This window comes from Desulfarculaceae bacterium (assembly GCA_020444545.1).
Classification (GTDB): Bacteria; Desulfobacterota; Desulfarculia; order Desulfarculales; family Desulfarculaceae; genus Desulfoferula.
Window position 1 is genome coordinate 1 of the sequence record JAHLKT010000009.1, and the last position, 56,455, is coordinate 56,455.

The window sequence follows — 56,455 nt, forward strand, 5'->3', positions numbered from 1 at the left end:
GAACCGAGGCCCTCAACAAAAAAGCCCTCGCCGCCGGCGTGAAGCTGGCCAAGGACTGGCAGGGCGCGGGACGGCAAGAGGCCCACGAGGTCAGCGCGGCCGACCTGTAGCGCAAGCCTCCAGGCTCTGATAAGACCACAGGGCATGACGCCCTCTAAACCAAACATAGAACCGCCCCTGGTGGAGCTGGAGCGGGTAAGCTGCGCCCTGGGCGGCACCACCCTGCTCCATGATCTCACCTGGCGGCTGCCCCAGGGCCAGCACTGGGCCGTGTTGGGCGGCAACGGCGCGGGCAAGAGCACCTTTCTGCGCCTGGTGCGCGGCGAGCTGTGGCCCTTGCCCGAGAGCCGCCAGCGCCGCCGCTTTCTGGTGGACGGCCGCCTCACCACAAGCCCCCTCTCCTTTCGCGAGCACACCAGCCTGGTCTCCAGCGAGCTGCTGGCCCAGTACCAGCACAAGAACTGGAGCCTCACCGGCCTGGAGGTGGTGGTCAGCGGGCTCACCGGCAGCCACCTGCTCTACTCCGACCCGGCCCCGGTGCAGTGGGAGCGGGCCCAGGAGGTGCTGGCCCGTTTGGAGCTCACCCACCTGGCCGAGCGCGACATCCTCACCATGTCCCAGGGCCAGGCCAAGCAGGTGCTCATCGCCCGCGCCCTGGTCAGCCGGCCCCGCCTGCTTATTTTGGACGAGCCCTGCGAGGGCCTGGACGCGCCCTCCCGCGCCCGATTGCTGGCCATGCTGGGCAAGGTGGCCGACAGCGGCACCCAGCTGCTCTACGCCACCCACCGGGGCAGCGAACTGGCCCCGGGCACCAGCCACGCCCTGATCCTGGAGCAAGGCCGCATCGCGGCCCAGGGGCCCTTGGACCAGGTGTTGGCCTCGGGCGGCGTGGATCTGGTGCCGGCCGCCGCAAACCAGAGCGCGACCCCTGCCCCGCCCGTGGACAACGGCGAGCCCTTCCTGGTGCGGGTGGAGGCTCCCGAGGTATACGTGGAGCACCAGCTCATCCTGCGCGGCCTGGACTGGGAGATAGCGCCCGGCTCCAACTGGCTGGTGCTGGGGCCCAACGGCGCGGGCAAGACCACGCTCTTGCGCCTTTTGGCCGGAGAGCTGCGCCCGGCCCTGGGTGGATCGGTGGCCTGGTTCGGCCGGGGGGTACGGCGCAATCTGCAAAGCCTGCGCACCCGGGTCAGCCTGGTCTCCGCCGCCTGGCAAAGCCGCCACATGCACTCCCAGAGCGGGGCGGAAACCGTGGCCTCGGGCCTCAGCGGCAGCGTGGGCGCGGTGCGCCTGCCCGACCCGGCCCATTTGCAAGCCGCACGTGAGTGGCTGGAGCGCTGGGGCCTGAGCGAGCTGGCCGAGCGCGACATCACCACCTTGTCCTACGGTCAGCTCAGGAAAATCCTCATCGCGCGGGCCATGATCAACCAGCCGCGCCTGTTGCTTTTGGACGAGCCCTTGGCCGGGCTGGACGCGCCCGCCCGGGCCGAGGTCGGCGCCTTGCTGGCCCGCCTGGCCGGCGAGGGCGTCACCCTGGTGGGCGTTACCCACTACCCCGGCGAGATGCTGCCCTACATGAGCCACGTGGCGCTGATCGAGAACGGGCGCATGGTCTTCCAGGGCAGCGCGCTGGAGTATCTGGAGGCCCACGGCCCCTTGGCTTGACAAGCCGCCGCGAGGCCCACAACATGGAGCCAAGGACAGCACTGGCCCATCAGGCGGCAAGGAGAAACGACATGAGCCTACCCAAGCCTTACACCGACTTTATCGAGAACTTCCCCCAGGTGGCCGAGACCTTCGAAAAACTGGGCGTGCAATGCAAGGAGGCCGGCCCCTTGGACGCGCGCTCCATGCATTTGGTCAAGCTGGGCCTGGCCGTGGCCACGGTCTCGCGCGGCGCGGTGAAGAGCCAGGCCCGCCAGGCCCTGGAGGACGGCTTCAGCGTGGAGGAGGTGCGCCACGCCGCTCTCTTGGCCCTGCCCACCATCGGCTTCCCCTCCATGATCGCGGCCCTGGGCTGGATCAACGAGGTGGCCGGCGAGCTGGCCTAGGGCGACCACACCGCCAAAGCTCCCTTCAAACCTTGCCTCCGTGGCTGAGGCTGGTACAATCGATAGTCCTTAATGGCCCGTCGTCTAACGGCAGGACGTCAGCCTTTGGAGCTGATTATCTAGGTTCGAATCCTGGCGGGCCAGCCAAACAACACCAGGGGTCGGCCTTGTGGCCGGCCCCTTTTTGCCGCCTGTCAGCGCCCTGCCCATCGAGTACACCTGGAAAGACGCCGCCCTCCAGGCCCCGGCCGGCAAAAGCAGCCCCCCCAAAAGGGAGGACCGGGAGCCCCTGTGGCTCCCGGTCCATTTTTACCGGCCAACGCGGAGGAGCTTCCCCATTCCCCCTCGTGCCCGGGCTCTCGCTTATTACTTGCGGCGGGCCATCGCCTGGGAGGGCAGCAACCGGGCGAAGGCCCGGGCGCGTTCCCGCTGGGCGGCCTGGGCCGCGGCCCGCTGCTCGGCGCGCTCGGCGGCCGCCTCGGGCTTCTCCACCACCATGGTCATGCCCGCGCAGAACACCAGCAGGATGCCGGCGGCCAGGTAGGCGGTGCTGAAGGAGCCGGTGCTGGCCACGATCATCTGGGACACCCGGGGCAGGATGAAGCCGCCCACGCCCCAGGCCGAGAAGAGGATGCCGTAGTTCACCCCGAAATTTTTAAGGCCGAAGTAGTCCTTGCAGGCAGAGGGGAACAGGCTGAGGTTGGTGCCGTAGTTGAAGCCGATGAGCGCGGCCGCCAGGACCAGCACCACGATCTGCTGCTTGCCCATCATGAACAGGCTGAACATGATCAGGGCCTGGAAGGTGAGCATGATGCACAGGGTCTGGGTGCGCCCGATCTTGTCCGACAGGGTTCCGGCCACGATGCGGCCTCCCGCGTTACCCACCGCCATCAGGGCCACCACCACCCAGGCATACTCGCCCATGGAGGCCTTGGCCATGCCGGCCACGTTGCCGATGATCATCAGGCCCGCGCCGGAAGCCACCGCGAAGATGAACCACATCACCTGAAAATTGCGGTTGCGGATCATCTCCATGGGCAAAAAGTCCAGACCCGAGCTTTTGGCCTTGTTCGCCTTGGCCGTGGGCGCGGCCTCCACGGGCTTGAAGCCCTTCGGCGGGTTGACCAGGAACTGGGCCAGGAGGCAGACCGCCACCATGAAGCCGCCGCCAAAGACCAGCATGGCGCTGGACAGGCCGTAGTTGCCGATGAGGTAATTGGCTAGGGGCGCGATGTACACCGAGGCCAGGCCGAAGCCCGATACCACCAGCCCGGCGATGAGGCCGGTCTTGCTGGCCGGGAACCACTTCAGGGCCGGCGGGGTGGCCGAGGCGTAGCCGAAGCCCAGGCCCGCGCCGGTCATCACCCCGAAGCCCAACACCCAGGAGGCCAGGGAGGTGCTCTGGCTGATCCACAGGAGGCCCAGGCCGGTGAGGATGCCGCCGATCATGGCCGTGAGCTTGGGGCCCACCTTGTCCTGCACCCGGCCCGCGATGACCATGGTGAAGGCGAAGACCAGGCAGCAGACCGCGTAAGGGTCGTTGAGCGAGGCCAAGCTCCAGTCGAAGCGTCCGTCGCCGGCCTGGATCGACTCCTTGATGGCCAGCTTGAAGATGCTCCAAGTGTAGAGAATGCCCAGTGCCAGGTTGATGCCCAACCCGGCCATGGTGACGCTCCAGCCCCGGTTCTTGTTCTGTGCCATGCCCGCCCCTCCTTGCCTGGTTCCTGACTAATAGCCCTTGCGGCCTCTTTACAAAGCAAGCCGTGTGCCAGGAGGGAGCAAAATGGCTTTTACATTTAATTACGCAATGTTATGGCTTTGGACGTAAAGGGGAAATGTCCGCGACGGGCCTGATTCTAGAGAAATCCTCACCTCAAAATAGAAAATTTTCTACTTTTAGCGGGAAGCGATTGGCGGCAGCTCAGTCGCCCAGGAGCTTTTTCTTGCGGTAGCGGAAGGTGTGATAGTTCATGCCCAACAGCTCGGCGGCCTTGCTTTCGTTGCCCTGGCTCATGGCCAGGGCGCGCTCGAAATAGGCCCGCTCCGTATCGCGCAGGACCTCCTCCAGTGCCAAGCCGCCCGGTTCCAGGGCGGGCAGCCCCTGCCCCGCCGCCACGCTGGGCGCGGCCTCGCCCCCGGGGTCCAAGGCAGCCAAGGTGAGCAGGGGCTCGCGGCCCATGAGCACCCCGCGCTCCAATACGCCTTTTAGCTCGCGCACGTTGCCCGGCCAGGCGCGGCCTTGCAGCCAGGCCTCGGCCTCGGGCTCCAGGCCGGTGAAGGCGCGCTCGTACTTCTGGTTGAACTCGTGCAAGAAGTGGCGGGCAATGGGCAGGATGTCCTCGGGCCGCCGCTCCAGGGAGGGCAATTCCACCTTGACCATGGCCAAACGGAAGTAGAGGTCGCGCCGGAAGCGGCCCTGGTCCATCATGGCGCCCAGGTCGCGGTTGGTGGCCGAGACCACCCTGGCCTTGGCCTTGCGGGGCTCACTGCCGCCCACCCGGTAATACTCGCCCGAGTCCAGAAAGCGGAGCAGCTTGGCCTGGGCCTCTAGGCTAAGCTCGCCCACCTCGTCCAGGAACAAGGTGCCGCCCGCTGCCTTTTCGAGCAGGCCCGCCTTGCCGCCGGGCTTGGCCCCGGAGAAAGCACCGGGCTCGTAGCCGAACAGCTCGGACTCGATCAACTCGGCCGGGATGGCCGCGCAGTTCAGGGTGACCATGGGGCCCTGGAAGTTGGGGCTCTGGTAGTGGATGGCCCCGGCGATCAGCTCCTTGCCCGTGCCGGTCTGGCCCAGGATGAGCACCGGCATGTCCGGGCTGGCCGCCACCCGAGTCACGAACTCCATCACGCTCTGGATGCTGTTGCTCTCGCCGATGAACAGAGGCAGGTTCTCTTCCAGATAGCGCTTCTGGATGGCCCGCACCTCCTTGCGCAGGCGGATCGTCTCCAGGGCGTTGTCTATCTTGCTCTTGAGCGTCTCCAAATGCAGCGGTTTGACCACGTAGTCGTGGGCCCCGGAGCGCATGGCCCGCACCACGGTGTCCACGTCCTCGTAGGCGGTGATCATGATGAACAGCACCTCGGGCGCAATGGCCTTGATGCGGCGCAGGCACTCCACCCCGTCCATGCCCGGCAGGCCGATGTCTTGCAGGATCAGGTCCGGGGCCTGGCGCTCCGCCGCGGCCACCGCCTCCTCGCCGGTGGCGAAGGTTTGCACCTCGTAATCAGTGAGGCCCAGCTCGGCCGCGTCCCGGATGGACTCCTCGTCGTCCACCACGAATATGCTGTAGGTGATCATGCGCGCCCCTTAGCCGTGACTGTCGTACCCGTAGTATACGTCCACCGGGATGACGATGGTGAACAAGGCCCCGCCCCAGGCCCCCCGGCGCACGCTGAGGCTGCCGCCGTGGTCGCTGATGATGCGGTGGCACAAGCTCAGCCCGATGCCCAGGCCGTCCTTGCGCTCGGTGAAGAAGGGGTCGAAGATGCGCTCGGCCACCTCCTCGGGCACGCCGGGGCCCGAGTCCTCCACCATGATGATGATGCGCTCCTTGTCCAGGGCCGAGCTAAGGCGGATGCGCTTGTCCTTGGGCCAGTCCTTGAGCGCCTGCACCGCGTTGGTCACCAAATTGAGCAGCACCTGCTCCAAAAGCTGGGCGTCCACAAAGCACAAAGGCAGGTTCTTCTCCAGCCGGGTGTCCAGGCTGACGCCCGCCTTGCGCAGGGTCACGCTGGAAAGCTCCACCACCTCCATGATCACCCGGTTCACCTGGCCCCAGGCCAGGCGGGGCGCACCGGGCCGGGCAAAGTCCAACACCTGCTTGATCACTGTCTCGATCTTGGACGAGGCGGCCTTGAGCTTGCCCAGGATCTCTCCCCGCCTCGGGTCGCCGGGCTCCAGGCCCTCCAGGGCGCTCAAGTACATGTTGAAGCCCGAGAGCGGGTTGCGGATCTCGTGGGCCATGCCCGCGGCGATGCGCCCCAGGGAGGCCATCTTGTCCTGGAGGCGCATCAGGTGCTCCATCTCCTTGCGCTGGGTGATGTCCTCCTGGGTGCACAGGATGCCCCGCACCTCGCCGCCAGGCTCGCGCAGGGGGATGCGGCTGACGTCCATCCAGCGCGAACCGCCCTGGGCCTGGCCGTGGCGCTCCTCGCCGTGCAGCTCGGCCGCGCCGCTGGCCATGACTTCCCGTTCCCGCTGCCGCTGCTCTGCCGCGTGCTCTTGGTCCCAGGGCACCTGGCGGTCGCTGAGCCCCACGATCTCGGCCGGGTCGTCCAGGCCCGCCTCGGCCGCGAAGCCCCGGTTGCAGCCCAAATACACCCCGTCCTTGTCCTTCCAAAAGATGAGCTGGGGGATGTTGTCCATGACCAGTTCCAGCATGCCCTGGGAGTGGCGCAGGCCGTACTCCGCCTGGCGGCGGCGGCGCTCGGAGCGCAGGCCCTCCTGCACCATGAAGAACACCAACAGGGCCACCACCCCCAGGATGATCAGGGCGATGGTGGTCAGGCGGCTGGTCATACCCTGGATCTCGGCCCGGGCATCCTCCAGATAGATGCCGGTACCCACCACCCAGCCCCAGGGCTTGAACAGCTTCACGTAGCTCACCTTGGGCACGATGTGGCTGGGGTCGTCCTGCCACTGCCAAAGGTAGTCCACGTATCCGGCCCCGTTTTTCTTCACCGTTGCCACCACGTCCTGGAACACCCGCTTGCCAGAGGGATCGCTGAAGCCGGACACGTCCGCGCCCTCCAGATCCTGGCGATAGGGGTGCATGACCATGCGCGGGGCGAGGTCGTTGATCCAGAAGTAGTCCTTGCCGCCTGGGCCGAAACGCTGGGCGCGTAGCTGGGCCTTGGCCAGCTCCTGAGCCTGGGACCGGCTCACCACCCCCTGCTCCTCCAGGGTGTGGTAGTGCTCCAGGGTGTTCCAGGCCATCTGGGTGAGGCCCTGGGAGGTCTCGCGCTTGCGCTCCAGAACCTGGTCCTCGAAGCCGGGCAGGATGATGAAGAAGATGGCGATGGTGAAGAGAATGATGGTGAGCACCGCCGGAATGACCAGGCGCAGGGAGATGGAGAACCAGGCGGAGCCGGTCTTGTCCCCCGGCAGGGGGGTGGGAGGCGATGCGCTCATGCTCGGAACCTCGGGTGCCGCTGTTCATTCAGAGTAGCGGGGAAGCCCTTTCTTTGTATCACAGATCGGGTTGGTGGGGGACGTGGGGTGTTTGTAGATGGGGCGAGAAGAGTTAAGAAGTTGGGAATAAGGGAAGAGAGAATTTAGTCTGCTGGCCCCGACAGCTTGCCTGTCGAGGTCGCGGCGCGTAGCGGCGCGACAAGAAATCTTTGCCGCAGCGTGACGCGGTTAACGCCGGATTTCTTGTGGCTGCGCCACCCCGATAGCACAGCTATCGGGGGCAACAGGGAACGTTAGGTTTTTTACTTTCCCAACCACTTCCTAGCGGACAGAGATTGCTTCGCTTCGCTCGCCATGACAAGCCTTGTCATTGCGAGGAGCGGCCTTGCCGCGACGCGGCAATCTCTGTAGGCACCAGGCGCTGGTGTCCCACCCCCGCCACCCGGCAACCAAAATCAAAGGGCGGGGACCAACCCCGCCCTCGCCTGATCTACTTTTGCAGCGCCGCCCTAGTGCCGCACCATCAAGGCCTTCACCGCCTCTTCCAGACCGTCCAGGGTCAGCGGGAACATGGGGAACACCTTGCGCACCGTGGCGATGGTGGGGTGCTGCCAGGCCCGCTCGGGCATGGGGTTTAGCCAGACGCAGTAGCGGAAGTGGTCGGCGATGCGCTCCAGCCACTCCAGGCCTGGGAGGTCGTTGTGGTAGTAGAAGTCAATAGCCCCGCCCACGCTCACCAGCTCCGAGGGCGACATGAAGGCATCGCCCACGATGATCACCTTGTAGTCGCCCGAGAGGTTTTTCAGCAGGCTGCCGGTGGGCACGTCCTCGGAGGTGTAGATGTCCTTGAAGACGTCCTGGTAAACGCAGTTGTGGAAGTAGTAGGCCTTGAAGTCGCGGAAGTGGCTCATCTGGTGCGCCGCGCTGAACAGGCGGTCCACCAGCCGGGCGTAGGGGTTCATGGACCCGCCCGAGTCCATGAGGAGCAGCACCTTGACCGTGTTCTTGCGCTCGCGGGTGAAGACCAGCTCGATTTCGCCGCCTTCCTTGCAGGTCTTGTCGATGGTGGCGTCCAGGTCCAGGAAGTCCTCGGGCCCTTCCTTGGCAAAGCGCCTGAGCTTCTTCAGGGCGATCTTCATCTGCCGCACGTCCAGGGTCACGTCGGTGCGGTAGTTCTTGAAGCGCCGCGCCGCCGCGATCTGCACCGCGCGGCCCCCGCCGCCGGGCCCGCCGATGCGGATGCCCGCCGGGTTGGCCCCGGAGTGGCCAAAGGGGCTGGTGCCTCCCGTGCCGATCCAGCGCCCTCCCCCGTCGTGTCGCTCGTCCTGCTCTTGCAGGCGCTTCTCCAGCTCCTCCAGCAACTCCTGCAAATCCATCTGCTTGATCTTGGCCATCTCCTCCTCGTCCAGCTCCAGCCGGTTAAGGGGGTCGGCCAGCCAGTCCATGATCTCCTGGCGAATGTCCGGGGGCAGCTCCGCGTCCTTGAAAACGTGGGCAAAGGCCTGGTCGTACTGGTCGTAGAACGCCTCGGACTTGATGAGGATGGCCCGGGCCAGGTGGTAGAAGTCGTTCAGGCTGCCCTGGGCATAGCCCTGGTCCATGGCCTGCATCAGGGTCATCCACTCGGTGATGGACACCGGCACCTTGAGAGTGCGGAGGGTATAGAAGAGATTCAGAAACATCGGGCTAAACCTGGGCTCCGGTTGCTTGCAGCTCGCCGTGGCGCGGGCAGCTCACCAGATGATCGTTGACCATGCCGATGGCCTGCATGTGAGCGTAGATGATGGTGGGCCCCACGAAGTTCATGCCCCGCCTTTTCAGGTCCTTGGATATCGCCTTGGAGGTCTCGTCCGAGGCCGGTACGTCGCTGAGCTTTTTATAAGCATGCTGCACCGGCTTGTGCTCCACAAAGGACCAGATGTAATGGTCGAAAGAGTCGAACTCCTTCTGGATGGCCAGGAAAACCTTGGCATTGGCCTTCGCCGCCTCGATCTTTTTGCGGTTGCGCACGATGCCCGCGTCCTGCATCAGGGCCTCGATCTTCTCCGGGCCGTAGGCCGCCACCTTGTTGGGGTCGAAGCCGTCAAAGGCGGCCCGAAAGTTCTCGCGCTTCTTCAGGATGGTCAGCCAGCTCAGCCCGGCCTGAAAGCCCTCTAGGATCAGCATTTCGAAGTGGCGTTGCTCGTGGTGCAGGGGCACGCCCCACTCATGGTCGTGGTAGTCCTGGTAGAGCGGGTCGTCCCCGGCCCAGGGGCAGCGCGGCACCGGGCCCTCTCCTAGTAGCGCGAGCGCAGGCCCATGCGGGCGGCCGGTCCGCCGGCCCGGCTAAGGGCGGCCTCCAGCACCTCCAGGTCCTGCTCCTTCTTGATCAGCGCCCCGGCGAAGGGCAGTTCCTTGGCCACCTTGTCCGGGCTCATGCCCCCGGCCAACAGGGCCTGGATCCAGTCCAGCAGCTCACTGGTGGATGGCTTCTTGCGGAAGCCTTCGATTTGCCTGAGCCAATAGAAGCGCTTGAGCACCTCTTTGAGCAGCTTCTTCTCCAGGTCCGGGTAGTGCACCCCCACGATGTCGGTCATGAGCTGTTCTTCCGGGAACTCGATATAGTGGAACACGCAACGTCTGAGGAAGGCGTCGGGCAGCTCTTTTTCCGAGTTGGAGGTGATGACCACGATGGGGCGGTTCTTGGCGCTGATCCGCTCGTCGGTCTCCGGGATATGGAAGCTCATCTCGTCCAGCTCGTTGAGCAGGTCGTTGGGGAACTCCAGGTCCGCCTTGTCCACCTCGTCAATAAGAAGCACCAGGCGCTCGTCCGCGTCAAAGGCGCGGCCCAGCGGGCCCAGGTGGATGTAGTTGCTGATGTCGCTCACGTCGCCGGTGCCGAAGCGCGAGTCGTTGAGCCGCTGCACCGTGTCGTAGACGTAGAGGCCCTCATGGGCCTTGGTGGTGGACTTGATGTTCCATACCAGCAGCTTCATGCCCAGGCCCCGGGCGATGTTGTGGGCCAACAGGGTCTTGCCGGTGCCCGGCTCGCCCTTGACCAGAAGGGGCCGGCCCAGGGCTATGGACACGTTGACCACGTCCCTAAGCTCCGGGGAAACGATGTACTTGTCAGTGCCTGTGAAACGGTCGAACTCGGCTGACATCTGGATGGCTCCTTCAAAAAATCTGGCTGGGGCGTGAGCGCCTAGGCAACGTAAGTAGCTACAATGTAGCACGTATGAGCTTTTAATCAAGGCCCGGACGCATGGCCCTCTCCTCTTGACTTGACGCCGGGCTCCCACTTATGATGTAACTACTTTATAGCTACCCAATGGGTGGGCCAACCCCGCAACATGAAATAACAAACCCGTCCGCCCCTGGGCCGCCCTCTCGGGGCTCTCCCTATCCCGCCATGCAGGAGGTTGCCCGTGCTCGGCATCGCAAGCCCGGAACTGGCCCTGGCCTATATCCTTTGCATCGCCGCCTCGGTTCTTTGCGTGATCTACGGAATTGTAAAGTGGAACGATTCCGGTCCGCTGACCGAGGAGCTTCGGGACCTTGATCAATGGGCCCCGGAGAACAAGGGCGAGTAGTCCCAGCCCCCGCCGTCCGGCCCCCGCGCCCCGGTAACATGCTTTAGGAGGCACGATGACCGTCAAGATCATTTTGGCCCTGGTCTATCTGGTGGTGGTCTTTTACCTGGGATACAAGGGTTGGCGAGAGACCCGCCAGGCCAGCGACTACATGCTGGCCGGACGCCAGATGAACCCCTTTGTCATGGCCATGAGCTATGGGGCCACCTTCATCTCCACCTCGGCCATCATCGGCTTCGGCGGCGCGGCGGCCCTGTTCGGCTTCCCCCTGTTGTGGCTCACCTTCCTCAACATCTTCGTGGGCATCTTCATCGCCATGGTGTTTTTCGGCAAACGCACCCGGCGCATGGGGGTGGCCCTGGATGCCCACACCTTCCCCGAGCTCCTGGGGCGGCGCTTCCAGTCGCGCTTCGTGCAGGGCTTTGCGGGCCTGGTTATCTTTTTGTTCATCCCCATCTACGCGGCGGCGGTATTGATCGGCATCAGCCGCATGATCGAGGTGGGCCTGGGGGTCAACTACTACGTGGCCCTCTTGGTCTTCGTGGCCATCCTGGCCTTCTATGTGATCACCGGCGGGCTTAAGGCGGTGATGTACACCGACGCCTTCCAGGGCAGCCTCATGTTCATCATGATGCTCATCCTGATCATCGCCACCTACTACATCCTGGGCGGGGTGACCGACGCTCACCAGGCGCTCACCGACCTGGCCCCCCAGATGCCGGCCAAGCTCAAGGCCGGGGGCATGTTGGGCTGGACCCAGGGCGCGGTGCCCTTCTCGCCCCTGTGGCTGGTCATTTACACCACCATCATCTATGGCGTGGGCATCGGCGTGCTGGCCCAGCCCCAGCTGGCGGTGCGCTACATGACCGTGGCCAGCGACCGCCAACTGAACCGGGCGGTGCTCTTCGGCGGCATCTTTATCATCATCATGACCGGGGTGGCCTTCGTGGTGGGCGCCCTGTCAAACGTGGTGTTCTTCAAGCAGCTGGGCAAGATCGCGGTGGCCGTGGCCGGGGGCAACATCGACAAGATCATCCCCCTGTACATCACCCGGGTAATGCCCGACTGGTACGAGATTCTCTTCTTGCTGGGCATGTTCGCGGCGGCCATGTCCACCCTGTCCAGCCAGTTCCACGTGGGCGGCACCAGCCTGGGCCGCGACTTCTACGAGAAGGGCTTCGGCAGCCGGGGCCGCACCGGCCTGGGGGTCACCCGCGCCGGGGTGGGCATCACCATCCTGATCACCGTGATCTGGGGCCTGTTCCTGCCGCCCTCGATCATCGCCCTGGCCACCGCCTTCTTCTTCGGCCTGTGCGCCGCCTCTTTCCTGCCGGCCTACTTCCTGGGCCTGTACTGGAAGGGCATGACCCGGGCCGGAGCCATCGTGTCCATGGTGGGCGGCTTTGCCACCAGCTTCTTCTTCCTCTTGTTCGTGCACACCAAGGAGTCGGCGGCCATCGGGCTGTGCCAGGCCGTTTTCAACACCCCCAGCCTGGCGGCCGGAGCGGCCAAGGGTTCGGGATGGTGGTTGTTGCAGTTCACCGACCCCAACATCATCGCCCTGCCGGTGTCCTTCGTGTTGGCCGTGGCGGTCAGTTGGTTCACCGCCAAGTCCGATCAAGACCACTTGCGGCTATGCTGGCGAAACCTTTAGAATAGCCTGAGTCTTATCGCCGGGCGCCGGCCTAGGCTGGCGCCCGGCAAACTATTCAAAGGGGCATGCACCATGACCGAACCCGAAAACGGCCACAAGCCAAACCAGGACCTCGGCGCTCCCAGCAAACCGCCCCAAGCCAAGGGCTCTTCCGCCCTTCCCTGGCTTTTGGCCATCCTGGCGATTTTCATCGCCGGAGGCGCCCTGTACTACTTCTGGGGCGACCTGAACCCCTCTGCCCCACCTCCCGCGCCGCCTGCTGACAAGACCGCGTCGTCCCCGGCAGCTGGCCAGAAGACGCCTCCGCCCAGCCAACACGGCTCGGTGGTGAAGATGGACGGCACCCAGGGCGCGGAGCAGGACGCCCGCAAAAAGCCCTACGGCCTGGACAAGTCGGTGGACGCCGTGGCCCGCAGCGACGAGAGCATCCAGGTGGGCGCTAAGAAGGTGCCCGTGGAGGAGCTCGAAAAGAAGCTGGTGGTGGAGCAGCGCGGCGAGGTGCGCGAGAAGTCCCTGCAAGACAAGAAGGTCAGCGCCTGGGGCGTTTACATGGTGCGGCCCGGCGACAGCCTGTGGCGCATCCACTACCGCCTGCTGCGCGAGTACTTGGGCTCGCGGGGGGTGAAGCTGCCGCCCTTCTCGGACCAGCCCAACCAGAAGGGCTACTCCTCGGGCGTGGGCAAGGTGCTCAAGTTCGCCGAGCACATGGTGGGGGTCTACAACGTCCGCACCGGCCACATGAGCAAGAACCTGAACCTGCTGGAGCCTGGCCAGAAGGTGGTGGTTTTCAACTTGAGCGAGATCTTCGGGCAACTGGACAAGGTCAATCCCAACGAGATAAGCGGTATCAGCTACGACGGCCGGGTGCTGTTCTTCCCCAAGCCCGAAAAGGTGGAAGTGACCACCAAGGAGCTGGCCCCCCCGGGCCAGACCCCGCCCGCCGCCGCCAAGCTGCCCAAGGAGTAAGGCAAATGCGCCTGGGGGTGGTGCGCGACCCGGTCTTTCGTGAACATGACACCGGCCCTTACCACTGCGAGGTGGGCGGCCGCCTGGCGGCCATAGATCAGGCCATCGACCAGTGGGAGGGTTGGGTGGACCTGGATGACGTGCCCCTGCGCTCCGCCTCCGAGGAGGAGCTAAAGCGGGTGCACCACCCCAGCCATTTGGCGCGCATCGCCTCCACGGCGGGCAAGACCATGGACCTGGACCCGGACACCATCTGTTCGCCCCGCTCCCACGAGGTGGCCTTGTTGGCCGCCGGCAGCCTCATCGACCTGTGCGACGCGGTGTTGGCCCGCGAGCTGGAGTACGGCTTCGCCCTGGTGCGCCCGCCGGGCCACCACGCCACCACCACCCGGGCCATGGGCTTTTGCCTGTACAACAACATCGCCGCCGCAGCGGCCCATCTCATCACCAAGCGGGCCTTGAGCCGGGTGCTGGTGGTGGACTGGGACGTGCACCACGGCAACGGCACCGAGGACATCTTCTACGACGAGCCCCGCGTTACCTATTTCTCCACCCACCAATCGCCCCTGTACCCCGGCACCGGCACGGTGGGCGCGGTGGGCCACGGCAGGGGCATCGGGCACAACCTCAACGTGCCCATCTCGCCCGGCCGGGGCGACCTGGAGCATTTGCAGGCCTTCCAGCGCCTCCTGCTGCCCGTGGCCCAAAGCCTAAGGCCCGAGTTCATCCTGGTCTCGGCCGGCTTCGACGGCCACAGGGACGACCCCCTGGCCTCCATGAACCTCACCTCCCAGGGCTTCGCGGCCATGGCCCAGCTGGTTACGGAGTTGAGCCGGGAGTTCTGCCCCGGCAGGGTGGTGATGACCCTGGAGGGCGGCTACGACCAGGCCTCCCTGGGCCGCTCGGTGGTGGCGGTGCTCAAGGCCCTCCGGGGCCACCGCGAGGATGAGCTCATCGACCGGGCCGCCGGGGCCAACCTGGCCGCCGAGGTGGAGCGGGCCATGCTCACCGTGGGCCAGCACTGGGAGCTTGCCTGAGCCCTCCGGCCGCCTTGCCGGTTATGCCGCCGCGTGATAAAACCAAATTCTCTTAAAACGCCCTGGAGGCAGGCATGAAGATTACCGCCGAGGAGGTGGCCCACGTGGCCGCCCTGGCCCGGCTCAGGCTCAGTGACGAGATGAGCGCCAAGCTCACCGAGCAGCTCAACGACATCCTCACGGCCATGGACAAGCTGGCCGAGCTGGACACCAGCGGGGTGCCCTCCACCAACCACGCATTGGAGTTGACCGGCGCCATGCGCCCGGACCAGGCCCGCCCCGGCCTGGACCACGCCCGCGCCCTGGCCAACGCGCCCGACAGCGACGGCCAGAGCTTCATCGTGCCCAAGGTGATATAGGCCATGGAACTGCATGAGCTGACCCTGCTGGGGGCCCTGGAGCTCTTGGAAAACAAAGAGGTCTCCTCGGTGGAGCTGACCCAGGCGCTTCTGGCCCGCATGGAGGCCGTGGAGCCCAAGGTAAACGCCTACCTAACCACCACCCCCGAGATGGCCCTGGAGCAGGCCCAGGCGGCGGACCAGGCCCGGGCCAAGGGGGAGGCCGGGCCCCTGTGCGGAGTGCCCGCCGGGCTAAAGGACGTGCTCTGCACTCAGGGAGTGCGCACCACCTGCGCCTCCAAGATCCTCGATAACTTCGTGCCGCCCTTTGACGCCTATTTGGTGGCCCGGCTCAAAGAAGCGGGCATGGTGCTCCTGGGCAAGCACAACATGGACGAGTTCGCCATGGGCTCGTCCACCGAGAACTCGGGCTTCGGCCCCAGCAAGAACCCTTGGGACCTGAACACCATCCCCGGCGGCTCCTCGGGCGGCACCGCGGCCAGCGTGGCCGCCGGGACCAGCCTGTTCTCCGTGGGCACCGACACCGGCGGCTCCATCCGCCAGCCCGCCTCCCACTGCGGGGTGGTGGGCATGAAGCCCACCTACGGCCGGGTGAGCCGCTTCGGGCTGGTGGCCTTTGCCTCGTCCCTGGACCAGGCCGGGCCCATCACCCGCACCGTGGCCGACGCTGCCGCCGTGTTGCAAATTATCGCGGGCCACGACCCGGCCGATTCCACCAGCGCGCCCCGGCCGGTGCCCGACTACGCCGCCGCCCTGGGGCGCGGGGTCAAGGGCCTCAAGCTGGGGGTGCCCGCCGAGTTTTTCGTGGAGGGCCTGGACCCCGAGGTGGAACAAACCGTCAAGGCGGCCATGGCCGTTTTGGAAGGCCTGGGCGCCGAGCTGGTGGAGGTGAACCTGCCTCACACCGACTACGCCCTGCCGGTGTACTACATCATCGCCCCGGCCGAGGCCTCCTCCAACCTGGCCCGCTACGACGGGGTGAAGTACGGCATGAGCCAGCGCCGCGAAGGGGCCGGGCTCATGGACATGTATCTGGACACGCGCAGCGAGGGCTTTGGCGATGAGGTGATCCGGCGCATCATGCTGGGCACCTATGCCCTGAGCGCGGGCTATTACGACGCCTACTACGGCAAGGCCGGCCAGGTGCGCACCCTGATCCGCCGCGACTTTGACCAGGCCTTTGAGAAAGTGGACGCCATCGTGGGGCCGGTTACCCCCTCCCCGGCCTTCGGCATCGGGCAAAAGACCGGCGACCCGCTCCAGATGTATCTGAGCGACGTGTTCACCCTGAGCACCAACCTGGCCGGGCTGCCCGGCATGAGCGTGCCCTGCGGCTTCTCCGCCGCGGGCCTGCCCATCGGCCTGCAAGTCATCGCCCCCCACTTTGCCGAGGAGACCTTGCTCGCCGTGGGCCATGCCTATCAGGAGGCCAGCGACCACCACTTGAAGCGGCCTCCTCTCTAAGGCGCGAGCACCTTGGGCCCCCTGGAACGCAGCCGCTTCTACGACCAGGTGGCCGAGGTCTACGACCGCCAATACGCCTACCCGCGCCGCCACAGCCTGGTGCAAGCCGCCTGGCTGGGGCGGCGTTGTCCTTCCGGCCGCCTGCTGGACCTGGGCTGCGGCACGGGCCGCATGTTGGGGCTCCTGAGCCGGGCGGGCTTCACCCCCTTCGGCCTGGACTGCTCCCCGGCCATGCTGGCCCGCTGCCGCCAAACCGGCAGCTTCCCCCTGGTCCTGGCCGACGCGGCCCGGGGCCTTCCCTTCCGCGATCAGAGCTTCGCCACGGTCGTGAGCCTCCACGCCACCCTGATCCACCTCACCGCGCCCGGCGAGCTGGAGGCCGCCCTGGCCGAGGCTAGGCGGGTGCTGATGCGCGGAGGGATGCTGGTGGTGGAGCTGCCTCACCCGTCCAGCTTCCCACCCGGCAGGGACGCGCCTCTGTGGCGGGAGTATCAAGCGGGCATGAGCTGCCGCGAGGCCGCGCGGGGCCTGGAGGAGATGCGCCTGGACGACTGCCGGGAGCTGACCACTCTGGTGCGCGTCTTGCGCCTGCCCGACGTGCAGCGCCTGTTTCAGGGCTGGCGGCGGGTGCAGGTGCATCCCGGTTTCCGGGGCGGGCGCTTCAGGCTGGATAAGGGTGAGGTCATGGTGGTCACGGCGGTAAGGTAGCGGCGGCTTCTCTAAATTTTGCGCTAAGGAAATTAAGGCGGGTAAAAATAATCCTGGCTCTGTTGGCCTTGATAGCTCTGCTATCGGGGTGGCGCAGCCACAAGAAACGCATTGGCAACCACGCGCATTGTTTTATGGATTTCTTGTCGCGCCGCTAAGCGCCACGACCCCGCCAGACAAGCTGTCGGGGCCGGCAAGAAATGAATACGCTGAATATTCTTTTGTCTGGCGTAGGGGCGGGGTTTATCCCCGCCCAACGCGGCCCGAGCAAAGCAAAGGGGCGGGGATAAACCCCGCCCCTACATCTCCCGGCTATAACTCCGGCCCCAACGCCGCTCTAACTGATCCCGTACTTTTTCAGCTTGTAGGCCAGATTCGATTTGGTGAGCCCCAGGGCCTCGGCCGCGTGGGCGGCCACGCCGTCGGCCTCCTTAAGGGCCTGGAGGATCATGCGCTGCTCCAGGTCTTCCAAGGCCTCGTTAAGGTTCACCCCGCTGGGAGGCGGGGCCGCCTCGGCAGGCGTGGCGGCTGGCCGCATCTCCAAGGGGAGGTCGGCCGGGGTGATGCGTTCGCCGGCCAGGATCACCGCCCGCTCGATGGCGTTCTCCAGCTCGCGAACGTTGCCCGGCCAGGGGTGGCGGTAGATCACCTCCATGGCCTCCTGGGAGACCTCGGGCGCGGGGCGGCCCACCTCGGCGGCGTACTTGTTTACGAAGTGGGCCACCAGAGCGGGTAGGTCCTCCATGCGCGAGCTGAGGGGAGGCAGGTCGACGCGCACCACGTTTAAGCGATAGAACAGGTCCTCGCGGAAGGAGCCCTCCTCCACCGCCTCGGCCAGGTCGCGGTTGGTGGCGGCCACGATGCGCACATCCACCTTGATGGGCTGGTTGCCCCCCACCCGCTCGAAGGTCCGCTCCTGCAGCACGCGCAAGAGCTTCACTTGCAGGCTGGGGCCCATCTCGCCTACCTCGTCCAGGAACAGGGTGCCCCCATGGGCCAGCTCGAAGCGGCCCTTGCGCCGGGCGCTGGCCCCGGTGAAGGCGCCCTTCTCGTGACCGAACAGCTCACTCTCCAGCAGGGTCTCGGTAAGGGCCATGCAGTTGACCGCCACGAAGGGCTCCTCGGCCCGGGGGGAGCGGGCGTGGATGGCCCGGGCGATCAGCTCCTTGCCCGTGCCGCTCTCGCCGGTGAGGAGCACCGTGGCCTTGGTGGCGGCCACCTTGTCGATCAGCTCGTACACCTCGCGCATGACCTTGCTGTCGCCGATGATCTCGCCGAATCCTTTGAGCTCCTCCTTGAGCAGCCGATTCTGGGCCAGCAGGCGGCGCATCTTGAGCGCCTTTTGCACGGTGAGCAGCAGCTCGGTGTTCTCGAAAGGCTTGGTGATGTAGTCCACCGCCCCGGCCTTCATGGCCTCAACCGCGTTTTCCACCGTGCCGTAGGCGGTCATCACGATGATCAGCACGTCCGGGAAGCGCTCCTTGAGGCGGCGGATAAGCTCCACCCCGGTCATGGTGGGCATGCGCATGTCGGTGATGACCAGGTCGGGCTCATCCTCGGCAGCCTGGGCCAGGGCCTGGGAGCCGCTGTTAGCCGTGAACACCTCGTAGCCCGCGTCAGCCAACAGGGCCTGCAAGACCACCAGGTAGTTCTTCTCGTCGTCGACTATGAGGATGCGTTCCACTGGCCTATCCGCTTCCTAGGTCTCGTAGGGCCGAGGCAGGAGCACTATTACCTGGGCCCCGCCGTCCGGCGTGTTGCCCACCTCCACCAGGCCCCGGTGGCTGGCGATGATGTTGCTCACGATGGATAGCCCCAGCCCAGTGCCCTTTTCCTTGGTGGTGAAGAAGGGGTCCAGGAGCCGGCCCGTGGCCTCGGGATCGAAGCCCGGACCGGTGTCGCTCACCGTGATCTGCACGAATTGGCGGCCGCCGCGCTCCACCCCGGCGGTGGCCACCCGCAGCACTCCGCCGTGATTCATGGCTTGCAGGGCGTTGTTGAAAATATTCAAAAAGGCCCGGTATAGCAAGTCCGCGTCGCCCAGGGCCAGGATGGTGGGCCTCTGGTACTCCCGCTCCACCCGGATGCCCAGCCGCACCGCCTCGCGCCCCAGGAACTCCAGGTTGCGCTCCAGCACCTCCTCCACGGCCATGGCCTGGAGCTGGGGCTGCTGGGGGCGGGCGAAGTCCAGGAACTCGGTAACGATCTGGTTGAGGCGGGTGCTCTCCTCCACAATGACCCCGGCCAGAGGCTTGGAGCTGTCCTCCACCTTGCTGCCCAACAGCTCGGCCGTGGAGCGCACGATGCCCAGGGGATTTCGTATCTCGTGGGCCACGCCCGCGATCATGCGCCCCAAGGAGGCCAGACGCTCGGCCTGGTTGAGCTGCTCCTCCAGGCGGGCCTGCTCCGCCGCGCGGCGGGCCATGATGCGCTGGCCCCGGATCACGATGGAGCGCAGGATCACGAACAGCAGGGCCATCATCACCAGCAGGGTGGCCAGGATCAACAGCTGGTTGTACCAGACCTCCTGGAAGTCCTGGGCCAGGTCCAGGGTGATCTCGAACACCGCCCGGGGCGGCCCCAGCTCGGCGGTGCGGCGTCGCTCGTCCCTGAGGGGGATGAAGGTCTTGAGCACCCGCTGGCCCCCGCCCGCCTCAAAGAAGTTGGGCGCGGGCTCGATGACGCTCACCGCCTTGCCCGCCACCGCCCCCTGGAAGGCGGCCCCCTCGTTGCTCACCCGCCCGATGTAGTCGGGCTGGGTGGAGTAGATGATGTTGCCCTCCAGGTCCAGGATATTGACCTTGAGCACATGCAGGGAATGGATGGTGTTCTTGACCACCGCGTCCAGGAGGGTGAACTGCTCGGGCTGGCCCACGTTGATGCCGCCGTGGCTGGTGATGGCGGGCACCACGAAGCGGGTCATCACCTGGTGGTTCAGGTTCTCGGCCAAAAGCAGGGCGTATTGCTCGCGCTTCTGCAAAAAGAACTGCGAAGCCCTACGGCTCACCGCGCTGGAGATGAGCAGGCTGAACAACAGGATGATGATAAGGCTGGTGACCGAGAAATACTTGACCAGCTGAAACGGCTTGGCAGCCTCGCTCTGGCTGAACCCCCCGGGTGGGGGCAGCGCGGCGGCGTTGGACTCGCTCAAGCCGTCCCGCCCTTACACCAGGTACTTTTCGCCGGCGTCCAGGGCCCTCATGCGCTCGGCCTGGGCCTCGAAGCCCTTGCGGCCCATGAGGCCGTAGGAGAGCTGCTTACTTAGCTCCACGCCGGGCTGGTCCAGGGGGTTGATCTCCATGAGGCCGCCGGCCATGACCGTGGCCAGCTCCAGGAGGTAGATCACCTCGCCCAGGGTCTCGGGCGAGACGGCGGGCAGGCGCAGGCTATAGGAGGGCCGCCCCTGGCTGGCCAAGGCGGCGGCGGTGGCCCGGCTCTCGGCGTGCACCAGCTCGGCCAAGGAGCGCCCGCCCAGATAGCTCAGGGCGTCGATCTTGGGGTAGAGCTCGGGAATCACCAGGTCGCGGCCGTAGTTGTCCAGGGTGAGGAACATGACCAGCTTGTCCTGGGGCCCTTCCATGTAGAGCTGGAGCTGGGAGTGCTGGTCCGTGGCCCCCACCGCAGCCACCGGGGTTTGGCCCAGATGCACCTCGTCGCCCTTCAAGGACACCGCCTTGCCCAGGGACTCGGCCCAGAGCTGGGCGAACCATTGGGCCAGTCCGAACAGGTCGGTGGCATAGGGCATCATCACCAGGACGTTGCGCCCCTGGCGGTAGAAGCCCACATTGAGCGCGCCTACCAGGTAGGCCGGATTTTTCATGAGGTCCGGGCTGGTGCAGTCCGCGGCCATGGCCGCCGCGCCCGAGAGCAAGGCGGCCACGTCATGCCCCGCGCAGGCCAGGGGCAAAAGGCCCACCGGGGTGAGCACCGAGTAGCGCCCGCCCACATTGGGCGGCACGTTGAGGATGGCCACGGGCTCGTCCTCGGCGATGAGCCGGAGGTTGCCTTTCTGGGGATCGGTGATGAACACCAAACGCCTAAGCGCCTCTTCTTTGCCCAGGCGGCGCTCCAACAGCTCCTTGACGATGAGGAACTGGGACATGGTCTCGGCGGTGGATCCGCTTTTGCTGATCACGCAGAAGGCGGTGCGCTCCAGGTCCACCTGGTCCAGCACCGCGCCGAAGAAGCGGGGGTCGCTGTTATCGGCCACGAAGACCCTCATGCCGTCCGGGCCGGGCGGCAGGGCGTGGCGCAGAGCGCCCTTGAGGGCCATGTCCACCGCAGTGGTGCCCAGGGCGCTGCCCCCGATGCCCAAGACCACCAGCTCGTCGGCGATGGAGCGCAGGCGGGACGCCTGCTCCAACACCTGCTCCAGCACCTCGTCTTGGGCGGGCAGGTCCATGAAGCCCAGTTGTCCGGCGGCGTGCTGCGAAGTTATGCGTTGGTGAACCGCCTCCACCGCCGGGGCCAGGTCGTTCAGCCGCGCCTGGGTGAACCCGTGCGCGCCGATGATCTCCTCCCGGCAGTATGCGTAATCTACCTTCACACCGCGTTTGGCCATAGCCGACATCCCTTTCCGCTCTCCCATGCGGCACACCCGCCGGAGCACGGCAATTGCTCATTAGTAGTTGGGATGATTATACGTTGTGGCTGCCGCCCCCTCAAGGCCATATAGATTTGACAAAGCTTTACAAACGAGCTATGTAATGAACAATCTCAAGTGCAAAAAATGCAGATGCAAATCGGTATTCCCAAGGCTGGAGGTTCGTGTGCGGGATATGCTCGATCATCTGGCGGACCAGATCTTGGATATGGACGCCAACGACCTCAACGAATTCCTGCCCGAAATGCAAGCCCGCATGGACGATTGCGACAATAGCCTGGAATGGGAACGCTCGGTGATCATCTTTTTCCTGATCAACGCGGTGCGTTTCAAATGTTCCATGGCCAGCAAGCACGCCCAGAAGAACTGCCCCGAGGAAGTGGGCCGTCCCCAACTGAGGGTGGTCAAGTAGACTAACTTTTCCCCTTATCCTTTTCCGAAGCGAGGCGGGCCTTGGCCTGCCTTAATTTTTCCAAACGCTCCCTTAGGAATTTTTCGCGACCCCGCTGGCTGGGGCGGTAGTAGCTCCGTCCGCGCAGCCGCTCGGGCAAAAACTCCTGGGCCACCACCGCATTCTCGAAGTCGTGCGGGTACTGGTAGCCTTTGCCGTAGTCCAGCTCTTTCATCAGGCGGGTGGAGGGGTTGCGGATATGGAGCGGCACTTCCAGGGGCCCCAGTTCGCGGGCGTCCCGTTTGGCCGCGCTGAAGGCAGTGTACAGGGCGTTGGTCTTGGGGGCCAGGGCCAGGTAGACCACCGCCTGGGCGATGGGCAAATCGCCCTCGGGCAGGCCCATGAGGTCAAAGGCCCTGAGCGCGGCGATGACCTGGTTCAGGGCGTAGGGATCGGCCAGGCCCACGTCCTCGCAGGCGAAGTTGCACAGCCGCCGCAGGATGTAGTGCGGCGACTCGCCCGCTTCCAACATGCGGGCCAGCCAGTAGAGCGCCGCATCCGGGTCCGAGCCCCGGAGCGACTTGTGCAGCGCGCTGATGAGGTTGTAGTGCTCCTCGCCGGCCTTGTCGTAGCGCAGGGCCTTTTTGCCCACCGCCTCCTCGGCCAGCTCCAGGTCGATGAGCTTGCCCCCGGCCTTGCCCAGGGGGGCCGCCTGGGCCGCCACCTCCAAGACCACCAGGAGCCGCCGGGCGTCGCCAAAGGCCGCGTTGATCAGATGCTCGGCCGCCTCGGGAGTCACCTCTATGCCCAGGCCGCCCAGGCCGCGCTCCGGGTCGCTGAGCGCCCGGGCCAGGATGCTCTCCAGCTCGGCCGGTCCCAGGGGATGGAGCACCATGACCCTGAGCCGGGACAAGAGCGCCGGAATTATCTCGAAGCTGGGGTTTTCGGTGGTGGCTCCCAAAAGGGAGATCACCCCGGACTCCACGTGGGGCAGGAAGGCATCCTGCTGGGCCTTGTTGAAACGGTGGATCTCGTCCACGAACAGGACGGTGCGCCGTCCGCCGCGCAAGCGGTCGCGGGCAGCGGCCACCTCGCGGCGCACTTCGGCCACGCCCGAGAGCACGGCCGAGAACTCGCTGAAATGGGCGTCCCAGGAGCGGGCCAGGAGGCGGGCCAGGGTGGTTTTGCCAGTGCCCGGCGGGCCCCAGAAGATCAACGAGGCGGGCTGCCCCTGCTCCATGAGCTTCATCAGCGGCTTGCCCGGGCCCATGAGATGCTCCTGGCCCGCGAAATCGGCCAGGTCATGGGGGCGTAGGCGCTCGGCCAGGGGGGCATTGGCAGGCGGGGCGTTGGGCGCTTCGGGCTCTTGGAACAAGCTCACCGCGCCGCCTCCCCGCCCCGAAGCAGGCGCTTCCACCAGGGGCCGCCGGACTTGAGCAAGCGCTCCAGATTCTGCCAGGCCTCTTCCCCGGCCCGGCGGCCCTGGTCCATGATCCAGGCGCTGCGGCCGAAGTCGGCCCAGTGCACGTCGCCCAGGGCGGGTTGCAGGGCCAGGTCGGCCTGCTCGCACAGGAGTTGGGCCAGGTGATAGCTCTGTATCTCGGTGGCTCGCAAGTAGTACTCCATGGCCTGACCGGGCAGGTCGCTCACCGCCACCTCGCGGTCCACGTTCACCGCCACCACCAGGCCTCCCTTGCCCAGGCGGCGGGCGAAGTCGGTGGGCACCAGGCACACCGCCCCGCCGTCGATGAGATGGCGGCCGTTCAGTTCCACCGGCTCGGCCACCCCGGGCACCGAACAGCTGGCCTGCACCGCGCGGCGCAGGTCGCCGTGCTCCAGAAGCACCGCCTCGCCGCTGATCACGTCGGTGGCCACGGCGGCAAAGGGGATGCGCGCGTCCTCTATTTTGGCGGGCGGCAGGAAAAAGCGCACCATCTCATGGAAAAAATCGGCCCCCACCAGGGCGCGGTCCAGGAAAAAGGATTTTACCAGAAGCCCCTGGCAGAACAGGCGGGTCACCCGGTCGGCCAATCCATGGCAGCTCTGCTCGTCGTTGGAGCGCATGGCCGCCAGGCGGGGATGGCGCGCCAGTTCGGTTTCGGAAAAGGCCAGCACCTGCTCGCGCATCTTGGTGGTGGAGTAGCCCAGGGCATAGCCCGCCCCCGCCACCGCCCCGGCGCTGACCCCCACGATGTTATCGATAACCACGCCGTGGGCCTCGAAGGCCTCGATGACCCCCACGTGGGCGAAGCCGCGGGCTCCGCCCCCGCCCAAAGCCAAGCTTATTCCTCGTGCGCGCCGGGCCATTTATTATCGCCGCCCCCTTGCTTTTAACCCTTTACAGATACCTAGGTTTTGGCTATATTTACCAACTGTTTCCGCCCAGGGGGGCGGAGCGGGTTCGATTCACAACTTAATGTTATAGAGGGTGGTGATTGCTGTGCAAGTCCAGGTAGTGGACAACAACGTCGAGAAGGCCATCAAGGTTCTCAAGCGCAAGCTGACCAAGGAAGGCGTTTTCCGCCAGCTCAAGGAAAAACGCTGGCACGAAAAGCCGTCGGACATGCGTCGGCGCAAGGAGCGCCAGGCTCGCCGGCGCCTGCGGCGTCAGATCGCCCGGGCCCGCGCCCGCACCACGCGCTAGGTTCCTTCTCCGCGTTTGCCAAGCGGCCGCTCCCCCAACGCGGGGCGGCCGCTTCGTCGTGCCTGGACGCTGGGAGCCACCCTCCCCTTCCCGCCTCATTGACGGCCTGAGAAATCAGGCCCCGAACTGCTGCCAGGCGAACCAGGCGAAGTAGGCGGCGAAAAACACCAGGAACCCGGCGCACACCCCCACCAGCCCCCGATAGGCCGTGTCGTTGATGAAGCGGCGGCCCTTGGCCACCACCAGCGACACGAACAAGTACCACACGAAGTCCGAGCTGATGTGGCCCAGGTAGAAGATCACCAGGCCCCACCAGCCCAGGGGCGTGTCCAGGGCCATGGCGGTGAGCGACAGGCCCACCGTGGCCCACCACAGCGACCAGTAGGGGTTGGCCAGGCTGAGCAGGAAGCCGTCGCGCACCGGCCCGGCCGCCCGGGCCTTGCCCTCTTCCAGCTTCAGGCTCATGCCCGGTAAGGCCCGGAACATGCCCCAGGCCAGCCACACCAGGATAAGCGCCCCCACCCCGCCGATGATCCCGGCCACGGTCGGCTTGGTGAGCACCGGAGCCAAACCCAGCACCAGCGCGGCCAACAGCGCTGCCTCCAGGATGGCGTGGCCCAGAACCACCAGGGGCCCGGCCTTCACGCCCTGGCGGGCGGCATGGGTCACGGTGACCGCCAGCACCGGGCCGGGCATCACCGCGCCGGATAGGCCGATGACGAAGCTGGTGGCCAGCAGGCTCCAGACGCCCAGACCGGACGGATCGGGCAAAGGGGTCAAGTGACTATCCTAGAAATACTTGCAGCCGGGCAGGTGGAACTTGGCGTAGCCGATGATGGGGCAGTCGCAGTCGGGCATGGCCGGAGAGCAGTCCTTCCACTCCGTGTCCTGCTGCTCGCGGGGCTTGCACATGGGGCAAAGCCCCTCCTCTTCCACCGGCTGCCCGCACTGGGGGCAGCGGTGGACCATCAGGCCGATAAGCTCTTTCACAGGGTGCGTCCCGCGCTGGCGGGCACGGGCGCGGCCTCGTAAAAGGCCTGGTAGGCCATAACCGAGGAGAGCATGTCCGCCTTGGAGCTGATCTCAAAGGGCGAGTGCATGGCCAGCATGGAGGGTCCCACGTCGATGATGTCCATGCCGTAAACCGCCATGTGCTTGGCGATGGTGCCGCCGCCGCCCTGGTCCACCCGGCCCATGCCCGCCGGTTGCCAGGCCACCTTGGCGTCGTCCCATACCTTGCGCAGCCAGGCCACGTACTCCGCGTCCGCGTCGCTGGCCCCGTACTTGCCGCCGTGGCCGGTGTACTTGGTCAGGCACACGCCGTAGCCCAGGAAGGCGGCGTTGCGCTTGTCGTGCACCTCGGGGTAGTCGGGGTCATAGGCCGCGTTCACGTCGGCCGAGAGCATCTGGCTGGCGGCCAGGGCGTGGAACACCTGCTGATAGGACGCGGACTCGCCGGCGGCCTCCAGCAGGGAAGAGGTCAAGAGCTCCAGGAAGCGGCTCTGGGCTCCGGTGGCGCCCTCGGAGCCGATCTCCTCCTTGTCCAGAAAGATGGCCACGCTGGTCATGGCCGGGTTCTTGAGCGACAGGATGGCCTCCAAAGAGGCGAAGGCGCTGGAGCGGTCGTCCTGGCCGTAGCCGCCCACCAGGGCGCGGTCCAGACCCACGTCGCGTGCCTTGCCCGCGGGCACCAGCTCCAGCTCGGCGCTCACCAGATCCGGCTCGCTGAAGCCGTACTTGTCGTTGAGTAGCTTCAAGACGGCCAGCTTGACCCGCGCCTTGCCACCGTCCGCGTCCAGGGGCAGCGCACCGATGAGCAGGTTCATGCGCTCGGCCTCCACCGCGTCGCCCAGCTTCTTGGACTCCTGCACCTGACGGCTCAGGTGGGGCAGCAGGTCCAGCACGGTGAACACGGGGTCGTCCTCAGCGTCGCCGATGTGCACCTCCACGCTCTTGCCCGCGCTGGTGCAGACCACGCCGTGGATGGCCAAGGGCCGGGCCAGCCACTGGTACTTCTTGATGCCCCCGTAGTAGTGGGTCTTCAAGAACACCAGCTCCTGGTCCTCGTACAGGGGGATCATCTTCAGGTCCAAACGGGGCGCGTCGATATGCGAGCCCAGCAGGCGCATGCCCGAGACCGGGGAGCGGCGGCCCAACACAGCCAGGGCCACCACCTTGCCCTTGTAGTTGAAGGCCAGGCGCTTGGCCTTGATGCCCGGCTTGTACATCTTGAAGCCCTTGCCCCGGGCCCGGGCCAGGATGGTCTTGACCGCCATGCGCTCGGTCTTGGCCGCGTCCAGGAACTCCTTGTAGCGCTCGCCCAGCTTCATGATTTCCTTGCGCTGGGCGGCGTCGGCCTGATCCCACACGCTCTTCTTTTCGGGCATGAGCTGGTCGCTGAGCTTCTTGTATTGCTTCTTGGTCAGTTTGGCCATGACCGGTCTCCACTGGTTACAACTTCAAGTCTATGAAATAGCCGCTCACTTGCCAGGCGCCGCCAAGGCCCGGACGGCAGGTGAGGCTCTCTTCCACGGTGCCCACCTTCTGGGTGCGGGTGGCAAAGGTGAAGGCCCAGTAAGGCCGCGCGGGCGGGTTGGGCCGGTCGCCGGAATACTCGGCCTTGACCAGCTTGCGCCCCTTGATGTCCCCCAGATCGCCGCGCAGCTCCTTGAGGCGATAGTCCCAGGCCGCGCGGTCGGTGGTGGAGGTCAGGTTGGCGTGGGCGGTCTTGTACGATCCCGCCCAGTCGGCTTGGTCCACCAGGGCCAGCCAGGCCAGCGCCGCTTTCTCTGCCGCGGCCTTGCCATTGTCCGGAGCGGCGGCCAGGGCGGTCAGGGCCGCCATCAAGAGCAACCCCGCTGCCAAGGCTATGGTGATCGTCCGGCGCATAACGATTAATTGTAATGGCATGGCCGCCCCAGGTAAACAGGCATGGCCCCTATTCCACGGGTTTGCGGGCCAGGAGAAAATACTCCTGATTGCCCTTGGGCCCCTGGATGGGGCTGGGCGCGGCTCCTTGCACCCTCAGGCTCAGCGACGCCAGACACTGGCTCACCTTGTCTACCGCGGCCTGTTGGTCCCGTGGATCGCGCACCACTCCGCCCGCGCCCACGGCCTCGCGGCCCGCCTCGAACTGGGGCTTGACCATGGGCAGCAGCCAGCCGCCCGGCCCCAGGCGGGGGGCCAGCTTGGGCAGCACCAGGGTGAGGCTGATGAAGCTCACGTCCACCACGATGAGGCCGAAGGGGCCGGGAGCCATATCCTCGGCTAGCTTGCGCGCGTTGGTGCGCTCGATGCAAGTGACGCGGGGGTCCTGGCGGAGCTTCCAGGCCATCTGGCCGTAGCCCACGTCCACGGCCACCACCGAGGCCGCGCCCCGTTGCAAGAGGCAGTCGGTAAAGCCGCCGGTGGAAGCGCCCACGTCCAGGCAGCAGAGCCCCGCCACCTCCAGGCCGAAGTGGTCCAAGGCCCCGGCCAGTTTCACCCCTCCGCGCGAAACATAGGGGTGCTCCGGACCCGCCACTTCCAGATTGTGCTGGGGTTCCACCGGCTGCCCGGCCTTGGTCGCGGGCTGGCCGTCTATGCGCACCAGACCCGCCAGGATGAGGGCCTGGGCCTTGCTGCGGCTGGGGGCCAGGCCCCGGGCCACCAGCTCCTGGTCCAGGCGGCGGCCCTTGGCCACGGCCTAGTCCAGCAGTTCGCGGGCCGCGGCGGCCACGGAGATGCAGTCCACCTCGTAGATGCGGCGAAGCTCGCTCTGGGTGCCGTGCTCCACGAAGACGTCGTTCAGGGCCACCACCTTGACCCGCACCCCGGCCAGCCCGCGCCGGGACAGAAGCTCCAGCACCGCCGAGCCGAAGCCGCCGGCGGCCTCGTTCTCCTCCACGGTGACCACCCGGCCGCTGGCCGCGGCCAGCTCACAGATGGCCTCTTCGTCCAGGGGCTTGGCAAAACGCGCGTTCAAGACCGCCGCCTCGACGCCCTCCTGGACCAGTTGCTCGGCCGCGTCTTCGGCCGCGCCCACGCCCACCCCGATGCCGATCAGAGCCACGTCCTTGCCCGCGCGCCGCAGCTCGGCCTTGCCCCAGGGCAGCGCCTTGAGCGGGCCGCCGTGGGGCACGCCCCGGCCCTTGCCCCGGGGATAGCGCAGGGCCACCGGGGCCTGGCGCTCGACGGCGGTGAGCAGCATGTGGCGGAGCTCGTCCTCGTCGGCCGGGCTGAGGATGCTCAGGTTGGGCACGCAGCGCAGGAAGCTAAGGTCCAAGACGCCCTGGTGGGTGGCTCCGTCCTCGCCCACGATGCCTCCCCGGTCCAGGGCAAAGACCACCGGCAGGTTCATCAGGCAGACGTCGTGCACCAGTTGGTCAAAGGCGCGCTGCATGAAGGTGGAATAGATGGCCACCACCGGATGGAAGCCCTGCACCGCCAGCCCGCCGGCAAAAGTGACCGCGTGCTGCTCGGCGATGCCCACGTCCACGAAGCGGTCGGGGTAGGCCTCGGCAAAGGGCAAGAGGCCGGTGCCCTCGGGCATGGCCGCGGTGATGGCCACCATCTGGGGCCGGTCCTTGGCCAGCTCCACCATGGTCTGGCCGAACACCTCGGTGTAGCTGGCCGCCGGAGTGGAGGTGCTCTTCTTGGCCACAGGAGCCTTGGCCCCCACCCCGTGGTAATGGGCCGGGTTGGCCTCGGCCGAGGCGTGGCCCTTGCCCTTTTTGGTGATCACGTGCACCAGCTGGGGCCCTTGCAGGGGCTTCACGTTCTTGAGTGTCTCGATGAGCCGTTCGATGTTGTGCCCGTCTATGGGTCCCACGTAATTGAACTTGAAGGCCTCGAAGAGCATCCCCGGGGTGTAGAAGGTCTTGAAGGATTCCTCGGAGCGCCGCGCGATGTCCAGCAGATCCTTGCCGATGCCCGGCAGGGCTCCCAACATGCGCTCCAGCTCCTTGCGGAAGGTCTGGTAGGCCCGGCCCGAGAGGGTGCGCGACATGAACTTGGAGAGCGCGCCCACGTTGGGGGCGATGGACATGCCGTTGTCGTTCAGGACCACGATCAGGTCCTCGTCCATGCCGCCCGCCTGGTTGAGCCCCTCGTAGGCCAGCCCGGCGGTGAGCGACCCGTCGCCGATTACCGCCACCACCCGGCCGTCGCCGCCCTTGAGGCGCTCGCCCACGGCCATGCCCAAGGCCGCGCTGATGCTGGTGGAGGAATGGCCGGTGTCAAAGCTGTCGTAGGGGCTCTCGGCCCGCTTGGGGAAGCCGGAGAGGCCGCCCAGCTTGCGCAAGGTCTGGAAATCGGTCCGGCGTCCGGTGAGGAGCTTGTGGGCATAGGTCTGGTGCCCCACGTCCCACACGATCTTATCCTTGGGCAGGTCGAAGACGTAGTGCAGGGCCAGGGTCAGTTCCACCACCCCCAGGCTGGGCGCCAGGTGGCCGCCGGTCTTTTCCACCGTGCCGATGATCTCCTGGCGCAACTCGCGGGCCAGGGTCTCCAGCTCCCGGAGGTTCAGATCCTTGAGGTCCGCCGGGGAGTTGATGCTCGGCAGCAGGTTTTTTGTGGCGGGCAGATTGGGCACAATACTTTCCTAGTAAGTACGCTCCATGATATAGCGGGCGATGAGGGCCAAGGGGTGGGCGCAATCGCCCAGGCTCTCGGCGATGGCCGCGGCCTCGTCCACCAGTTCCTGGCCCATGGCCCGGGCCTGGGGGGTGCCCACCACCGCGGGGTAGGTCATCTTGCCATGGGCCTGGTCCGCTCCCACCGCCTTGCCCAGCTTGGCGGGGTCGCCCTCCAGGTCCAGGAGGTCGTCGGCGATCTGGAAGGCCAGGCCGATGCGCCGTCCGTAGCGCATGAGCTTGCCCACCTGATCATCATCGCCCCCGGCCAGGATGGCCCCCGCCTCCACCGAGGCGGTGAGCAGCGCGCCGGTCTTCATGGCGTGCATGTACTGCACCGTGGCCAGGTCCGGCTTGAGCTTCTCGCTGGCCAGGTCCACCGCCTGGCCGCCCACCATGCCCAGATAGCCCGCAGCGGTGAGCACCACCCGAGCCGCCCGAAGCACCCGGACCGGGTCCAGGCCCTTGGTCTCCTCGGGGTCGCAGAGCAGCACCGCCGCCTGGGTCAGGAGGCCGTCGCCGGCCAGCACCGCCATGCCCTCGCCGTAGACCATGTGGTTGGTGGGCACGCCGCGCCTAAACTCGTCGTCGTCCATGGCGGGCAGGTCGTCATGGATCAGGGAATAGGTGTGGACCATTTCCAGGGCGCAGGCGCAGTACATGGCCTGGTTGGGATCGCCACCCACCGCCTCGGCCCCGGCCAGGCACAGGATGGGCCGCAGGCGCTTGCCCCCTGCGAAGAGGCTGTAGCGCATGGACTCCAGGATGGGGCCGCCCGCCTCGTCGGCGGGCAGCAGGCGCTCCAGGGCGGCGTCCACGTTCTGGCGGCGCGAGCTCAGGTAATCCTTGAGGCGCAAGGCCTAGTCCTCCTCATCCGGCTCAAAGGGGGCCTCGCTCAGGGCGCCCTCGCTGTTTTTCAGCAAGAGGGCCACCTTTTTCTCGGCCTCGTCCAGGCGCTGGTTGCAGGTCTGGGCCAGCTTGACCCCTTCCTCGAAAAGGGCCAGGGACTGCTCCAGCTCCAGCTCGCCCTCCTCCAGCTGGTCCACGATCTCTTCCAGCCGCTCCAGGGACTTTTCGAAACCCGGCTCCTGCTTGGCTTTGGCCATGCTCATTCTCCCAAGCGCGCCGAAAGCTCTCGGCTCAGCGCGATCCACTCCTGGGGGTCCACCCGGGCCCCGGCCAGCTTGACCCCGAAATCCAGATGCGGCCCGGTGACCTTGCCGGTGGCTCCAACTTTACCTATTATCTCGCCCTTTTTCACCTTTTGCCCCGGCTTGACCAGGGCGGCGGAAAGGTGCAGGTAGCGGGTGATGACCCCACGGCCGTGATCTATGAGAATCGTGTTGCCGCTGAAGTAGGCGTCGCGCACCAGGGCCACGGTGCCGTCGGCCGCCGCCGGGACCGGGGTGCCGGTGGCCCCGCGCAGATCCACCCCGCCGTGAGGGCTGCGCTCATGGCCGTTTACAAAGCTGCGCCGCCCAAAGAGGCTCACCACCTTGCTGTTGAGCGGCAGGATGAAGGCCTCTTGCCAGTAGCCCTCAGGGGTGAAGGAGGTGAAGACCTTTTGCATGGCCGCGCGGTCTTTCTTGTAGCGGGCCAGGGCCTGGGGGCTCAGGGTCAGGTACTTGGGGTCCACCTTGAGGCGGCGGATGCCCCGGTCGCGGCGGTAGAGGGTCAGCTTGGCCGCAGCCACCTGCTTGCCGTCGGCCTTGATGCGCACGATGGCCTTCCCGGCCTTGTCTTGCAAATCCACGCCCAGGGCCCCGTACCAGCAACCGTCCTTGCCCTTGGCCAGGGCCATGGTGCGGCCCTTGAACTCGGCCCGCAGATGCTTGGGCGAGCCTTCCAGGCACACCCGAAGCAAGGCAGGCTGGCCCAGGGCCAGGCGGGAGGGCTCCACCTGCAAGGTGGCCGCCCAGGCGGGCAGGCCCAGGCAGAGCAGGAGCGCCAAGGTCAAGATGGCTGTCAAATACCGTTTCATTCCAGGATGTCCTCCACCTTGGCCCTCAGCGCGCCCTCGCCCAGGCGCACGGTGATTTTCTTGCCCTTGGCCGTGTCTCCCGCGCGGCGCAACACCCGGCCCTCGCTGTCCGTGGCCAGGGCATAGCCCCGGCCCAACACGGCCAGGGGGCTCAGGGCCCGGAGGCGGGCCTCCAAGCGGGCCACTCCCTGGCGCGGGGTGTTGATGCTCTCGGCTCCGGCCACGGCCAGGCGCAGAGCCAGCTCACGCTGGCGGGCGCGGGTCTCGGCCAGGCGCTTATCCGGCCGGGCGGCCAGGGCCCGCTCATAGAGCTTGCCCACCGCGCGGCCCCGCTGGTGCAGGCCGGATTGCAGGGCGTGGCCTGCCCGCGAAAGCAAATCATCCACCCGGAGGCGCTTGTCGGCCAGGCGGCGGGTTGGGTCGCCCAGGGCGCGGGCCAGATGGCTCAGCTCGGCCCGGCGGCGGGCCAACATGCGCCCGCCTGCCCGGCCCAGGCGCAGGGACAGGCGCTTGAGGCTCTCTTCCAGCTCGGCCCGGTTCTTGACCAGCAGCTCGGCCGCCGCCGAAGGGGTGGGCGCGCGCAGATCGGCCACCAGATCGCTGATGCTCACGTCGATCTCGTGGCCCACGGCCGAGACCACCGGGATGGGGCAAGCGGAGATGGCCCGGGCCAGGTGCTCGTCATTGAAGGCCTGCAAGTCCTCGGGCGAGCCTCCGCCCCGGGTGAGCACGATCACCTGAGGCCAGCCCCACGCGGCCAGGTCTTGCAAGGCCTCGATCATCTGGGGCGCGGCGTTGAAGCCCTGCACCCGCACCGGATAAACCGCCACCGCCACCTTGGAGTCGCGGCGGTGCAATACGTTGAGAAAGTCGCGGATGGCCGCGCCGCTGGGGCTGGTGACCACCGCCACCCGGGAGGGCAGCTCGGGCAGGGCCTGCTTGCGGGACTCGTCAAAGAGTCCCTCGGCCTCCAGGCGCTTGCGCAGCTGCTCAAAGGCCAGGGCCAGGGCCCCGGCCCCGCGCGGCTCCACCGAGTCCACCACCAGCTGCACCTCGCCCCGGGGCTGGTACACGCTGACCCGCCCCTGACAGAGCACCTGAAGGCCCTCCTCCAAGGCGAAGCGCAGCAGCGAGGCCTGGTGCTTGAACAGCACCGCCCTGAGCGAGGCCTGTTCGTCCTTGAGCGCGAAGTACATGTGCCCGCTGGCCGGGGTGCGCAGGCCGCTGATCTCGCCCTCCACCCACACGAAATCAAAGGCCTCCTCGGTGATGCGCTTGAGGCGCCCCACCAACTGGCCCACACTGAGGATCTCGCGCCGGGTGAATAGTTCCAAAGGCTCCAACCGCCCTGCTCCGCCAAACAAGCCGGGCCCCCGCTCGCCGGGAGCCCCGTGAGTCCAAATTAACATAGCCCCCCAGGGGGCTCAAGCCGGGGCGCCCCTAGGGCTTGGCCGCGGGCAGGGATTCCAGCCAGGCCTTGGCCTTTTTGGCCTCCGGGCACTGGCCGGTGGCGCAGTTAACGTCCGCGTCCAGGCTGCTCTTGGGCCAGGGATCACCGCCGAACACCCGGCCCATATCTCGCCTGGTCAGCTCCATCATGCGCCAGAGGCCCGCCCTGTCCTTGGAGGTCGCGCGGTGCACGCTGAGCACCGCCCGCACGTCCATGTCGCTGTACCGCCAGGCTAGCCACCACACGTACAAGGGCCGGGCGCTGTGGCCCAAAACCCAGCCCAGGGCATTGCCCGCCCAGCGGCCCGGCCGCTCAAGCTGGCCCGAGAGCCAGAACACGTAAGGCAGGCGTTTGACCTCTTTGTAGTGCGCCTGCATGGCCGTGGCCAGCACCGCGCGGGGCACCTGGCGGCCGTACACCCGGGCCAGCGCCTTTTGCCACAGGCCCAGGTCTTCATCCCAGGCCAGGGGCGCGGACCACAACCAGGCGCCCTCGGGCCGCGAGAGCAGCCAGGCGTCCAGGCCCCATTCGAACTGCTTGTGGGCCAGCTTGTGCTCGGAGAAAGGCCCCATGGTGAACACGTTGACCAGGTCGCGGTGGGCCCGGATGTCCAAAAAGGCGTGGGAGAGCCAGCCCAGGGCAAAGGCCTGCTCTTGGGGCGTTCGGGCCAGATCCAGCATGGCCCTGGTCAGCTCCCAGGGCTTGATCAGGTGGATGCTGTAGGACAGGGCGCTCTCCGCGCCGGGGTAGTAGCCCGCGTCCAGAGCAATGGCCCCGGCCAGGAAGTGGGGCCAGAGCCGGGCGCGCTGGGCAGGGTCCGGGCCGATCTCCGGCCCGACAACCGGCCAGAGCTGGCGGCAGAAGGTGAAGTGGCTGAAAGGCCCCAGGGCGGAGGCCGGAGCGGCCAGGCCCAGCAGAATGAGGGCCAGGCACAGGATTCGCAGCTTAGGCGCGATCCAAGACAAGCACCGCCTCCGTGTGCCCGGTGTGGGGGAAAAGGTCCACGGTCCACAGCCGGGTCATGGCATAGCCCGCCGCCAGGAGCACCGCCGCGTCGCGGGCCAGGGCCGCCGGGTGGCAGGAGATGTACACGATGCGCGACGGGCCCAGGTTGACCAGGAAGGGCATCACCTCCTTGGCCCCGGTGCGCGGCGGGTCCAAGAGAGCCAGAGCGAACTTCTCGCCCTGGGCGGCCAGGCTGGCCGTGGCCTCGGAGGCCTCGGCCTGGTGCTGCTCGACGAGCCCGGCCAGGCCCTCGCGTTCGGCCAGATGCTCGGCGCTCTGGTGGCTGTCCGGGTCGCCCTCCACGGCCAGCACGGTGCGCCCCGCCTGGGCCAGGGGCAGGGTGAAGTTACCCCCGCCCGCGTAGAGCTCCAAGGTGTCGCCGAGGGGCGCGCCCGCCGCCGCCTCCAGCACCAGGTTTATCAGCAGCTCATTGGCCCCGAAGTTGGCCTGGCAGAACTCGCCGGGATAGGCGCTGAGCGTCAGGTCGTCTTGGCGATAGTAATCCACGCCCTCTTCCGGACCCCGCTCCCAGGGCTCCAGGCCCTGGTAGTGCAAACGGGTGGCCGTGGCTCCGGCCCGGCGGCACAGGGAGCGAAGCTCCTTGCGCCAGCGGTTGGAAAAGGGCCGCTTGGCGTCCAGGCCGCAGGTGACGAAGCCGCGCCCCTCCCCGGCCAGAAGCTCCAGCCAGGAGACATGCTCGCCGCCGCTGCCGGTCATTACCTCGGCCAGGCCCGAGAGCAGCAGGTTGACCTCCCTGGCGGCCACGGGGCAGTGCTCCACCGGCACCACCCGGTTGCTGCCCGCCGCGTAGAAGCCGGGGCCTTGGGGACTCAGGGCCAGGCGCACCCGGTGCCGCCAGCCCCAAGGGCTGGGCGAGGCCACCTCCTCCACTGCAGGCAGGTCGCCCAGGCGCGACAACGCCCGGCGCACCCAGGCGGCTTTGGCGCGCACCTGGGCGGGATAGGCCAGATGCTGGAGCTGGCAGCCGCCGCAACGGCCATACAGGGGGCATTCGGGCTCCACCCGGTCGGGCGAGGCCTGCTCCACCTCCAACAGCTCGGCCCGGGCAAAGTCCTTTTTGACCTGCTGCAAACGGGCGCGCACCCGCTCGCCGCCCAGGGCGCCGGGCACGAACACCACCCGGCCGTCCGGGCCATGGGCCAGGCCGTCGCCGCCTGAGGCCAGTTCCTCGATCTCCAGGACTAACTCCTGGTCGCGTTGCATTTCGTTTTCCAAGGACAAGCGGGCCTCCCGGGCCTGGGTTTGGGGCAAGGTTACGTGCTATCTTACCGCAAGCTGCCGGCTAACCCAGCCTAGCCTGGAAATTTCATAAAGGTTGGGCGGAATCAAGGTGATGGTTCAAAGGCCTTGGAGTCATTACGGGGGAGACGTTCAAGGCTTCAAGGTTGGGCCTTAATCCGGCACAGCCAGCCGCGGGCAGACAAGGCGTCTGGCCAGCGAGGGCCGAAGGCGTAGCCATTAGCTACGTCGAGGCGCGAGCGCAGCCAGCAACGCAGTATGCCGGTGGCTGGCGCAGCCGGACGCCCGGCCTTTATTTAATGCCCAGGCTCGAGAGGTAGAAAATGAGCGACGAGGCGGTGGAGCGCATCTGGAAGCGAGTCGAAAAAGAGAAGTACCCCAAGCTTTTGGGCATTGAGGTCTTGGAGATAGAACCGGGCCGCGCCCGGGTGGCCATGACCTTTAGCGAGGATTTGACCAACATCTACGGCATGTTGCACGGTGGGGCTGTTTTCTCGCTCCTGGACGAGGCCTTCCAGCTGGCCTGCAACGCCCACGGCTCCATCGCCGTGGCCCTGTCGCTGAACATCTATTACCTCACCACCGCCGACCCCGGCGCGCGCCTGTTCGCCGAATGCCGCGAGATCAACGCCACCCGCAAGACCGCGCTCTACGACGCCGAGGTCTGGCAGGAGGACGGCAAGAAGATCGCCAGCGGCCAGGCCCAGGCCTACCGGGTGGGACGGCCTTTGCCCTTTGACGAGGAGGGGAATCTGGTGGAGTGAGGGATGGGGCGGCGCTCCCATTCCACAATACCTTGTTAATATTCCGCAAAACCGAGCTGTTGTAAAATTTGCTGCCCATGAATCATACCCCGTCATTTTGTCTATATTTTCACATAACAAGCTGCTAGCATTTTAGGTGAACTCACCATTCGGGTATCGGCCAAGTTGGCCGAGATATGGGAGGGGGTTTGATTTAAGGGCTTTTTAACAACCGGGCGAACGACTTCATCGAGGAGAACACCATGGATATCGCAACGTCTGCCTGCCGTTATGCAAAGCCGCCCCACCACAAGATCATTCTAATAATACTGGCCCTATTGTGCCTGGGCCTTGCCGTCCCGGCCCTGGCCGCGCCCCAGCCCACCACCGGCCGCTTGGTCAGCGCCCAGTGGCTCCAGCAACACCAGAACGATCCCAATCTGGTCATTGTCGACGCCTCGCGCACCAAGAACTACTTGGCCGGCCACATCAAGGGAGCGGTGAGCTGCTCCTTTGACAAGGACCACTACCTCTCCTACGGCATCGACACATCCTACGGGGGCAACGACCTGATCAACAGCGAGACCGACCCCCTGCCCTGGCAGGACGGCCCCACCCCCTACATCCAGAAGGTGATGCGCTCCCTAGGCATTAATAACAACTCCAAGGTGGTCATCTATGACGATGGCGGGCATTTCCGCGCCCCCCGCTTCTACTGGACCCTGACCTTCAACGGCTGCAAGAACGCCTACATCCTGGACGGCGGCATGGCCAAGTGGAAGGCCCTGGGCCTGCCGGTTACCACCGAGATCCCCCAGGTGAAGCAAGGCGACTTCGTGGCCAAGCCGGGCGACGAATCCCAGATCGCCAGCACCGACTACATCCTGTCCAAGCAGTTCAAGCCCGGCACCGCGATCGTCTACGCGGTGACCCCGGTCTGGTACTACGGGCCCTTTCAGGCCTACTCCAAGATGGGCCACATCCCCGGCTCAGTGATGGTCTCCTATCCCGACTACTTCAACCAGGACAAGACCTGGAAGTCCCCGGCCGAGCTCAAGCGGCTCTTTGCCTCGGTGGGGGCCACCCCCGACAAGGAGATCATCTGCTACTGCGGCGGCAACCCCGCCGCCTCTTGCCTGTACTTCACTCTCAAGAACGTGTTGGGCTACCCCCGGGTGCGCTACTACTACAAGGGTTCCACCATGGGCTGGTTGGACGATCCCCGCGACCTGCCCCTGCACACCTACGGCAACCAGCATCTGCTGCGCGACCCCTACTTCGTACGCTGGTGGGGCGGCACCCGCATACAATATCTGGTGCGCGATCCCCAGGTGCTGACCGTGGATGTGCGCTCTCCCGAGGCCTTTAAGGCCGGCCACATCCCCTACGCGGTGAACCTCCCGGTCGAGGATCTGGTTTCCCGGCAAGGCGTGGACCCGGCCAAGTGGGCCAAGCTCTTGGGCGACAAGGGAGCGGCCGACTTCAAGGAGTTGGTGATCGTGGACGACAAGTCCACCCCCAAGGCCTGCCTGATGTTCTGGCTGGCCGAATACCTGGGCCGTCCCAAGGTGTCGCTTCTCAACGGCGGCATCAAGGCCTGGCAGGAGCATAACCTCAAGCTGACCGACAAGCCCACCATCATCGCCCCTGCCAAGGTCAAGTACGACGTGGCGGTGCAGCCCGTGCGGATCAAGGCCTCCCCCCAGGCGGACAAGCGCCTGGCCGACGCCGTGCAGAAGCCCGACTTCCTGGGTTATCCCCGGGTGTACGTGGTGTCTTCGGAAAAGGGCGCCAAGCTGCCCTTTGATCCGGCGGGCGCCAAGGTGGTGCACATCCCGGCCGCCAAGAACTTCCACGCCTACGGCATCCTGGATTTCGCCTCGAACCTGATCAAGATGTATGAGAGCGCCGGGGTGTTCAAGCAGGCAGAGGTGGTCTGCTACTCGGACAAGCCCGAGGAGGCGGCGGCCACTTACTATGCCCTGCGCACCCTGGGCTATCCCAAGGTGATGGTGTATTACCCGGACAAGTAATCAGCCGAACGTGATTCAAAGTTAAGGGGGCCCGGCGAAAGCCCGGCCCCCTTTTACATGCCAAAACCACCTGGCTGAGGGCGCTAACAAGCCACAAAACGCCGAATCAATACTTAATGTTGTTTGTTAACTAAATTTGGTTTAATGCCGTTATAAGTGGCTTTTTTCTAACTCACCAGCCAGCGCGGCCAAGGCCTCCCCCGCCGGTCGCCGGAACACCAATTCCGCCCGCCCGTCCAGCGGGGTGGGGTCGCGATTGAGGATGGCCAAGGCCCCGCCCGAGGCCAAAGTGGCCTGGGGCAGCTCGGCCGCCGGGGTGACCACCAGGCTGGAGCCCACCACGATCAGCGGGTTGGCCGAGGCGCAAAGCTCGGCCGCGCGCTCCAGGGCGGCGCGTTCCAGGTTTTGGCCGAATGAGATGGTGGTGGGCTTGAGCAGCCCGCCGCACTGCGGGCAGGCCGGATCCTTGTCCCCGTTCGTGAAGCGGGCCAGGACCCCGGCGGTGGGCTCCTGGTGGCCGCAGCCGCTCAGGCAAGCGGTGTCAAACACGTTACCGTGCAGCTCCACCACCGCGCCGGCGGGCACCCCGCCCGCCTGGTGTAGGCCGTCCACATTCTGGGTGACCACCCCCCGGAGCAGCCCCGCCGCGTGCAAACGGCCCAGGGCCTGGTGCCCGGCATTGGGCCGGGCCTCGCTGAAACCGGGGAACCACTCCTGGTAGAAGCGCCAGTAATCCTCCCGCGCCCAGGGATGAGCCACGAAATCGGGATACATCACCGGCTTGTGGCGCTCCCAGATGCCGCCGGGCGAACGGTAGTCGGGGATGCCGCTCTCGGTGGACATGCCCGCGCCGGTGAAAACCACCAGGCGGCCGCCTTCTTTCACCAGCCGGGCCAGGGCGCGAATTTTGTCGTCCATGGGCTCACCTCGGTTGACAGGGTGCGCCCTCTAGTCTAGAGATGGGCACATGAGCCAGCAAGCCCCACCCCCGGACCCCAGCGCCCTGCCCCGCCCCGTGGCGGCGGTGATGTCGTCAGGCTTTTTCGGGTTCTTCGCCCACGCCGGTTTTTTACAAGGCCTGGCCGACGCCGGGCTGGAGCCGGATTGCTATGCGGGCTCATCCTCCGGGGCCTTGGTGTCCGCCTTTGCCGCCGGGGGTATGGACCCGGCCACCATGCTCTCCCTGTTCCGGCAGCTGAGGAAAAGCGACTTCTGGGACCCTCCATCCAAGGCCGACACCCTGCGCTGGCTGCTGCGCGGCCTGCGCGGCCGCTCGGGCTATGTGCGCGGCGAGGCCTTCGAGCGCCTGCTGCGCGACTACCTGCCCGCCCAGCGCTTCGAGGACTGCGCACGGCCCTGCCTCATGTCCGCCCTGGACCTGGCCAGCTCGCGGCGGGTGGTGCTGGACTCCGGCGACCTGCCCACCGCCGTGCGGGCCAGCGGCGCGGTGCCGGCTCTGTTCGCGGCGGTGCCTTGGGAGGGCGGCCTGCTGGTGGACGGCGGCATCATCGACAAGGCCCCCCTGGTGGCCGCGGTGGAGCGCCTGGGCGCGGCCAGCCTGGTGGTGCACCTGTTACCCTCGGGCAGCCTGGAGCGCCCCGTGGCCGCCACCCTGGCCAAGAGCTTCGCGCCGCTGCGCTTGCAGTCCCGGGCCGTGGACGGGGCCCGCTTGCAGTTCTACGAAGACCAGAAGGCCGAGCTGGCCCGCCGGGGCGTGCCGGTCATCGAGGTGGTGGGGCGCGATTTGCCTCGGTGCGGGCCCACGCGGATGCACCAGGGCCCGGCCGCTTTCGAGGCGGCACGCCGGAACCTCCTGTCCCAACTGGGAGGCAGGGTTTAGGGCCGCGCCTTAATCTAAAAAAAGTTTGGAATAAGCCCTGTAGCCGGGGCAAGAAGGGTTGCGCCACCCTGGCGTTTCGCCAGGTTCACCTGACGCCCCCAAGTGCGCGGTCCGCCATGCTTGCAGCCTGGGGCTGGCGGAGCGGAGGCCCCTGCCGGGAAGGCGCTATACCTTCTTTTGCAATAAGCCCAGCCGCCGAACCGGCTCAGTCCTCGCGGCCCTCTTCATAGGCGCGCATCACGGCGAGATAGTCCTCGGGCAGGCCGCAGGCGCGGCGCGTGGCCGGGTTTACGCAGGTGACGCGGGTGAAGCCCTCGGCGGCGATCAGGTCTTCCTCGGGCAGCCACAGAAGATAGTGGAACTTGAAGGAGCGGCTGGTCCAGTCGGCGGTGCGCAGGTGCACTTGCACCAGGTGGTGATGCTGCACCGGCCGGGTGTAGCGGCAGGTGTCCTCCACCACGATGAGGTGCGGCCCGGACACGGCGGGCGCGAACAGGCCCAAACGGGCCAGATAGGCCATGCGCGCCTCTTCAAAGTAGGTGAAGAAGCGCGAGTTGCCCACCCGGCCCATGGGGTCCAGGTCGGAGAAGCGGGGACGGAACTCCAGGTTGAAGCGGAAGCGCTTCAGGGGATCGCTGGTCTTTTTCTGGCTCGGGCTCATATCCTAGTCTCGGCTCGGTTCTAGCTACGGGGCCTCCGGTCCAGCAGGCTCACCACCTTTTCGCCGCCATCGCCGCTTTCAGCCGCGGGAGCGGGCTCCTCGGGCACGGCCTCCACGGGCTGGGGCGGGGCCAGGCGTTCCAGGCGCAGGGGGTCGCCGCCCATGGTGAAGTTGGCCCCGTCGATGTATTCCTCGCGTAGAATCCAGGTGGCTTCCTGGGACGGGGGGTGCAGGATCAGCAAACGCAATTGCCACCAATGGGGCTTCACGTCGGCCAGAATCTCCTCCACCCGGGCATAGACCACGGGCTGGTTGTCCTTGTGGATGAGTACGATGTCGCCGGGCCTGGTGTCCACCTGGGTCTCCCTTGCTGGTTTCCTTCTATGCTAAGGCCTTGTTACGCCCTGTCAAGCCGGATAAGCCCCGCCGCCAAGGGTCTCCAAGCGCTTGGCGAAGCCCTCCTGGTCCACGCTGTACTCCTGGGTGCCGTAGCAGGCCACGGCGTAAGAGGACAGCACCGCGCCCCACAGGCAGGCCTGGGCCAGGTCCAGGCCCAGGGAGATACCCTTCATCAGCCCGGCCCGGTAGGCGTCGCCCGCGCCGGTGGGGTCCAAGACCTTTTCGGCCTTGGCGATGGGAATGTCGGTGCGCTCCTGGCCCCGCCAGAGCACCGAGCCCTCCTCGCCCTTGGTGGTGATCACCGCCCCAACCCGCTCCAAAATCTGGCTGAGCTTGAGGCCGGTCATGCGGCGGATCAGCTCCAGCTCATAGTCGTTGGAGATGAGCACCTCGGCCCCGGTGAGGGCCTTGTCCAGGTCCGGCCCCTGCCAGATGTTGAGCGACTGGCCGGGGTCGAAGATGTAGGGCACGCCCTTGGCCCGGAACTCCTTGGGCAGGCGCTGCATGTCCTCCAGGTTGCCCGGGGCCACGATGGCCAGGGAGCTCTTGGGGTTCATCTCGCCCACGTCGCACAGGCAGGGGTGGTTCATGGCTCCGGGGTTGAAGCCGGTGATCTGGTTGTCCGCCTTGTCGGTGGTGATGAAGGCCCCGGCGGTGAACTCCTCTTCCAAGACCCGGACGCGGCTGCCGTCGATGCCCTGGCTCTCCACCCAGCGCAGGTAACGCTCGCCGTCGCGGCCCAGGCAGGCCAAGAGCACCGGGCGCTCGCCGAGCTGGGCCAGGCCGTAGGCGATGTTGCCCGCCGTGCCACCCAGCTTTTCCTGCAGGCCGTTCACGTTGAAGCACACGTTGAGCACATGAATCTTGTCGGGCAGGATGTGGTCGGAGAAACGGCCATCGAAGTTCATGATGCGGTCGTAGGCCAGAGACCCTGAGATGTAAAGCTTCACTGCGATCCTCGCTATGTTTCTAGCGGTTGGTTTTGTCCAAGGCGCTGATGATGCGCTCCACCCAGGCCCGCGCCTCGCTCAGCGACTCGGGCGAGGCGGGATCGGGGCAGGCATTCTCGCTGGCGTCCAGGCTGAAACACTCGGCCGCGCTTAGGCGGCAAACGGTCCAGCCCGGCATTCCCGGCGGCACATGGGGGCGCTCGTTCACCCGGTAAAGGCTAAAGCACTCCAGGTCGCAGCGCACGCTGTAAGCGCGGCCCAAAAGGCGCACCTCAATGGCCCGCCCCAGCAACCCGCGTTGAGAGAACTCGCCCAGCACCAGGCTGAAGAGAGCCTCGGCCCGCTGGTTAGGCATCACCCTCCTCCCGGACGGCCAAGCGCGCCTGCTTGACCGCCACTCATTATTAAGCTAACGATTACAATATCAGAAAAACGGCTGCCTTGCGTAGACGGCGGCATCAGGGAGGGAAGCATGGACTTGCAGAGCGAGGTGGCTCTGGTCACTGGCGCGGGCCGGGGCATTGGCCTGGCCACGGCGGAAAAGCTGGGCACTTCGGGCGCGGCGGTGGTGCTGGCCGACATGGACCTGGCCACGGCCGAAGCGGGCGCCCTGGCCATCGAAGGCGCGGGGGGCCGGGCTCTGGCCCTGCAAATGGACGTGCGCTCGGCCGAGGGCTGGGCGGACACCGTGAACAAGGCCGTGAAGCGCTACGGCCCGCTCACCGCCCTGGTAAACAACGCTGGCTTCGACCGCCCCGGCGGGGTGGCCAAGGTGAGCCAGGAGGACTTTCAGGACGTCTTGGAGGTCCACCTGATCTCCTGTTTGCTGGGTATGCGCGCGGCCTTGCCCGCCTTTGAGCAGGCCGGGCGGGGCGCGGTGGTCAATGTGTCCAGCGTGTACGCCAAGATCGGCGGCCACGGCGAGGCGGCCTACACCGCGGCCAAGGCGGGCATGGTGGGGCTCACCAAGTCGGCGGCCCGTGAGTTCGCCAAGTTGGGGGTACGGGTCAACTGCGTGTTGCCCGGGCTCACCGACACCCCGGCCATCCGGGGCATGATGTCGGACAAGGTGCGCGAAAAGCTCCTGGCCGAGACCCCGCTACGGCGCATGGCCCAGCCCGGCGAGATCGCCAACGTGATCGCCTTCCTGTGCTCCAATGAGGCCAGCTACGTGACCGGCGCGGCTTGGGAAGTCAGTGGCGGTTGGAATATGTAATCAGGCGCGGGGGACTTTTCCCGAAAGCAGGGTGACCTTGAGGCCGCCGAAGGGCGCGGCGATCTGGGTGGTGTCCACTAGGCCCAGGGGCCCGGCCCACTCGGGGCGATAGAGCACCACGCCCACCTGCCAGCCCGCATAGGCTTCGCGCAGGCGCGCGCCCACTTTGGCCACAAAGGCCTCGGCCTGGCGCACGCTGCCCATGCGCTTGCCATAGGGCGGATTCATCACCACCAGGCCCGGCCCGGAAGGCGGGGCCTCTTGCAAAAAGTCGACGGACGTGAGCTCCACGCCCTCGACCACTCCGGCGCGGGCCACGTTGTCCTTGGCCAGGGCCACCACCTTGGGATTGCGGTCGCGGCCGATGATGGGCGCGGCAGGCGCGCCCAGGGCATTGGCCGAGGCCTCGCGTTTCAGGTGCTTCAGGGCCCCTTCGCGGAATGACGGCCAGCGCTCAAAGGCGAAACCGCGCTGCCCGCCGGGCGGCAGGTGCCGCGCGATGAGCGCCGCCTCGATGGCCAGGGTGCCGCCGCCGCACAGGGGGTCCAGCAGGGGCGCGGCGCCGTCATAGGCGCAGAGCATGAGCAGCGCGGCGGCCAGATCCTCGCGCAAGGGAGCCGCGCCGCCCTGGGGACGATAGCCCCGCTTGTGCAGGTGCGCCCCGGTGGTATCCAGGCTGATGCTGGCCCGCCGGTCCACCCCGCGCACTTGCAGGCGCTGGGCCTCCTCGTCGCCGGGCTTTGCGGGTATTGGCGGCTCCAGGCCCAGGGACTTGAGCCGGTCCGAGGCGGCCTTGCCCACCACCTCGGCGATGCGGCCCTCGTGCTTGAGGTTGCTGGCGCTGAGGGACACGCTGATGTTGAGCGGCGCGCCGGGCGTGACGAAAAGCTCCCAAGGCACGGAATCGGCCTGGCGCAGCAGGTCTTCCCAGCGCCGCACCCGGAAGTCCTTGAGCCGTAGCCACACCCGCCCGGCGGTGCGCAGCCACAAGTTGGCCGCGTAGGCCATCTCCAGCTTGCCGCTGAAGTTCACCCCGCCCGGCTCGGGCGCTACTTCGCCCGCGCCCAAAGCAACCAGCTCGCGGGCGCAAAGCTCTTCCAGCCCGGGAGCGCACACCGCGAAGTAGCGGTGCTCCGGGACCCACACCTGGCGCTTGATGCGCCGCTCAAGATTGAATTCAGACATGCCGAGGTTTACCACGCGCCAGTGGGCAAGCCAAGCAGTCCCAAAAAAGAAAGCCGTTTTGAAAAAGCAGCCAGCCGATCTTGGCGGCACAGCCTGGCGGTTGGGGGCAAGGCGGCCCAAGGCTTGGGCAGCCAGAGGTTTCCCACCGGGAGCATCCAGGGCCGGTGAGAGCTAATCGCCACTCGACCCGATTCGCCTCCAGCGGCACGCTGGCGAGGGGGCGACGCAGGCGTAGTGTCACCTACGCCGAGGAGCACACGAGGCCGCCCAACATTGCCCACGGCCGTCAGGCGAAGCCGCGTCTAGATCATGGAGTCGGCCAGCTCGTTGATCACGTCGTCCGGGTTTTGCCCCGCCCTCTCCATGCGCGCGATGTTCTTTTCCAGGTCCACGCGCAGGCCCATGCGGTCCACGTCGCGGGGCTCGCGGCAGCGGCCCATGCGGCGGCACAAACGGTAAAGAAGGCGCTCGCGGTCGGGCAGGTTCAGGTACTCGTCCAGCTTGGCCAGCAGGGCGGGCTTGTCCTGGGGGAGCTGGCCGTTCACCGTCTCGATGAGGTTCATGATGTGGTCGGAGGCCACATAGCTGGTGATGCCGTCCAGGGTCTCGATGAACAGGCGTATCTCGGCGGCCACCTCGTCGTCGCTGATCTTCTGGAATGCGCCGGATTGCAGGTCCTGGTACAGCTCGATGCGCGGCGGCACGCGCAGGGTGCGCAAACGAATGAAGTCCGGGTTGATCTGGTTGAGCACCTCGGCCGTGGCGATGGCGTGCTCGCGGCTCCACTCCTTGCCGCCCAGGCCGGGCATCACGTACTCGCTAAGTTCCATGCCCGCGGCCTTGACGTTCTGGCCGCCCTGGATCTGCTTGGCCGCGGTCACGCCCTTGTTCATGAACTTGAGCAGCGGGTCGTAACCGGTCTCCAGGCCGATGTGGATGCGGTCCAGGCCAGCCTCGCGCAGCATGGTCAGCTCTTCCACGCTGCGCTGGGCGGCGGTGGAGGAGCGGGCGTAGGTGGTTATGCGCTTGGCCTCGGGCAGCTTGGCACGCAGATAGTTGAGCGCCTCGGCCAGCACCGCCGGCTTCATCACCAGGTTGTTGGCGTCCTGCAAGAACACGTTGCCCGTGTTGTAGTAGAGCCAGGCGGCCACGTTGTGGAAGGCGTGGCTCAGGCGCGGGTTGGAAAACACCGCGTTGACCACCGGCGTGCTGATCCGGCCGTGCTCGCCCATGGCCGAGGACAGCTCGATGATCTCGCGGCGCATCTCGGCCGCCGCGTCGATGTCGGCCTTGATCTCCTCCAGGGAGCGGCGGGAGAAGGTGCGGCGCTTGTACACCGGGCAGAACTTGCACTTGTTCCAGGGGCAGTTGCGCGTGAAGCGTAGCAGCAGGCTCTGCGCCTCCGACGGCGGGCGGATGGGGCCTTGCTCAAAATCCAAGGACGTGTCCAGGGCGGGTAGCGCGGTCACTAGGAGTCTCCTGGGCTCGGGTTAATGGCTGGATAATAAGTATGCGGGAGTGGTGGGATGTGTCAAGGATGGCGGGCGGGAGGGGCGGTGGGTTATGATGGGCGGGCTGTAATTAAGGCAAAAAAGAGAGAAGAAGAAAAGCAGGTTGGGTGGGAAAGAAGGGGGGCGTTGTGGCTAATCCGGAGCACGTGAAGATTTTGAAGCAGGGAGTAAAGGTTTGGAATAGGTGGAGGAAAAATAATCCGGACATAAAGCCTGATCTCTTCGAGGCAGATTTTGCCAACGCCGATCTTACCGACGCTAATCTCGATGGAGCAGCCCTCATCCGGGCGAACCTCGCAAATGCTAACCTCAACAGAACAAGTCTCGTCCGTGCAAGCCTCACCGAAGCGAATCTTGTCGATGTAAGCCTCACAAATGGAAACCTCACCGAAGCGAATCTCAGGATGGCGCATCTCATTGATGCTAATTTTTCTGGTGGGAATTTCCACAAAGCAGACCTCAGCGATGCAAACCTCATGGATGCAAAACTTATTGAAGCGGAACTTGTCAAAACGAATCTCAACAAGGCAGTGCTTTATGATGCAAATTTTTCTAGAGCTAACGTCAAGGGGGCGAACCTGAGTGATGCCGAAGTTGGATGGACAGTATTTGCAAATTTAGATTTAAGTAAGGCAATTGGCTTGGAATATGTTAAACACGAAGGCCCGTCAACAATCGGCATCGACACCATCTATCAATCCAAAGGCGATATTCCCGAATCATTCCTTCGCGGCTGCGGCGTTCCGGAAGACCTCATCAAGCTCATCCCTTCTCTACTTTCACAACCTTTTGACTTCTACTCTTGCTTCATCAGTTACTCGTCCAAAGATGACAGTTTCTCGCGCCGCTTATACGCCGACTTACGCGAATCAAAAGTCCGCGTCTGGTTCGCGCCCGAGGACATGAAAATTGGCGACAAAATCAGAGAGCGGATAGACCAGACCATACGCATCCACGACAAGCTCTTGCTCGTCCTTTCAGAACAATCCATTGAAAGTCAGTGGGTGGAGAAAGAGGTGGAGACTGCCTTTGAGCAGGAACGGCGCAACCCAGGAAAGACCGTTCTGTTCCCCATCCGCCTCGACGATGCGGTGATGGAAACCAACAAAGCCTGGGCCGCCGACATCCGCCGCACCCGCCACATCGGCGACTTCACGGACTGGAAAGACCACGACTCATACAAAAAGGCCTTCGACCGCCTGCTGCGCGACCTCAAGGCCTCCGAGAAATAGCCCCCACAAAAAACCAAGCCCCCGGGTCCGCGTGAACCCGGGGGCGAGGCCGGCCCTCCCCTCCCCTTGCAAGGGACAACTAGTGGACGGCACGGACCGGCCAATGCCCTCCCTGTCCCTGAGGTATGCCGGAGCCATATTACTTCATTGCGATAACAAAAAGAAAGCCCCCTGGACAAAAAAAGTCCAGGGGGCTCGTCGGGCTTGTTTTAGGGGCTAGAGCTGCTCGGCGATGATCTCGGCCAGGTCTTTGACCTCCAAGGTCTCGTCAACGTTCTCGCCCTTGGCGCTGTCCACGAACATGTTGATGCAGTAGGGGCAGCAGGTGGCCAGCACCTCGGCGCCCTTGTCCACCGCCTCGCGGATCTTGTGGGTGCTGAAGCGCTGCTCGGGCTCGGTCTCCATCCACAGGCGGCCGCCGCCGCCGCCGCAGCACATGGCCATGCCCTTGTTCTTGCCGAACTCCATGCGCTCGGCGCCGCAGGCATCGATGAGCTCGCGGGGCGCGTCGAAGACCTTGCTGTGACGTCCCAGGTAGCAGGGGTCGTGGTAGATGACCTTCTTCTCGTAGCCGCCCAGGCTCAGCTTGCCCTCGTCCAGGAGCTCTTTGAGCAGTTGGGTGTAGTGCACCACCTCGAACTCGCCGCCGAACTCGGGGTATTCCTGGGTGAAGGTGGTGAAGCAGTGCGGGCTGGTGGTGATGATCTTCTTCACGCCCTTGTCGTTGAACAGGTTGATGTTCTTCTCGGCCAGGCCCATGAACTGCTCTTCGTCGCCCATCTTGCGCAGAGCCTCGCCGCAGCAGGACTCCTCGTTGCCGATGATGCCGTAGCTCACGCCCGCCGCGTTGAGAATCTTGACCAACGCCTTGGCGATGGCCTGGGAGCGGGGGTCGTAGGCCGAGGTGCAGCACACCGAAAGGAAGTACTCCTGGCTGCCGTCGAACTTGGGCACGTCCAGGCCCTCGGTCCACTTCTCGCGCTTGTCGCGCGGCTCGGACCAGGGGTTGCCCTGGGAGTGGATGGAGCCCATGATGGTGCGCAGCATGGCCGGGGCCGCGCCGGTCTCGGCGATCATGGCCCGCATGGCCCGCACCACGTCGATGATGGCCACCTCGCGGGGACAGTTCTCCACGCACAGCTTGCAGGTGGTACAGGCGTAGAGGATGTCGTCGGACTCGAAGCCCTCCAGGCCCAGCTGGCCCATTTTGATGAGCTGGCGGGTGCGGAAGGGGCTTTCCACCGCGGGCCAGGGACACAGGCCCGAACACAAGCCGCATTGCATGCACTGGTAGAGGGTCTCGCCGCCCATCAGGGCGATGGCCTCGCTAACCTCCAAAAAGGGCGTGGCGGGCATATGTAGTATCTCCTTGTCTATAATCAGCCGAAGCGCGCCCACCTCCCCTGGGCGGCGCGCCGATCATGCGGGTGCCCCGAATCAATAGCACCATCCTAAAAAGGTGTCAAGAAAAGGCGACCATGGGGAATGCCTAGGGGTTGGAGCGGGATAGCTCAGGCCAGGGTGTTCCGAAAGGCGCTGAGCGCCTGGGGGATGACCGAGCGCACCACCGCCTCGGGCTCCATCTCCAGGCGGCGGCGCACCTGCTCGAAATCCGGGTAGGTTTCCAAGAGCTTCAGAGGCTTTTGGCCGGCCCCGGCGGCGATCTGGCGGTAGTCGCGGGCCATGTCGATGATGCTGTGGCCCCGCGCGCCGGGCGGCTCCAGCCAGCCCAGGCGGGCCATCAGTTCGAAGCGCACCTGATCCACCAAGTATAGGAAGGCGTCCAGGGCCTCCAGCTTGGCCCGGGCCTCCAGGTCGGCGTAGCGCTCGCCCGGCCCCAGGCCCCGCACCCCCAGGACCACGTCGTACAGGGCCAGGGTGGCCTGGTGGCCCAGCTCGGCCAACACGGCCAGCACCGCGGGCGGCAGGTCGGCCAGGCGCTCGCCGTGGGCCGGGGCGTGGTCCACCCGCTGGGGCCAGCGCCCGAAGGCCGCCTTGGCCTCGCGGTTTTGCCGCGCCTCATCCAGGCTGATTACTTGGCCGCTCACCCCGCTCCTTCCGGCCTACTTGAGGTAGGCTCGGCCCTCCTCGGCCGCGGGCAGGGTTACCAAGAACGACGCCCCGCTCTCACCCCGGTTGTGCACCTCCACCTGCCCGAAGTGGCGGGTCACGATCTTGTGCACGATGGACAGGCCCAGTCCCGAGCCCTCGTCCTTGGTGGTGAAGAAGGGGTTGAAGATGTTGTGCACGATATCCATGGGGATGCCGCCGCCGGTGTCGGTGACCTCGCCGGCCACGAACTGCTTGCCCTCGCGCACCACGCTGAAGGTGCGCACCGTGAGGTTGCCGTTGTCCTGGCCCATTGCCTGAATGGCGTTGAGGAACAGGTTCAGGAAAACGTGCTTGATCTGACGGTCGTCGCAAAACACCGGGGGCAGGCCGGTGCCCAGCTCCTGGTTCACCGCGATGTTCTTCTCGGCCAGCTCCCGGCTGATCAGCTCCAGGGACTGGTCGATGATCTCGTTGAGGTCGTGCTCCTCGAAGTGGCCCCGCGCGTCGGAGGAGAAATCCAGCATCTCGTTGAGTGTCTTCTCCAGGCGGGTCACCTCGTCGATGATCACGTCCAAATACTGGATGAACGGCGAGTCGTCGCCCACCTTTTTGCGCAGGCGCCGCGCGAAGCCGCCGATGGAAACCAGGGGGTTTCTTATCTCGTGGGCCACGCCCGCCGCGATCTCGCCCAGGGCGGCCAGCTTGTCCGACTCCAGGAGGCGGTTGCGCATCTGAGCCAGCTCTTTGTTCACCTGCTCCAGGTGATGGTAGAGCCGCGCGGTCTCCAGGGCCAGGCCGCCCTGGTTGGCCAACATGCCCAACAGCTTCAGGTCACGCTCGTTGAAGGGCCGCCCGCTGATCACGTTGTTGACCAACAGCTCGCCCACCACCTTGCCCTTGGCGAACATGGGCACGGCCACGAAGGCGCGCTCCAGGCCCAGGGCCTCGGCCATCTCCTGGTTCATGCGCGGCTCGTTGCGGGGGTCTTCCACCACCATGGTGGTGCCCAGGGCCACGCACATGGCCACCACGCTGTCCGGCGGGTCCAGGGGAACTTCCAGCGCGGCCAGGCTCTCGTCTGCCAACAGCTCGCGGCGGGGGCGGCTGTCGCGGATGTCTTGCAGGCTCTGGGTCAGCTCCTTGTGCAGGCCGTTCTCCACGTCCTTGGTCAGGCTGGCGATGGGCCGGAGCACCTTGGCGTCTTCGTCCACCAGGAAAAGCACCACCCGGTCGTGGTCCATGCCCGCGGGGTGGATCACCGCGTCCATGATGATGAGCACCGTGGCCTCGAAATCCATGGTGGTCATGAGCACGGTGGAGATCTCGTAGAGGGTGGCCAGGGCGCCCACCATCTCCTCGTTGCGCTGGACCAGCACCTCCATGCGCTGGAAGATGAGGGCGTTCTCCAGGGCCGAGGAGATCATGGAGGCCATGGTGACCAGCAGGTTGCGGTCCTCGGCGTTGAAGCGGGGCACCGCGTCCTTGTCCAGCACCATCTTCTCGAACACGCAGAGGTGGCCCGAGTAGTTGCCCTTGAAGCTCAGCGGCACGCACATGCCCTTGGCCGAATCCGGCGGCGCGCCTTCCTCGGGCTCCCCGCCGTAGAGCTTGCAGGCGTTGAGGCACTCGCGCTCCTGATCCAGACACGCGGGGGGCACCACCCCGAAGGCGGCCTGCAAGCGGGGCGGCTCGTTGGTGGGGGCATTGATGCACACCAGCCCGCCCTTGGCGCCCAGGAGCTTGGAGACCATGGAGGCGGCGGTGTTTAAGAGCTCGTCCAGCTCGATGGTGCTCACCGCCGCCCGGCCCAGGTCGCTGATCACGTTGAGCTCGGTGATGCGGCGCTTGGCCTCGAAGTAAAGACGATGGTTGCGGATGGTGCCGGCCATCTCCCGGGCCACCATCTGCACCAGGCGCACCTCGTCGCTGTCAATAGTCTGGCCCGGCGCGAAGATCAACAGCAGCACCCCGTAGAGGCGGTTGTCGTCCATGACCGGGAACAGGGCGGCCAGCTCGCCCGCCGCACACAGCGCGTCCAGGGCCGGATCGCCGTTGGGCGGCTCCATGACGATCAGTTGGTGGTCGCGGTCGCGGGCCACGCGGCCCAGCGCGCCCTGGCCAAAGGCCACCTCCAGGGGCGTCTCCGTCTTGGGCTGGCGGGGCCAGGCGTTGGCCTGGGTCAGGCTGCTCTTGGCGGTCTCCTGTAAAAAGAGCATGGCCAGGCGGGAGCCCAGGTGACTGTTGATGGTACCCAGGATGCTGTCCAGGCGCTCATTCACGTCCACCGAGGCGTTGGTGATCTCCACCACGTGGGCCAGGACATCGAAGCGTTGGGCATGATCCATGGCCTTACGCCTCCGTCCTGCGGCCCGCTTGGCCCAGGGCCTTTTGGTAAATTTCCACGTAGCGCGGCGCGGCGGCCTGCCAGGAGAAGTCCTGGGCCATGCCCCGCTGCATGATGCCGCGCCATTCCTCGGGCTTTTGGTAGGCCTCCCGGGCCCGGGCCAGGGCCCCCAGCATGGCATCCAAAGCGAATGGCTCGAACTTGAAGCCCGTGCCCGGAGTCTGGGCGGTGTGGTCGGCCACGGTGTCGGCCAGGCCGCCGGTGTCGCGCACCACCGGCACCGCGCCATAGCGCAGAGCCTGCATCTGATGGATGCCGCAGGGCTCGTAGCGGCTGGGCACCAGGAGCATGTCCACCCCGGCCATGATGCGGTGGGCCAGGGGCATGTCGAAGCCGATGGTGACCCCCAGGCGGCCGGGGTTGCGCTGGGCCAGCTCCATGAGGGCCACATGGTAGTGGTCCTCGCCATAGCCCATGACCACCACGTTGAGCCCCAACTCGAACATGCTCTCCATGCCCGCGGTCACCAGGTCCAGGCCCTTGCGGTCCTCCAGGCGGCCCACCAGAGCCACCAGGGGCCGGCCGTCCGCCTCGTCCAGGGAGTAGAGCTCCATCAGGTCGCGGCGGCAGCGCTTCTTGGGCTCCACGTCGTCCTGGCTGTAGGTGGCCGGCAGATGCTCGTCCTCGGCCGGATTCCACACCGAGTAGTCGATGCCGTTGACCACCGCGGTGAGGCGCTCGCGCCGGGCCAGGAGCACCCCTTCCAGGCCTTGGCCCAGGTCCGGGGTGAGTATCTCGCGGGCATAGGCGTGGGACACGGTGGAGATCATGTCCGCGAAGAGCAGGCCGCCCTTGAGGAAGTTGATCTGTCCGTAGAACTCCAGGGCCTCGGGGGTGAAATACTCCCAACCCAGGCCGGTGAGCGGCATGTCGTAATGCCAGAACTGGCCCTGGTTGCCCAGGTTGTGCACGGTCATCAGCGAGGCGCTGCCCTCCAGCTGGGGGTCGCCCGCGTAGAGGGTGCGCAGATACACCGGCACCAGGCCGGTGGTCCAGTCGTTGGCGTGGAACACGTCCACCTTCCAGCCCATGGCCTTGGCCAGCTCCAGGCAGGCCCGGCTGTAGAAGATGAAGCGCTCGGCGTTGTCCTCGTAGTCGCCGTAGGCGTTGCCGTAGAGCCCCTCGCGGTCGAACAGGTGCTCGTGGCTGATGAGGTAGTCGGTGACCCCGGAAGGGTTGCGGCGGCAATACACCTCGGCCTGATGCCGTTTCCAGGAAACCGGCACCTCCAAGGTCACCTCCAGGCGCTCCAGAGTCGCCTCCAGCTCCGGGGACATGCGGGGCTTGGGAGTGACCACGCCCACGGTGTGGCCCAACTGGGCCAGGGCGCGCGGCAGGTCGTAGGCCACTTCGGCCAGGCCGCCCACCCTTTTGTAGGGCCAGACTTCAGGCGCCAAAAATAGTATGTGCATCTGCCCGATCTCCCTTGATAGCCAAACTATAACACGCCATCGGGCGCAACAAAACCAAAGCAGCCATGGGGCCCGCCATGCGTTGACACCTTTGTAAAAGCGGCGCTAAGGTTAACCATGCGATGGCTACGGCACATATTCTCCCGGCCCCCGGTGGTGCTGGCGGCGGTGGTGCTCCTGCCCTGCCTGGCCTGGGGCGTGTTCTCCCTGGGCATGGACTGGAGCATCATGGAGCGCCTGGCCGACGGCGAGCGGGTGTCGGCCGAGATGCAGCGGCGGGTGCTGTTCACCGGCCTGGGCCTGGCGGTCACCCTGGCCGGCGTGCTCATCGGGGCCTTTTGGTGGCACCGCCGCTACGCCCGCCAGATCGACACCCTGGTGGAGGCCTGCCACCGCATGTCCCTGGGCGAGCCCTCTCCCCTGCCCGACGCGCCCCAGCGCCTGGAGCAGCTGGGCCGCCTGGCCCTGGCCATCCAGGTGATGCACGAGGCGCTGATGGACTACCTGAGCCTGTACCGGCGCTTTTTCGACGCCGCGCCGGACATGTTCCTCTCCCTGGCCCCGGCGGGGCAGCGCATTCTGGACGCCAACACCGCCTTTTGCCGGGCCGTGGGGATGCTCAAGGACGAGGTCCTTGGCCAGCCGGTGGAGCGCTTCGTGGATTTGGACAAGGGATGGGAGGAGGCCCTGGGATCGGGCAGCGAGTTTATCTCGGGACAAATCAAAACCGACAGCGGTATCATAAAAGTCGAAGCCAGCATCTCCTTGGAGGGAAACCCCGAGGGCCAGCCCTGGGTGCTGGGCGCCATCCTGCGCGACGTTACCCTGCGCGACGCCCTGCACGGAGAGCTTTTGCAGAAATCCACAGCACTGGAAAAGGCCCTGGAGGAGATCAGAAGCGTGGAAGAGCTCAAGGACGAATTCCTCACCACCCTGAGCCACGAGCTCAAGACGCCCCTGGTGTCCCTCAAGGGCTTTTTGCAGCTTTTGAAAAAGGGCGGCACCGGGCAGGAGCAGGGCGAGAAGTATCTGGACATCTGCTGGCGCAACCTGAGCAAGCTGGAGACCCAGATCAACAACCTCTTGGACCTGGCCCGCCTGAGCCACTCCAAGGAGCAGTACGAGATGGCCCCAGTGGACCTGAGCGCCCTGGTGCGCACCGCGGCCGAGAACCTGGCCCCGGCCGCGGCCGAACGCCGGGTGACCCTGGACCTGAGCGGCCTGAACGCGGGCCCCCTGGTGGTCGAGGGCAACCTGAACAAGCTGGTACAGCTGGTGGACAACCTCCTGGTCAACGCCATCAAGTACAACAAGGAGGACGGCCAGGTGCGTCTGGGCCTGGAGCGGGAAGGCTCCCAGGTGGTGCTCACCGTGGCCGACTCCGGGGTGGGCATCGACCGCGAGCACACCGCGGCCATCTTCAACCGCTTCTACCGGGCCGACATGAGCGGCACCGGCCGCCTGGAGGGCCTGGGTATCGGGCTCAGCCTGGTGCAGGAGATCGTAAAGCTGCACAACGGCGACATCCGGGTGGAGAGCGAGCCCGGGGTGGGCACCACCTTCACCGTGACCCTGGAGGCGGGCGCATGAGCCGGCCCCTGGTGCTGTTGGTGGAAGACGACCAGGACATCGCGGCCCTGTACAGCGCGCTGCTGGAGGCCGAGGGCATGACCGTGGTGCATTGCCTGGACCGCCAGCAGGCGGACCGCTGGTGGCACAACGCCGAGCGCCGGCCGGACCTGGTGGTGCTGGACGTACGCCTGCCCGACGGCTCGGGCCTGGAGCTGTGCAGCGACCTGGGGGGCCTTTGCGAAAAATCCTCTCTCCCGCCCATAATCGTGCTCAGCGCCCACGGCGACCCCCGCATGCCTTCCCTATGCCGCCAGGCCGGGGCGGCGGCCTTTTTGGACAAGCTGGAGAATTTGGACAACCTTGTCTATAAGGCTAAGGAATTATTGGACAATCAAGCTTAAGACTTTTTTAGTCCGCCTTTTTAGGGCAATTCTACCCGACAAACTCCCCCAAATTATAGCATCGGCAATTTATTACCGTTTTTTTTCGGGCTATTTCACCTGTTAATTTAATTGGCATTTAGAAGCAAACTCTTATGCCAGGCAGCCCGATTTGATTCGCCCAACCGGCCTAATCCGGACGCCTCAATTTAGATTAATTTTTTTGCTGTGTTCTTAGGTGGTTGAAAAAGAGATCCCCGGCGAGAGCACAAAAATATGCGCGCCGCCTTTCACGATCTCCCTGCCTGCCCCTCTAGGGAAAACGATCCAGAACGACGCGCACGGCAATTAAAGGTGCAATACGCGGGCCAGAATTGGCCGAGCTTATCTTTTTTGCATGACAAAGGGGCCGCCGGACGTCCAGCGTCCGGGGCCCCTGGTTGGCTTGATGGGGCTAATCGATTATCTTCACGTAGTTTTTTGCCCGCAGGTCCTTGATCCACTCCCGGAAGCGTTTCTCGGTGGTCTCTCGTTCCAGCTTCTGGCGAATCTGATCCTTGACCGCTTGGAGCGGCAAACCTTTGTCACCGCTGCGCTCGGTGAGCTGCATGATCACGAAGCCCTGGGGAATCTGCAAAACCTCGCTGACCTGGCCGGGCTTGAGCTCGCCCAGGGCCTGGCGCATGGAAGGCAGAAGGTCAGAAGCCTTCACCGGCCCCAGCTGCCCTCCCCGCTCGGCCCCCGGCCCCTGGGAGTTCTGCTGGGCCAGCTTGCCGAAGTCCTCGCCGTTCTTGATCTTGGTCAGGATGTTCTCGGCCTTTTGGCGCACCGCGTTCTCGCCGGCCAGGCTGGTCTTGTCGTCCACCCTGAGGAAGATGGCCCGGATCTGAACCTCGTCCAGGTTCTGGTACTGCTCCTTGTGGTCCTTGTAGTACTTCTCCACGTCCGCGTCGGTGACCACCACCAGCTTCTTGACTTCC

Annotated in this window: 53 protein-coding genes and 1 tRNA gene (1 of these 54 cut by a window edge); 19 read left to right on the plus strand and 35 right to left on the minus strand. The window is 65.9% G+C overall.

Going from position 1 to position 56,455, the window contains the following annotated elements; all coding sequences use genetic code 11:
- Positions 1 to 144 precede the first annotated feature (144 nt).
- The 3 genes from KQH53_19825 (at position 145) to KQH53_19835 (ending at position 2,198) form a co-directional block, all read left to right on the plus strand.
- On the plus strand, positions 145 to 1,665 hold the full coding sequence (locus tag KQH53_19825) for an ATP-binding cassette domain-containing protein (GenBank protein MCB2228934.1): 1,521 nt from the start codon (positions 145 to 147) through the stop codon (positions 1,663 to 1,665).
- A gap of 71 nt (positions 1,666 to 1,736) precedes the next feature.
- Positions 1,737 to 2,051, plus strand: a complete 315-nt coding sequence (locus KQH53_19830; protein MCB2228935.1) for a carboxymuconolactone decarboxylase family protein — start codon at positions 1,737 to 1,739, stop codon at positions 2,049 to 2,051.
- Positions 2,052 to 2,124: 73 nt separating this feature from the next.
- A tRNA-Gln gene (locus KQH53_19835) sits at positions 2,125 to 2,198 on the plus strand.
- Between the two features lie 219 nt (positions 2,199 to 2,417).
- Here KQH53_19835 and KQH53_19840 read toward each other — a convergent pair.
- From KQH53_19840 to KQH53_19865, 6 genes are all read right to left on the minus strand, one after another.
- Complete coding sequence (locus KQH53_19840) at positions 2,418 to 3,752, minus strand: OFA family MFS transporter (protein ID MCB2228936.1); 1,335 nt, start codon at positions 3,750 to 3,752, stop codon at positions 2,418 to 2,420.
- 220 nt (positions 3,753 to 3,972) lie between these two features.
- A complete protein-coding gene (locus KQH53_19845) occupies positions 3,973 to 5,346 on the minus strand; it encodes a sigma-54 dependent transcriptional regulator (GenBank protein MCB2228937.1) in 1,374 nt (457 codons plus the stop codon).
- Between the two features lie 9 nt (positions 5,347 to 5,355).
- A complete protein-coding gene (locus tag KQH53_19850; protein MCB2228938.1) occupies positions 5,356 to 7,179 on the minus strand; it encodes a cache domain-containing protein in 1,824 nt (607 codons plus the stop codon).
- Positions 7,180 to 7,688: 509 nt separating this feature from the next.
- The gene (locus KQH53_19855) at positions 7,689 to 8,861 is read right to left on the minus strand and encodes a VWA domain-containing protein (protein ID MCB2228939.1); all 1,173 of its coding nucleotides are present in this window, start codon (positions 8,859 to 8,861) and stop codon (positions 7,689 to 7,691) included.
- Positions 8,862 to 8,865: 4 nt separating this feature from the next.
- Complete coding sequence (locus KQH53_19860; protein MCB2228940.1) at positions 8,866 to 9,444, minus strand: DNA-3-methyladenine glycosylase I; 579 nt, start codon at positions 9,442 to 9,444, stop codon at positions 8,866 to 8,868.
- 11 nt (positions 9,445 to 9,455) lie between these two features.
- Positions 9,456 to 10,322, minus strand: a complete 867-nt coding sequence (locus KQH53_19865) for a MoxR family ATPase (GenBank protein ID MCB2228941.1) — start codon at positions 10,320 to 10,322, stop codon at positions 9,456 to 9,458.
- A gap of 264 nt (positions 10,323 to 10,586) precedes the next feature.
- On the opposite strand from KQH53_19865, the gene KQH53_19870 reads away from it, so the two are divergent.
- From KQH53_19870 to KQH53_19900, 7 genes are all read left to right on the plus strand, one after another.
- Positions 10,587 to 10,751 carry a hypothetical protein gene (locus KQH53_19870; GenBank protein MCB2228942.1) on the plus strand — a complete coding sequence of 55 codons (165 nt, stop codon included), beginning with the start codon at positions 10,587 to 10,589 and terminating at the stop codon, positions 10,749 to 10,751.
- A 55-nt stretch (positions 10,752 to 10,806) separates the two neighbouring features.
- On the plus strand, positions 10,807 to 12,405 hold the full coding sequence (locus KQH53_19875; protein MCB2228943.1) for a sodium/solute symporter: 1,599 nt from the start codon (positions 10,807 to 10,809) through the stop codon (positions 12,403 to 12,405).
- A 72-nt stretch (positions 12,406 to 12,477) separates the two neighbouring features.
- Complete coding sequence (locus KQH53_19880) at positions 12,478 to 13,371, plus strand: hypothetical protein (GenBank protein ID MCB2228944.1); 894 nt, start codon at positions 12,478 to 12,480, stop codon at positions 13,369 to 13,371.
- Positions 13,372 to 13,376: 5 nt separating this feature from the next.
- The gene (locus tag KQH53_19885) at positions 13,377 to 14,408 is read left to right on the plus strand and encodes a histone deacetylase (GenBank protein MCB2228945.1); all 1,032 of its coding nucleotides are present in this window, start codon (positions 13,377 to 13,379) and stop codon (positions 14,406 to 14,408) included.
- A gap of 74 nt (positions 14,409 to 14,482) precedes the next feature.
- Entirely contained in the window at positions 14,483 to 14,767 is a 285-nt protein-coding gene (gene gatC, locus KQH53_19890) for an Asp-tRNA(Asn)/Glu-tRNA(Gln) amidotransferase subunit GatC (protein MCB2228946.1), read from the plus strand.
- A 3-nt stretch (positions 14,768 to 14,770) separates the two neighbouring features.
- Complete coding sequence (gene gatA, locus KQH53_19895) at positions 14,771 to 16,231, plus strand: Asp-tRNA(Asn)/Glu-tRNA(Gln) amidotransferase subunit GatA (protein MCB2228947.1); 1,461 nt, start codon at positions 14,771 to 14,773, stop codon at positions 16,229 to 16,231.
- A 12-nt stretch (positions 16,232 to 16,243) separates the two neighbouring features.
- Positions 16,244 to 16,939, plus strand: coding sequence for a methyltransferase domain-containing protein (locus KQH53_19900; protein ID MCB2228948.1), 696 nt, complete (start codon positions 16,244 to 16,246; stop codon positions 16,937 to 16,939).
- A 337-nt stretch (positions 16,940 to 17,276) separates the two neighbouring features.
- Here KQH53_19900 and KQH53_19905 read toward each other — a convergent pair whose 3' ends face one another.
- From KQH53_19905 to KQH53_19915, 3 genes are read right to left on the minus strand one after another with little or no spacing between them, the layout of a single operon-like run.
- On the minus strand, positions 17,277 to 18,623 hold the full coding sequence (locus KQH53_19905) for a sigma-54 dependent transcriptional regulator (protein MCB2228949.1): 1,347 nt from the start codon (positions 18,621 to 18,623) through the stop codon (positions 17,277 to 17,279).
- A gap of 15 nt (positions 18,624 to 18,638) precedes the next feature.
- A complete protein-coding gene (locus KQH53_19910) occupies positions 18,639 to 20,090 on the minus strand; it encodes a hypothetical protein (GenBank protein ID MCB2228950.1) in 1,452 nt (483 codons plus the stop codon).
- A gap of 12 nt (positions 20,091 to 20,102) precedes the next feature.
- Positions 20,103 to 21,500 carry a glucose-6-phosphate isomerase gene (locus KQH53_19915; protein MCB2228951.1) on the minus strand — a complete coding sequence of 466 codons (1,398 nt, stop codon included), beginning with the start codon at positions 21,498 to 21,500 and terminating at the stop codon, positions 20,103 to 20,105.
- Positions 21,501 to 21,717: 217 nt separating this feature from the next.
- On the opposite strand from KQH53_19915, the gene KQH53_19920 reads away from it, so the two are divergent.
- Positions 21,718 to 21,954: a hypothetical protein gene (locus tag KQH53_19920; protein MCB2228952.1), complete on the plus strand. Its 237-nt coding sequence runs from the start codon at positions 21,718 to 21,720 to the stop codon at positions 21,952 to 21,954.
- 1 nt (position 21,955) lies between these two features.
- On the opposite strand, the gene KQH53_19925 is transcribed toward KQH53_19920, so the two are convergent.
- Together KQH53_19925 and KQH53_19930 are read right to left on the minus strand one after the other, a co-directional pair.
- A complete protein-coding gene (locus KQH53_19925; protein ID MCB2228953.1) occupies positions 21,956 to 23,314 on the minus strand; it encodes a replication-associated recombination protein A in 1,359 nt (452 codons plus the stop codon).
- The gene (locus KQH53_19930; GenBank protein MCB2228954.1) at positions 23,311 to 24,213 is read right to left on the minus strand and encodes a patatin-like phospholipase family protein; all 903 of its coding nucleotides are present in this window, start codon (positions 24,211 to 24,213) and stop codon (positions 23,311 to 23,313) included. Before KQH53_19930 ends, KQH53_19925 begins: the two co-directional genes overlap by 4 nt.
- 160 nt (positions 24,214 to 24,373) lie before the next feature.
- Here KQH53_19930 and rpsU point away from each other — a divergent pair, with 160 nt between their 5' ends.
- On the plus strand, positions 24,374 to 24,577 hold the full coding sequence (gene rpsU / locus KQH53_19935) for a 30S ribosomal protein S21 (protein MCB2228955.1): 204 nt from the start codon (positions 24,374 to 24,376) through the stop codon (positions 24,575 to 24,577).
- 114 nt (positions 24,578 to 24,691) lie between these two features.
- On the opposite strand, the gene KQH53_19940 is transcribed toward rpsU, so the two are convergent.
- From KQH53_19940 to KQH53_19995, 12 genes are all read right to left on the minus strand, one after another.
- Positions 24,692 to 25,357 carry a LysE family translocator gene (locus KQH53_19940; protein ID MCB2228956.1) on the minus strand — a complete coding sequence of 222 codons (666 nt, stop codon included), beginning with the start codon at positions 25,355 to 25,357 and terminating at the stop codon, positions 24,692 to 24,694.
- A 9-nt stretch (positions 25,358 to 25,366) separates the two neighbouring features.
- Positions 25,367 to 25,567, minus strand: a complete 201-nt coding sequence (locus tag KQH53_19945) for a hypothetical protein (GenBank protein ID MCB2228957.1) — start codon at positions 25,565 to 25,567, stop codon at positions 25,367 to 25,369.
- Entirely contained in the window at positions 25,564 to 27,012 is a 1,449-nt protein-coding gene (locus KQH53_19950) for an aminopeptidase (GenBank protein MCB2228958.1), read from the minus strand. Before KQH53_19950 ends, KQH53_19945 begins: the two co-directional genes overlap by 4 nt.
- Before the next feature lie 16 nt (positions 27,013 to 27,028).
- A complete protein-coding gene (locus KQH53_19955; GenBank protein MCB2228959.1) occupies positions 27,029 to 27,487 on the minus strand; it encodes a DUF4019 domain-containing protein in 459 nt (152 codons plus the stop codon).
- A 28-nt stretch (positions 27,488 to 27,515) separates the two neighbouring features.
- The gene (locus KQH53_19960) at positions 27,516 to 28,259 is read right to left on the minus strand and encodes a TlyA family RNA methyltransferase (protein MCB2228960.1); all 744 of its coding nucleotides are present in this window, start codon (positions 28,257 to 28,259) and stop codon (positions 27,516 to 27,518) included.
- 3 nt (positions 28,260 to 28,262) lie between these two features.
- Positions 28,263 to 30,152, minus strand: coding sequence for a 1-deoxy-D-xylulose-5-phosphate synthase (gene dxs / locus KQH53_19965; protein MCB2228961.1), 1,890 nt, complete (start codon positions 30,150 to 30,152; stop codon positions 28,263 to 28,265).
- A 6-nt stretch (positions 30,153 to 30,158) separates the two neighbouring features.
- Positions 30,159 to 31,046 (minus strand): polyprenyl synthetase family protein, encoded by an 888-nt coding sequence (locus KQH53_19970; protein MCB2228962.1) that lies wholly within the window; start codon positions 31,044 to 31,046, stop codon positions 30,159 to 30,161.
- A gap of 3 nt (positions 31,047 to 31,049) precedes the next feature.
- Complete coding sequence (locus KQH53_19975; protein ID MCB2228963.1) at positions 31,050 to 31,295, minus strand: exodeoxyribonuclease VII small subunit; 246 nt, start codon at positions 31,293 to 31,295, stop codon at positions 31,050 to 31,052.
- 2 nt (positions 31,296 to 31,297) lie between these two features.
- Positions 31,298 to 32,170 (minus strand): M23 family metallopeptidase, encoded by an 873-nt coding sequence (locus KQH53_19980; protein ID MCB2228964.1) that lies wholly within the window; start codon positions 32,168 to 32,170, stop codon positions 31,298 to 31,300.
- Positions 32,167 to 33,504: an exodeoxyribonuclease VII large subunit gene (xseA, locus tag KQH53_19985; protein ID MCB2228965.1), complete on the minus strand. Its 1,338-nt coding sequence runs from the start codon at positions 33,502 to 33,504 to the stop codon at positions 32,167 to 32,169. The genes KQH53_19980 and xseA overlap by 4 nt, the downstream gene beginning before the upstream one ends.
- A gap of 106 nt (positions 33,505 to 33,610) precedes the next feature.
- Positions 33,611 to 34,585 (minus strand): zinc dependent phospholipase C family protein, encoded by a 975-nt coding sequence (locus KQH53_19990; protein ID MCB2228966.1) that lies wholly within the window; start codon positions 34,583 to 34,585, stop codon positions 33,611 to 33,613.
- Positions 34,566 to 35,867, minus strand: a complete 1,302-nt coding sequence (locus KQH53_19995; GenBank protein MCB2228967.1) for a TRAM domain-containing protein — start codon at positions 35,865 to 35,867, stop codon at positions 34,566 to 34,568. The genes KQH53_19990 and KQH53_19995 overlap by 20 nt, the downstream gene beginning before the upstream one ends.
- 341 nt (positions 35,868 to 36,208) lie before the next feature.
- On the opposite strand from KQH53_19995, the gene KQH53_20000 reads away from it, so the two are divergent.
- On the plus strand, positions 36,209 to 36,649 hold the full coding sequence (locus KQH53_20000; GenBank protein ID MCB2228968.1) for a PaaI family thioesterase: 441 nt from the start codon (positions 36,209 to 36,211) through the stop codon (positions 36,647 to 36,649).
- Positions 36,650 to 36,891: 242 nt separating this feature from the next.
- Entirely contained in the window at positions 36,892 to 38,661 is a 1,770-nt protein-coding gene (locus KQH53_20005; protein ID MCB2228969.1) for a hypothetical protein, read from the plus strand.
- 150 nt (positions 38,662 to 38,811) lie between these two features.
- Here the strand turns inward: KQH53_20005 and KQH53_20010 are convergent, their stop codons facing one another.
- Positions 38,812 to 39,579, minus strand: a complete 768-nt coding sequence (locus KQH53_20010; GenBank protein MCB2228970.1) for a Sir2 family NAD-dependent protein deacetylase — start codon at positions 39,577 to 39,579, stop codon at positions 38,812 to 38,814.
- A gap of 49 nt (positions 39,580 to 39,628) precedes the next feature.
- Here KQH53_20010 and KQH53_20015 point away from each other — a divergent pair, with 49 nt between their 5' ends.
- Positions 39,629 to 40,501: a patatin-like phospholipase family protein gene (locus tag KQH53_20015; protein MCB2228971.1), complete on the plus strand. Its 873-nt coding sequence runs from the start codon at positions 39,629 to 39,631 to the stop codon at positions 40,499 to 40,501.
- 205 nt (positions 40,502 to 40,706) lie between these two features.
- On the opposite strand, the gene KQH53_20020 is transcribed toward KQH53_20015, so the two are convergent.
- The 4 genes from KQH53_20020 to KQH53_20035 are packed head-to-tail and all read right to left on the minus strand — an operon-like array spanning position 40,707 to position 42,866.
- Entirely contained in the window at positions 40,707 to 41,162 is a 456-nt protein-coding gene (locus tag KQH53_20020) for an acyl-CoA thioesterase (GenBank protein ID MCB2228972.1), read from the minus strand.
- A 20-nt stretch (positions 41,163 to 41,182) separates the two neighbouring features.
- Positions 41,183 to 41,518: a hypothetical protein gene (locus tag KQH53_20025; protein ID MCB2228973.1), complete on the minus strand. Its 336-nt coding sequence runs from the start codon at positions 41,516 to 41,518 to the stop codon at positions 41,183 to 41,185.
- Between the two features lie 51 nt (positions 41,519 to 41,569).
- Positions 41,570 to 42,511 (minus strand): carbohydrate kinase family protein, encoded by a 942-nt coding sequence (locus KQH53_20030; protein MCB2228974.1) that lies wholly within the window; start codon positions 42,509 to 42,511, stop codon positions 41,570 to 41,572.
- A gap of 19 nt (positions 42,512 to 42,530) precedes the next feature.
- Positions 42,531 to 42,866: a hypothetical protein gene (locus tag KQH53_20035; protein MCB2228975.1), complete on the minus strand. Its 336-nt coding sequence runs from the start codon at positions 42,864 to 42,866 to the stop codon at positions 42,531 to 42,533.
- 117 nt (positions 42,867 to 42,983) lie between these two features.
- On the opposite strand from KQH53_20035, the gene KQH53_20040 reads away from it, so the two are divergent.
- Complete coding sequence (locus KQH53_20040) at positions 42,984 to 43,727, plus strand: SDR family oxidoreductase (GenBank protein ID MCB2228976.1); 744 nt, start codon at positions 42,984 to 42,986, stop codon at positions 43,725 to 43,727.
- Here KQH53_20040 and KQH53_20045 read toward each other — a convergent pair whose 3' ends face one another.
- Together KQH53_20045 and KQH53_20050 are read right to left on the minus strand one after the other, a co-directional pair.
- Positions 43,728 to 44,912, minus strand: a complete 1,185-nt coding sequence (locus KQH53_20045; GenBank protein ID MCB2228977.1) for a hypothetical protein — start codon at positions 44,910 to 44,912, stop codon at positions 43,728 to 43,730.
- Between the two features lie 302 nt (positions 44,913 to 45,214).
- A complete protein-coding gene (locus KQH53_20050) occupies positions 45,215 to 46,381 on the minus strand; it encodes a radical SAM protein (GenBank protein MCB2228978.1) in 1,167 nt (388 codons plus the stop codon).
- Between the two features lie 170 nt (positions 46,382 to 46,551).
- On the opposite strand from KQH53_20050, the gene KQH53_20055 reads away from it, so the two are divergent.
- Positions 46,552 to 47,655, plus strand: coding sequence for a toll/interleukin-1 receptor domain-containing protein (locus tag KQH53_20055; protein MCB2228979.1), 1,104 nt, complete (start codon positions 46,552 to 46,554; stop codon positions 47,653 to 47,655).
- A gap of 216 nt (positions 47,656 to 47,871) precedes the next feature.
- On the opposite strand, the gene KQH53_20060 is transcribed toward KQH53_20055, so the two are convergent.
- From KQH53_20060 to glgA, 4 genes are all read right to left on the minus strand, one after another.
- Positions 47,872 to 49,011 (minus strand): (Fe-S)-binding protein, encoded by a 1,140-nt coding sequence (locus tag KQH53_20060; GenBank protein ID MCB2228980.1) that lies wholly within the window; start codon positions 49,009 to 49,011, stop codon positions 47,872 to 47,874.
- A gap of 155 nt (positions 49,012 to 49,166) precedes the next feature.
- Positions 49,167 to 49,703 carry a hypothetical protein gene (locus KQH53_20065; GenBank protein ID MCB2228981.1) on the minus strand — a complete coding sequence of 179 codons (537 nt, stop codon included), beginning with the start codon at positions 49,701 to 49,703 and terminating at the stop codon, positions 49,167 to 49,169.
- 15 nt (positions 49,704 to 49,718) lie between these two features.
- Entirely contained in the window at positions 49,719 to 52,052 is a 2,334-nt protein-coding gene (locus KQH53_20070; GenBank protein MCB2228982.1) for a GAF domain-containing protein, read from the minus strand.
- A 4-nt stretch (positions 52,053 to 52,056) separates the two neighbouring features.
- Positions 52,057 to 53,523 carry a glycogen synthase GlgA gene (glgA, locus tag KQH53_20075; GenBank protein MCB2228983.1) on the minus strand — a complete coding sequence of 489 codons (1,467 nt, stop codon included), beginning with the start codon at positions 53,521 to 53,523 and terminating at the stop codon, positions 52,057 to 52,059.
- A 117-nt stretch (positions 53,524 to 53,640) separates the two neighbouring features.
- Between glgA and KQH53_20080 the strand changes: the two genes are divergently transcribed.
- Positions 53,641 to 55,113, plus strand: coding sequence for a PAS domain-containing protein (locus KQH53_20080; GenBank protein MCB2228984.1), 1,473 nt, complete (start codon positions 53,641 to 53,643; stop codon positions 55,111 to 55,113).
- Positions 55,110 to 55,496 carry a response regulator gene (locus KQH53_20085; GenBank protein MCB2228985.1) on the plus strand — a complete coding sequence of 129 codons (387 nt, stop codon included), beginning with the start codon at positions 55,110 to 55,112 and terminating at the stop codon, positions 55,494 to 55,496. Before KQH53_20080 ends, KQH53_20085 begins: the two co-directional genes overlap by 4 nt.
- Before the next feature lie 433 nt (positions 55,497 to 55,929).
- On the opposite strand, the gene KQH53_20090 is transcribed toward KQH53_20085, so the two are convergent.
- On the minus strand, positions 55,930 to 56,455 hold the 3' portion of the coding sequence (locus KQH53_20090) for a SurA N-terminal domain-containing protein (protein ID MCB2228986.1). The gene runs 458 nt beyond the window's last position; only the last 526 of its 984 coding nucleotides appear in the window; its start codon lies beyond the right edge, outside the window; the stop codon is at positions 55,930 to 55,932.

What these genes read in the sequence shown, in the direction of transcription:
- KQH53_19875 (MCB2228943.1), top strand. Translation starts at nt 10,807, where the DNA reads ATGACCGTCAAGATCATTTTGGCCCTGGTCTATCTGGTGGTGGTCTTT.
- KQH53_20040 (MCB2228976.1), top strand. Translation starts at nt 42,984, where the DNA reads ATGGACTTGCAGAGCGAGGTGGCTCTGGTCACTGGCGCGGGCCGGGGC.
- KQH53_19915 (MCB2228951.1), bottom strand. Translation starts at nt 21,500, where the DNA reads ATGGCCAAACGCGGTGTGAAGGTAGATTACGCATACTGCCGGGAGGAG.
- gatC (MCB2228946.1), top strand. Translation starts at nt 14,483, where the DNA reads ATGAAGATTACCGCCGAGGAGGTGGCCCACGTGGCCGCCCTGGCCCGG.
- KQH53_19855 (MCB2228939.1), bottom strand. Translation starts at nt 8,861, where the DNA reads ATGTTTCTGAATCTCTTCTATACCCTCCGCACTCTCAAGGTGCCGGTG.
- KQH53_19865 (MCB2228941.1), bottom strand. Translation starts at nt 10,322, where the DNA reads ATGTCAGCCGAGTTCGACCGTTTCACAGGCACTGACAAGTACATCGTT.
- KQH53_19825 (MCB2228934.1), top strand. Translation starts at nt 145, where the DNA reads ATGACGCCCTCTAAACCAAACATAGAACCGCCCCTGGTGGAGCTGGAG.
- gatA (MCB2228947.1), top strand. Translation starts at nt 14,771, where the DNA reads ATGGAACTGCATGAGCTGACCCTGCTGGGGGCCCTGGAGCTCTTGGAA.
- KQH53_19830 (MCB2228935.1), top strand. Translation starts at nt 1,737, where the DNA reads ATGAGCCTACCCAAGCCTTACACCGACTTTATCGAGAACTTCCCCCAG.
- KQH53_19850 (MCB2228938.1), bottom strand. Translation starts at nt 7,179, where the DNA reads ATGAGCGCATCGCCTCCCACCCCCCTGCCGGGGGACAAGACCGGCTCC.
- KQH53_19885 (MCB2228945.1), top strand. Translation starts at nt 13,377, where the DNA reads ATGCGCCTGGGGGTGGTGCGCGACCCGGTCTTTCGTGAACATGACACC.
- KQH53_19880 (MCB2228944.1), top strand. Translation starts at nt 12,478, where the DNA reads ATGACCGAACCCGAAAACGGCCACAAGCCAAACCAGGACCTCGGCGCT.
- KQH53_20000 (MCB2228968.1), top strand. Translation starts at nt 36,209, where the DNA reads ATGAGCGACGAGGCGGTGGAGCGCATCTGGAAGCGAGTCGAAAAAGAG.
- KQH53_20035 (MCB2228975.1), bottom strand. Translation starts at nt 42,866, where the DNA reads ATGCCTAACCAGCGGGCCGAGGCTCTCTTCAGCCTGGTGCTGGGCGAG.
- glgA (MCB2228983.1), bottom strand. Translation starts at nt 53,523, where the DNA reads ATGCACATACTATTTTTGGCGCCTGAAGTCTGGCCCTACAAAAGGGTG.
- KQH53_20005 (MCB2228969.1), top strand. Translation starts at nt 36,892, where the DNA reads ATGGATATCGCAACGTCTGCCTGCCGTTATGCAAAGCCGCCCCACCAC.
- KQH53_19955 (MCB2228959.1), bottom strand. Translation starts at nt 27,487, where the DNA reads ATGCCATTACAATTAATCGTTATGCGCCGGACGATCACCATAGCCTTG.
- KQH53_19980 (MCB2228964.1), bottom strand. Translation starts at nt 32,170, where the DNA reads ATGAAACGGTATTTGACAGCCATCTTGACCTTGGCGCTCCTGCTCTGC.
- KQH53_19840 (MCB2228936.1), bottom strand. Translation starts at nt 3,752, where the DNA reads ATGGCACAGAACAAGAACCGGGGCTGGAGCGTCACCATGGCCGGGTTG.
- KQH53_19975 (MCB2228963.1), bottom strand. Translation starts at nt 31,295, where the DNA reads ATGGCCAAAGCCAAGCAGGAGCCGGGTTTCGAAAAGTCCCTGGAGCGG.
- KQH53_20010 (MCB2228970.1), bottom strand. Translation starts at nt 39,579, where the DNA reads ATGGACGACAAAATTCGCGCCCTGGCCCGGCTGGTGAAAGAAGGCGGC.
- KQH53_20060 (MCB2228980.1), bottom strand. Translation starts at nt 49,011, where the DNA reads ATGCCCGCCACGCCCTTTTTGGAGGTTAGCGAGGCCATCGCCCTGATG.
- KQH53_20070 (MCB2228982.1), bottom strand. Translation starts at nt 52,052, where the DNA reads ATGGATCATGCCCAACGCTTCGATGTCCTGGCCCACGTGGTGGAGATC.
- KQH53_19845 (MCB2228937.1), bottom strand. Translation starts at nt 5,346, where the DNA reads ATGATCACCTACAGCATATTCGTGGTGGACGACGAGGAGTCCATCCGG.
- KQH53_20015 (MCB2228971.1), top strand. Translation starts at nt 39,629, where the DNA reads ATGAGCCAGCAAGCCCCACCCCCGGACCCCAGCGCCCTGCCCCGCCCC.
- KQH53_20080 (MCB2228984.1), top strand. Translation starts at nt 53,641, where the DNA reads ATGCGATGGCTACGGCACATATTCTCCCGGCCCCCGGTGGTGCTGGCG.
- KQH53_20020 (MCB2228972.1), bottom strand. Translation starts at nt 41,162, where the DNA reads ATGAGCCCGAGCCAGAAAAAGACCAGCGATCCCCTGAAGCGCTTCCGC.
- KQH53_20085 (MCB2228985.1), top strand. Translation starts at nt 55,110, where the DNA reads ATGAGCCGGCCCCTGGTGCTGTTGGTGGAAGACGACCAGGACATCGCG.
- KQH53_19920 (MCB2228952.1), top strand. Translation starts at nt 21,718, where the DNA reads ATGCTCGATCATCTGGCGGACCAGATCTTGGATATGGACGCCAACGAC.
- KQH53_20045 (MCB2228977.1), bottom strand. Translation starts at nt 44,912, where the DNA reads ATGTCTGAATTCAATCTTGAGCGGCGCATCAAGCGCCAGGTGTGGGTC.
- KQH53_19950 (MCB2228958.1), bottom strand. Translation starts at nt 27,012, where the DNA reads ATGGCCAAACTGACCAAGAAGCAATACAAGAAGCTCAGCGACCAGCTC.